General features: G+C 64.3%; 53 protein-coding genes and 1 riboswitch (2 of these 54 running past the window's edge). Of the genes, 27 read left to right on the top strand and 26 right to left on the bottom strand.

Annotated elements, in window-relative coordinates:
* On the bottom strand, window positions 1-537 hold the 5' portion of the coding sequence (locus tag G453_RS23810) for a DMT family transporter (RefSeq protein ID WP_205620065.1). 435 nt of this gene lie to the left of the window's left edge; only the first 537 of its 972 coding nucleotides appear in the window; its start codon is at window positions 535-537; the stop codon falls past the left edge of the window.
* A gap of 102 nt (window positions 538-639) precedes the next feature.
* Here G453_RS23810 and G453_RS0112420 point away from each other — a divergent pair, with 102 nt between their 5' ends.
* Window positions 640-1,512: a LysR family transcriptional regulator gene (locus tag G453_RS0112420; protein WP_027191333.1), complete on the top strand. Its 873-nt coding sequence runs from the start codon at window positions 640-642 to the stop codon at window positions 1,510-1,512.
* 87 nt (window positions 1,513-1,599) lie between these two features.
* Here the strand turns inward: G453_RS0112420 and G453_RS0112415 are convergent, their stop codons facing one another.
* Window positions 1,600-3,225: an SGNH/GDSL hydrolase family protein gene (locus tag G453_RS0112415; protein ID WP_043645586.1), complete on the bottom strand. Its 1,626-nt coding sequence runs from the start codon at window positions 3,223-3,225 to the stop codon at window positions 1,600-1,602.
* Between the two features lie 314 nt (window positions 3,226-3,539).
* On the opposite strand from G453_RS0112415, the gene G453_RS23805 reads away from it, so the two are divergent.
* Together G453_RS23805 and G453_RS23800 are read left to right on the top strand one after the other, a co-directional pair.
* Window positions 3,540-3,767, top strand: a complete 228-nt coding sequence (locus tag G453_RS23805) for a DUF4160 domain-containing protein (RefSeq protein WP_043645585.1) — start codon at window positions 3,540-3,542, stop codon at window positions 3,765-3,767.
* The gene (locus tag G453_RS23800; protein ID WP_051272373.1) at window positions 3,764-4,213 is read left to right on the top strand and encodes a helix-turn-helix domain-containing protein; all 450 of its coding nucleotides are present in this window, start codon (window positions 3,764-3,766) and stop codon (window positions 4,211-4,213) included. The genes G453_RS23805 and G453_RS23800 overlap by 4 nt, the downstream gene beginning before the upstream one ends.
* A gap of 105 nt (window positions 4,214-4,318) precedes the next feature.
* Here the strand turns inward: G453_RS23800 and G453_RS0112400 are convergent, their stop codons facing one another.
* The 3 genes from G453_RS0112400 to G453_RS0112390 all read right to left on the bottom strand — a co-directional run bounded on the left by G453_RS0112400 (window position 4,319) and on the right by G453_RS0112390 (window position 8,266).
* Complete coding sequence (locus tag G453_RS0112400) at window positions 4,319-6,397, bottom strand: elongation factor G (protein WP_027191331.1); 2,079 nt, start codon at window positions 6,395-6,397, stop codon at window positions 4,319-4,321.
* A 382-nt stretch (window positions 6,398-6,779) separates the two neighbouring features.
* Window positions 6,780-7,058 carry an SH3 domain-containing protein gene (locus G453_RS26350; protein WP_051272372.1) on the bottom strand — a complete coding sequence of 93 codons (279 nt, stop codon included), beginning with the start codon at window positions 7,056-7,058 and terminating at the stop codon, window positions 6,780-6,782.
* Window positions 7,059-7,342: 284 nt separating this feature from the next.
* Window positions 7,343-8,266 carry a C1 family peptidase gene (locus G453_RS0112390; protein WP_027191330.1) on the bottom strand — a complete coding sequence of 308 codons (924 nt, stop codon included), beginning with the start codon at window positions 8,264-8,266 and terminating at the stop codon, window positions 7,343-7,345.
* Between the two features lie 307 nt (window positions 8,267-8,573).
* On the opposite strand from G453_RS0112390, the gene G453_RS28430 reads away from it, so the two are divergent.
* Genes G453_RS28430 through G453_RS0112375 form a run of 3 tightly spaced genes read left to right on the top strand, consistent with a single transcriptional unit; the run spans window position 8,574 to window position 10,500 of the window.
* Window positions 8,574-9,062 carry a hypothetical protein gene (locus G453_RS28430; RefSeq protein ID WP_027191329.1) on the top strand — a complete coding sequence of 163 codons (489 nt, stop codon included), beginning with the start codon at window positions 8,574-8,576 and terminating at the stop codon, window positions 9,060-9,062.
* Between the two features lie 2 nt (window positions 9,063-9,064).
* Entirely contained in the window at window positions 9,065-9,502 is a 438-nt protein-coding gene (locus tag G453_RS28425) for a DUF3859 domain-containing protein (RefSeq protein ID WP_027191328.1), read from the top strand.
* A gap of 5 nt (window positions 9,503-9,507) precedes the next feature.
* Window positions 9,508-10,500 carry a D-2-hydroxyacid dehydrogenase gene (locus G453_RS0112375; protein WP_027191327.1) on the top strand — a complete coding sequence of 331 codons (993 nt, stop codon included), beginning with the start codon at window positions 9,508-9,510 and terminating at the stop codon, window positions 10,498-10,500.
* A gap of 41 nt (window positions 10,501-10,541) precedes the next feature.
* On the opposite strand, the gene G453_RS0112370 is transcribed toward G453_RS0112375, so the two are convergent.
* From G453_RS0112370 to G453_RS23785, 6 genes are all read right to left on the bottom strand, one after another.
* Window positions 10,542-12,830, bottom strand: coding sequence for a glycosyltransferase family 39 protein (locus G453_RS0112370; RefSeq protein ID WP_027191326.1), 2,289 nt, complete (start codon window positions 12,828-12,830; stop codon window positions 10,542-10,544).
* A 16-nt stretch (window positions 12,831-12,846) separates the two neighbouring features.
* On the bottom strand, window positions 12,847-13,452 hold the full coding sequence (locus tag G453_RS0112365; protein WP_027191325.1) for a hypothetical protein: 606 nt from the start codon (window positions 13,450-13,452) through the stop codon (window positions 12,847-12,849).
* A 221-nt stretch (window positions 13,453-13,673) separates the two neighbouring features.
* The gene (locus G453_RS0112360) at window positions 13,674-13,907 is read right to left on the bottom strand and encodes a hypothetical protein (RefSeq protein WP_235731755.1); all 234 of its coding nucleotides are present in this window, start codon (window positions 13,905-13,907) and stop codon (window positions 13,674-13,676) included.
* 230 nt (window positions 13,908-14,137) lie between these two features.
* A complete protein-coding gene (locus G453_RS0112355; RefSeq protein ID WP_027191323.1) occupies window positions 14,138-14,665 on the bottom strand; it encodes a rhodanese-like domain-containing protein in 528 nt (175 codons plus the stop codon).
* Between the two features lie 12 nt (window positions 14,666-14,677).
* Window positions 14,678-15,118, bottom strand: a complete 441-nt coding sequence (locus G453_RS23790; protein ID WP_043645582.1) for a MauE/DoxX family redox-associated membrane protein — start codon at window positions 15,116-15,118, stop codon at window positions 14,678-14,680.
* A gap of 247 nt (window positions 15,119-15,365) precedes the next feature.
* Window positions 15,366-16,274, bottom strand: a complete 909-nt coding sequence (locus tag G453_RS23785; protein WP_169725331.1) for an SGNH/GDSL hydrolase family protein — start codon at window positions 16,272-16,274, stop codon at window positions 15,366-15,368.
* Between the two features lie 311 nt (window positions 16,275-16,585).
* On the opposite strand from G453_RS23785, the gene G453_RS0112340 reads away from it, so the two are divergent.
* The 4 genes from G453_RS0112340 (at window position 16,586) to G453_RS26345 (ending at window position 19,572) form a co-directional block, all read left to right on the top strand.
* Window positions 16,586-16,993 carry an SxtJ family membrane protein gene (locus tag G453_RS0112340; protein ID WP_027191322.1) on the top strand — a complete coding sequence of 136 codons (408 nt, stop codon included), beginning with the start codon at window positions 16,586-16,588 and terminating at the stop codon, window positions 16,991-16,993.
* 11 nt (window positions 16,994-17,004) lie between these two features.
* Window positions 17,005-17,154 carry a DUF5989 family protein gene (locus tag G453_RS28420; protein ID WP_169725330.1) on the top strand — a complete coding sequence of 50 codons (150 nt, stop codon included), beginning with the start codon at window positions 17,005-17,007 and terminating at the stop codon, window positions 17,152-17,154.
* Between the two features lie 139 nt (window positions 17,155-17,293).
* Window positions 17,294-19,156, top strand: coding sequence for a carbamoyltransferase family protein (locus G453_RS0112330; RefSeq protein WP_027191321.1), 1,863 nt, complete (start codon window positions 17,294-17,296; stop codon window positions 19,154-19,156).
* Between the two features lie 29 nt (window positions 19,157-19,185).
* A complete protein-coding gene (locus G453_RS26345) occupies window positions 19,186-19,572 on the top strand; it encodes a hypothetical protein (protein ID WP_051272369.1) in 387 nt (128 codons plus the stop codon).
* Window positions 19,573-19,660: 88 nt separating this feature from the next.
* On the opposite strand, the gene G453_RS0112320 is transcribed toward G453_RS26345, so the two are convergent.
* Window positions 19,661-19,987 (bottom strand): zinc-ribbon domain-containing protein, encoded by a 327-nt coding sequence (locus G453_RS0112320; protein ID WP_027191320.1) that lies wholly within the window; start codon window positions 19,985-19,987, stop codon window positions 19,661-19,663.
* 103 nt (window positions 19,988-20,090) lie between these two features.
* Here G453_RS0112320 and G453_RS0112315 point away from each other — a divergent pair, with 103 nt between their 5' ends.
* Window positions 20,091-20,306 (top strand): ferredoxin, encoded by a 216-nt coding sequence (locus G453_RS0112315; RefSeq protein ID WP_051272368.1) that lies wholly within the window; start codon window positions 20,091-20,093, stop codon window positions 20,304-20,306.
* 524 nt (window positions 20,307-20,830) lie between these two features.
* On the opposite strand, the gene G453_RS23775 is transcribed toward G453_RS0112315, so the two are convergent.
* Together G453_RS23775 and G453_RS0112305 are read right to left on the bottom strand one after the other, a co-directional pair.
* Complete coding sequence (locus tag G453_RS23775; protein ID WP_043645580.1) at window positions 20,831-21,229, bottom strand: hypothetical protein; 399 nt, start codon at window positions 21,227-21,229, stop codon at window positions 20,831-20,833.
* 103 nt (window positions 21,230-21,332) lie between these two features.
* Window positions 21,333-21,692 (bottom strand): iron-sulfur cluster assembly scaffold protein, encoded by a 360-nt coding sequence (locus G453_RS0112305; RefSeq protein WP_027191318.1) that lies wholly within the window; start codon window positions 21,690-21,692, stop codon window positions 21,333-21,335.
* A gap of 466 nt (window positions 21,693-22,158) precedes the next feature.
* Here G453_RS0112305 and G453_RS0112300 point away from each other — a divergent pair, with 466 nt between their 5' ends.
* From G453_RS0112300 to G453_RS0112290, 3 genes are read left to right on the top strand one after another with little or no spacing between them, the layout of a single operon-like run.
* Window positions 22,159-22,737, top strand: coding sequence for a YkgJ family cysteine cluster protein (locus tag G453_RS0112300; RefSeq protein ID WP_027191317.1), 579 nt, complete (start codon window positions 22,159-22,161; stop codon window positions 22,735-22,737).
* Window positions 22,730-25,084: a penicillin-binding protein 1A gene (locus tag G453_RS0112295; RefSeq protein ID WP_027191316.1), complete on the top strand. Its 2,355-nt coding sequence runs from the start codon at window positions 22,730-22,732 to the stop codon at window positions 25,082-25,084. Before G453_RS0112300 ends, G453_RS0112295 begins: the two co-directional genes overlap by 8 nt.
* A gap of 43 nt (window positions 25,085-25,127) precedes the next feature.
* Complete coding sequence (locus tag G453_RS0112290; RefSeq protein WP_027191315.1) at window positions 25,128-25,499, top strand: hypothetical protein; 372 nt, start codon at window positions 25,128-25,130, stop codon at window positions 25,497-25,499.
* Window positions 25,500-26,083: 584 nt separating this feature from the next.
* On the opposite strand, the gene G453_RS26340 is transcribed toward G453_RS0112290, so the two are convergent.
* The 3 genes from G453_RS26340 to purD form a co-directional block, all read right to left on the bottom strand.
* Window positions 26,084-27,952 carry a sensor histidine kinase gene (locus G453_RS26340; RefSeq protein ID WP_027191314.1) on the bottom strand — a complete coding sequence of 623 codons (1,869 nt, stop codon included), beginning with the start codon at window positions 27,950-27,952 and terminating at the stop codon, window positions 26,084-26,086.
* Between the two features lie 347 nt (window positions 27,953-28,299).
* Entirely contained in the window at window positions 28,300-28,794 is a 495-nt protein-coding gene (gene purE, locus G453_RS0112280; RefSeq protein ID WP_027191313.1) for a 5-(carboxyamino)imidazole ribonucleotide mutase, read from the bottom strand.
* Entirely contained in the window at window positions 28,791-30,071 is a 1,281-nt protein-coding gene (gene purD / locus G453_RS0112275; RefSeq protein WP_027191312.1) for a phosphoribosylamine--glycine ligase, read from the bottom strand. Before purD ends, purE begins: the two co-directional genes overlap by 4 nt.
* Before the next feature lie 164 nt (window positions 30,072-30,235).
* Between purD and G453_RS0112270 the strand changes: the two genes are divergently transcribed.
* The 3 genes from G453_RS0112270 to G453_RS23765 all read left to right on the top strand — a co-directional run bounded on the left by G453_RS0112270 (window position 30,236) and on the right by G453_RS23765 (window position 31,626).
* Window positions 30,236-30,694 (top strand): Fur family transcriptional regulator, encoded by a 459-nt coding sequence (locus tag G453_RS0112270; RefSeq protein WP_235731754.1) that lies wholly within the window; start codon window positions 30,236-30,238, stop codon window positions 30,692-30,694.
* A gap of 117 nt (window positions 30,695-30,811) precedes the next feature.
* Window positions 30,812-31,306, top strand: coding sequence for a rubrerythrin family protein (locus G453_RS0112265; protein WP_027191310.1), 495 nt, complete (start codon window positions 30,812-30,814; stop codon window positions 31,304-31,306).
* A 158-nt stretch (window positions 31,307-31,464) separates the two neighbouring features.
* Complete coding sequence (locus G453_RS23765; protein ID WP_084502297.1) at window positions 31,465-31,626, top strand: rubredoxin; 162 nt, start codon at window positions 31,465-31,467, stop codon at window positions 31,624-31,626.
* Between the two features lie 177 nt (window positions 31,627-31,803).
* Here the strand turns inward: G453_RS23765 and G453_RS23760 are convergent, their stop codons facing one another.
* Complete coding sequence (locus G453_RS23760) at window positions 31,804-33,261, bottom strand: HD domain-containing phosphohydrolase (protein WP_043645574.1); 1,458 nt, start codon at window positions 33,259-33,261, stop codon at window positions 31,804-31,806.
* Window positions 33,262-33,471: 210 nt separating this feature from the next.
* Between G453_RS23760 and G453_RS23755 the strand changes: the two genes are divergently transcribed.
* The 3 genes from G453_RS23755 to G453_RS0112240 all read left to right on the top strand — a co-directional run bounded on the left by G453_RS23755 (window position 33,472) and on the right by G453_RS0112240 (window position 37,978).
* Entirely contained in the window at window positions 33,472-36,132 is a 2,661-nt protein-coding gene (locus G453_RS23755; protein WP_043645571.1) for an HDOD domain-containing protein, read from the top strand.
* 25 nt (window positions 36,133-36,157) lie between these two features.
* Window positions 36,158-37,558 carry a MinD/ParA family protein gene (locus G453_RS23750; protein WP_043645569.1) on the top strand — a complete coding sequence of 467 codons (1,401 nt, stop codon included), beginning with the start codon at window positions 36,158-36,160 and terminating at the stop codon, window positions 37,556-37,558.
* 105 nt (window positions 37,559-37,663) lie between these two features.
* Window positions 37,664-37,978 carry a cupin domain-containing protein gene (locus tag G453_RS0112240; RefSeq protein ID WP_027191309.1) on the top strand — a complete coding sequence of 105 codons (315 nt, stop codon included), beginning with the start codon at window positions 37,664-37,666 and terminating at the stop codon, window positions 37,976-37,978.
* A 269-nt stretch (window positions 37,979-38,247) separates the two neighbouring features.
* Here G453_RS0112240 and G453_RS0112235 read toward each other — a convergent pair whose 3' ends face one another.
* Together G453_RS0112235 and G453_RS0112230 are read right to left on the bottom strand one after the other, a co-directional pair.
* Window positions 38,248-41,175, bottom strand: a complete 2,928-nt coding sequence (locus G453_RS0112235) for an EAL domain-containing protein (RefSeq protein ID WP_027191308.1) — start codon at window positions 41,173-41,175, stop codon at window positions 38,248-38,250.
* A gap of 2 nt (window positions 41,176-41,177) precedes the next feature.
* Entirely contained in the window at window positions 41,178-41,996 is an 819-nt protein-coding gene (locus tag G453_RS0112230) for an ethylbenzene dehydrogenase-related protein (protein WP_027191307.1), read from the bottom strand.
* 593 nt (window positions 41,997-42,589) lie between these two features.
* On the opposite strand from G453_RS0112230, the gene G453_RS0112225 reads away from it, so the two are divergent.
* The 5 genes from G453_RS0112225 (at window position 42,590) to G453_RS27955 (ending at window position 47,185) form a co-directional block, all read left to right on the top strand.
* Window positions 42,590-43,855: a phenylacetate--CoA ligase family protein gene (locus G453_RS0112225; protein WP_027191306.1), complete on the top strand. Its 1,266-nt coding sequence runs from the start codon at window positions 42,590-42,592 to the stop codon at window positions 43,853-43,855.
* Window positions 43,856-43,866: 11 nt separating this feature from the next.
* Entirely contained in the window at window positions 43,867-45,036 is a 1,170-nt protein-coding gene (locus G453_RS23745) for a ChaN family lipoprotein (protein WP_051272366.1), read from the top strand.
* Window positions 45,036-45,866, top strand: a complete 831-nt coding sequence (gene mutM, locus G453_RS0112215; protein ID WP_027191305.1) for a bifunctional DNA-formamidopyrimidine glycosylase/DNA-(apurinic or apyrimidinic site) lyase — start codon at window positions 45,036-45,038, stop codon at window positions 45,864-45,866. Before G453_RS23745 ends, mutM begins: the two co-directional genes overlap by 1 nt.
* A 113-nt stretch (window positions 45,867-45,979) precedes the next feature.
* Window positions 45,980-46,891 (top strand): tetratricopeptide repeat protein, encoded by a 912-nt coding sequence (locus G453_RS26335; protein ID WP_051272365.1) that lies wholly within the window; start codon window positions 45,980-45,982, stop codon window positions 46,889-46,891.
* A 144-nt stretch (window positions 46,892-47,035) separates the two neighbouring features.
* Window positions 47,036-47,185 (top strand): hypothetical protein, encoded by a 150-nt coding sequence (locus G453_RS27955; protein WP_156920899.1) that lies wholly within the window; start codon window positions 47,036-47,038, stop codon window positions 47,183-47,185.
* A 123-nt stretch (window positions 47,186-47,308) separates the two neighbouring features.
* Here G453_RS27955 and G453_RS0112200 read toward each other — a convergent pair whose 3' ends face one another.
* The 4 genes from G453_RS0112200 to G453_RS0112185 all read right to left on the bottom strand — a co-directional run bounded on the left by G453_RS0112200 (window position 47,309) and on the right by G453_RS0112185 (window position 49,908).
* Entirely contained in the window at window positions 47,309-47,770 is a 462-nt protein-coding gene (locus G453_RS0112200; RefSeq protein WP_027191304.1) for a phosphatidylglycerophosphatase A family protein, read from the bottom strand.
* A 27-nt stretch (window positions 47,771-47,797) separates the two neighbouring features.
* Complete coding sequence (locus G453_RS0112195; protein WP_043645567.1) at window positions 47,798-48,238, bottom strand: acetyltransferase; 441 nt, start codon at window positions 48,236-48,238, stop codon at window positions 47,798-47,800.
* A 43-nt stretch (window positions 48,239-48,281) separates the two neighbouring features.
* Window positions 48,282-49,211, bottom strand: a complete 930-nt coding sequence (locus G453_RS0112190) for a hypothetical protein (protein WP_027191302.1) — start codon at window positions 49,209-49,211, stop codon at window positions 48,282-48,284.
* Between the two features lie 85 nt (window positions 49,212-49,296).
* A complete protein-coding gene (locus G453_RS0112185) occupies window positions 49,297-49,908 on the bottom strand; it encodes a Maf family protein (protein ID WP_027191301.1) in 612 nt (203 codons plus the stop codon).
* A gap of 201 nt (window positions 49,909-50,109) precedes the next feature.
* Window positions 50,110-50,192: riboswitch (ZMP/ZTP riboswitch) on the top strand.
* A gap of 40 nt (window positions 50,193-50,232) precedes the next feature.
* On the opposite strand from G453_RS0112185, the gene G453_RS0112180 reads away from it, so the two are divergent.
* On the top strand, window positions 50,233-51,489 hold the full coding sequence (locus G453_RS0112180) for a serine hydroxymethyltransferase (protein ID WP_027191300.1): 1,257 nt from the start codon (window positions 50,233-50,235) through the stop codon (window positions 51,487-51,489).
* 12 nt (window positions 51,490-51,501) lie between these two features.
* On the opposite strand, the gene G453_RS0112175 is transcribed toward G453_RS0112180, so the two are convergent.
* Together G453_RS0112175 and G453_RS0112170 are read right to left on the bottom strand one after the other, a co-directional pair.
* The gene (locus tag G453_RS0112175) at window positions 51,502-53,433 is read right to left on the bottom strand and encodes a molybdopterin-dependent oxidoreductase (RefSeq protein ID WP_027191299.1); all 1,932 of its coding nucleotides are present in this window, start codon (window positions 53,431-53,433) and stop codon (window positions 51,502-51,504) included.
* 7 nt (window positions 53,434-53,440) lie between these two features.
* The gene (locus tag G453_RS0112170; protein WP_027191298.1) at window positions 53,441-54,799 is read right to left on the bottom strand and encodes a dihydrolipoyl dehydrogenase family protein; all 1,359 of its coding nucleotides are present in this window, start codon (window positions 54,797-54,799) and stop codon (window positions 53,441-53,443) included.
* Window positions 54,800-55,160: 361 nt separating this feature from the next.
* On the opposite strand from G453_RS0112170, the gene G453_RS0112165 reads away from it, so the two are divergent.
* Window positions 55,161-55,974, top strand: partial view of a class II fumarate hydratase gene (locus tag G453_RS0112165; protein ID WP_027191297.1) — the 5' portion only. Its footprint extends 590 nt past the window's final position; 814 of the gene's 1,404 nt are visible here — the first part of the coding sequence; the start codon lies at window positions 55,161-55,163; the stop codon falls past the right edge of the window.

Here is a 55,974-nt window from a genome sequence, read left to right as displayed (position 1 = left end):
CGTGAGCAGCCAGGGCGGGAAGCCCCAGCGCTTGGCCAGCACGCCGTACAAGGCCCAGGTCAGCGACGAGGCGAGCAGCAGGAAGTCCCCGGTCAGGGTGTCCGAGTCATTCTGGCCGCTGAAGGCCTGACGGGTCATGAACACCATCCCCGCAGCGATGAGGGCGTACCCGGCCCATTGCGATCCGCCGGGGCGCGAGCGCAGCAGCAGCCAGCCCAGTCCCGCCGTCCAGAAGGGCAGCATCCCCGGAAACAGCACCGCCCCGTGCGTGGCCGGAGCCAGCCGGAAGCCCCAGTACACCAGTATCCCGTAGCCAAGTCCGCCGACCAGCGCCAGCAGCCACAGCCTCCAGGACGTCCAGACCTCGCGCCCCATGTCCCCGCAGAATGGCGCGAGCACAACAGAAGCCGTGGCCAGCCGCAGGGCCAGCATGTCCCAGGGCGTGAGCCCGGACGCTCCCGTGAGCCCTATCCTGCTCACCAGCATGAAGGCCGTCCAGAATCCCACCACGGCCAGTCCTTCCACGTATCCGCGCACCAACGCCTCCTCAGGCTTGCCTTGCCTGAAGACATCAATTACCCAGACTGTGTATCGTGTACAACGATTATTAATGATGGTTTGATTCACAGAAGGTGAACGATGGAGCTGACCGATCTGGAAGTCTTCCGGGCTGTGGCTCGCCACGGCGGCGTCACCCGTGCCGCCGAGGCGCTGAGCAAGGTGCAGTCCGGGGTTTCGGCGCGCCTTACTGGGCTTGAGCGCGAGCTGGGGGCTGAGTTGTTCGCCCGCAGGGGGCGTAGCATGGACCTGACCTCGCGCGGGCGGGCCTTTCTTGACTACGCCGAGCGCATCCTCATCCTGGCCGAGGAAGCCAGGGCCTGCGTGCGCGGGGACATCGCCGCCGGGCCGTTCAGGCTTGGAGCCATGGAGAGCACGTCGGCCTCGCGCCTGCCGGAGCTTCTGGGGCGCTATCACGCACTGCACCCGCAGGTGGCCCTGGAATTGACAACGGGAACCACCGCAGACCTGATCCGCGACGTGCTGGGGTACGGGCTGGACGCCGCCTTCGTCAGCGAGCCGGTGGAGATCGGCGGGCTTGAGCGGCTCGCGGCCTTCCGGGAGGAGCTGGTGCTGGTGGCGGCTTCGGAGCAGGGGCCGATCACCTCGCCCGCGCAGGTGGCCACGCGGGCGCTCCTTGTGTTCAGGCGCGGCTGCGCCTACCGCAAAAGGCTCGAGGACTGGGCGTCGGCTGGCGGCGCGCCCCTTGGCCGGGTGGTGGAGCTGTCCTCCTACCAGACCATGCTGGGCTGCGCGGCGTCTGGCATGGGCGTGGCCATCATGCCCCGCTCCGTGGCGGACATGGCTCCGGGTGTAAGCGGGGTGAGTATCCACGAGCTGCCGCCGGACATCGCCCAGGCACAGACGTCGCTCATCTGGCGCGCCGGAAACGGGACAGCCGCCGTGCGGGCGCTGGCGGCGCTGGTGGGCGAGGGCGGATGCTGCGGCCAATGAGACGTCCAGCAACCGCCGCACCCTGCTGCAATGCAGGCAGGGCGCGCGGCGTCATCCCAATGTCCGTGCGGCTTGACTGAAAGCCGTCTACTGCGGCTCGTATGCGATGATTTTGATCTGCCTGAAATCCTTCGGGTCTTCGTTTGAAAAGATGGCCGCATTGCCCTGGAGCCTGTACTCGATGCGGATGGAGCGGCACGGCTTCTCCAGGTCGATTTCAAAGAACGCGACGTTTTCAAAGGCGTCAGGCGTGCTTTTCCCCGCGTTTGTGTACTGGTCCACGGTTGTCATGGCGCCTCCATCGACCGAATACGACATGTTCACGCCGCCCGTGCCGGCAGCTCCGACCTTGTGGGGGACGAAGACGGTCATCCTGTGCATGGGGCGGTCATACTCGACGTCCAGCCAGAGCGTTCCGGGCGATGCCGCGTGCCCGGATGGAAAGGCCTGGCAGACGGTGTCGTCATGCATTCTGGCGCACTGCGTTTCCAGGCCGCTGCTTGATGCCGTTGCGGAGCGTACGCCAGGAACCGTCTCCACCCCGAGCGCGCCGCCTTCCGCAATGGCGACGCGGGTTTCGATCCCATCGCGGTAGGTCCTGTAATCGTAGGGGGTTCTGGTTTTCGGCTTCAGGGTTGCGCCAATGGCCTGCATCTCGATGGCTTTTGAAACAGACTTTGCCGTCAGGGTGTTGCCGAACCGGTTGAAGTGAAAGTCGCAGGGGGAATTGTAGAAGGGTTTTGAGTTGCCGCCTTTCATGCTCCTCAGGTGATGAAGCATGTCCACGTGGCTCACGTCAAACTTCTCGAGCCATGGAACAAGGGCGTGTGAAGGAGCATTGCTGTAGGTGGTCAGCTGTGATTCGTCAGGCAGCAGGAGAAGAAGGAATTGAGAACCGTTTGACTCGACAGTGTCTTTGAATGTCTTGAGCACCCGTTGGTACATGTTCCAGTCTGCTGCGATGGCGTCATAATTCTCTTCACGCAGCAAACGGTCCTGGTTGAAGATGACGGCAAGTTGTTCTTCGGTGCCCTGGACGATGAACTCTCCATACTGCTCAGCCCGTTCCTTAACGGAAAGGGCTGGAGTGGATTTCCCGTTGATCTTGAATTTGAAATATGCCGCAAGATTGTAGATTGCTGTTTGCCGCAGGAGTGATTTCCACCTGGAGGAGTGTTCGTTGCCCTTGTTCTTCGGGCGGAAGAACCATCTGGTCATCCCTTCAAGGTCGTTGACGTAATACTGCAAGATGACGATGTCGGCGTTCAGCTTGTGCCCCTTGTCCTTGTAGTAGTCATACTCGTCCACGATGTCGTAGAGAAATACGCCAGCGTTTATGACTTCGATATTCATGCCAGGGAATTTTTCGGCGAGATAGATGCGCAGGAGTTCGGGGTAGGTGAACTCGTCGTCAACGCCGGTTCCGTAGGTGAACGAATCGCCGATGCACAGCACCCGCAAGGTGTTGTCCGGTTTCTGGAGGCTGAATTCCCGCTTGCCGCGCAGGCCTTGGGAGTTGGTGCTGATCGAATACTTCAGCGAGCCGCAGAGCGTCTCGGACGTGGAGAGGTGCGGCTCGAAATCCCCAAGAAGGTCGGAGTAGAACACTGGCCGGGGGATGGTGTCCGGGATGACCTTGAACAGGCGAAGCCCTGCTTCAAACAGGAGCAGGCAGCAGAGCGTGATGACCAATACGACGATGGCATTCTTCAAGAATTCTCCAGAAAGATGAGCCAGGAACACGTGCACTGAGGGCTGCTCCGGGTCTGGGATGGTCTGCGGTTGGCCGGATGGCGGGATCTGTCATTCTGGACGGCAGAATGCTCCCCAGAGTTACTTTTGACCACTCATTATTCGGAATATAGTGTTCCCCAATGTCCCACAATGGGTGTTGAGCGGATGTAATCATCCGTACACGTTCAGTTTGGGCTGTCCTCTTGCGGGCTGAGTTGGCGCGAACTGTGGCCTGATGGTCGGAATACAGATTGGCTTGACAGTGTGCACACTGTTCACTATTTGGTGTGCCAATGGGAACGCTCAAGCGCTTCGGGAAGTTCAAGCTCTCTGTCTTCGGCGATGAGCACGGGCGGGTCCATTTTCACCTAGCCGGGCCTGATTTCAACTGCGCGCTCGATCTGGAGACCATGGAGATTCTGGCAGGGTCTGCGCCTGCCGGGGCGCTCAGGCAGGCGCGGCAGTGGGCCGAGGAGAACCGGGCTGTCATCGAGGATGCCTGGAAGGAGTGGAACCAATGAGCGACAAATACCCCAGAATTCACGACGTGAGCGTGGCGGGCGGGCTTGTGCTTCGCCTGGACTTCGGGAAGGACGGCCTGCGCGAGGTCGATCTTTCGGACTTCGCGCAGGGCAGGAAGGACGTGTTGCGGGACCCGCAGGTGTTCGGGACCGTCCAGGTGGGCGAATATGGCTCCAGCGTGGAGTGGCCGGGCATCGGCCTGGAAGTCGGCGGGGACGCGCTGTGGCGGATGGCGGAGCGCCAACGCGGCAACGCCATGCGACCGGAGGATTTCAAGGCTTGGCGCAAACGCCTGGGGCTGACCCAGTCCGCCACGGCCGATGAGTTGGGCATCACGCGCCGCGCCGTGATCTATTACGAACAGGGCGCGCGGCTTATCCCGAAAGTGGTCATGCTGGCCTGCAAGGCGCTTGAAATGGAACGGGAGAAGGTGCGGGCAGCGTGATTGATGCAATGTGGCGACGTTGTTTGACCAAACGAAAAACCCCGGATCGCTCCGGGGTTTTTCCGTCTTGATATTGTCTCCTGCGCGGGCCTTCGCCCGCCGCTTCTATTCCTCCCGCGCCTTCTTGTGCTCCGCGATGACCTTCTCGGCCACCGGGGGCGGCGCGTCCTCGTAGTGGTCGAAGCTCATGGTGAACGCTCCCTGGCCGCCGGTCATCGACCCCAGAGTCTTGGCGTATTCCTGCATCTCGCTCATGGGCACATGTGCCTGCACCTCGGTCACGCCGCCCTCGGCGTCCGAGCCCAGCACCTTGCCGCGCCTGCTGGACAGGTCGCCGATAACGTCGCCCATGAACTCGTCCGGGATGGACACGCTGACCATGGCGATGGGCTCCAGCAGCACCATCTTGAGCTTTTCGCAGGCGGCCTTGAAGGCCACGGAGCCTGCGATCTTGAAGGCCATTTCCGAGGAGTCCACGGTGTGGAAGGAGCCGTCGTAGAGTTCCACCTTGAAGTCCACCATGGGGTAGCCCGCCAGCACGCCGCGCACGGCGGATTCCTGCACGCCCTTGTCCACGGCGGGGATGTACTGGCGCGGAATCGCGCCGCCCACGATGGCGTCCACGAACTGATACCCCGAGCCGCGCGGCAGGCCTTCCATGCGAATCCAGCAGTCGCCGAACTGGCCGCGCCCGCCGGTCTGTTTCTTGTGGCGACCCTGCACCTCGGCCTTGCCCTTGACCGTCTCGCGGTAGGGGATGGTGGGGGCCTTTAGCACGGGGGTGACCTTGAAGCGGCGCTTGGCCTTTTCCACGGCGCACTCGATGTGCGACTGCCCCATGCCCGAGAGCAGCATGTCGCCGGTCTCCTCGTTGCGGGTCAGGCGCAGGCTGATGTCCTCGTCCAGGAGCTTGCCCATGGCCTGGAAGACCTTGTCCTCGTCGCCCTTTTCGGCCGGGGCCAGGGCGTAGGAGATCATGGGCTCGTGGAGCTTGGGTTTGAGCATGGTGAAGGGGTGCTTCTCGTCGCAGAGGGTGTCGCCGGTCTTGGTTTCCTTCAGCTTGGCCACGGCCACGATGGCTCCGGGTCCCAGGGGTTCCTTGCAGGGGGTGGTCTGGCTGCCGGTCATGAAGAGCATGGTGCTGAAGCGCTCCCTGGCGTCGGAGCGCGGGTTCAAAAGCGTCACATCCGGGGTGATGGTGCCTGAAAGCACCCGCATGATGGAGAGCTGGCCCGCGAACTGGTCGAACAGGGTCTTGAACACGAAGCAGGCCGGGTGGCCGTCCGGGGCTACCTTGAGCATGGAGCCGTCCTCGCCCTCGACCTCCTTGACGCCCACGGGCACGTCCAGGGGGGAGGGGAAGAACAGCTGGGCCGCGTCCAGGATGCGCTGGCCGCCCATGCATTTAAGCCCCGAGGCCACCATCACAGGGTACAGTTCGGCGCAGACCACGGCTTTGCGCGTGGCGGCCACCAGATCGTCCAGGGTGACGCTGGCCGGGTCTTCCAGGTAGCGCTCCATGAGGGTCTCGTCGCACACGGCAATCTCTTCCATCATGGACTCGCGCAGGCCCTCGACCTCGTCGGCCATGTCCGCCGGGATGGCCACTTCGCTCACCTTGCCGGAGGCGTCGAAGGAGTAGGCCTTGTTCTCCACGATGTTCACCACGCCCGTGAAGGAGTCGGCCTTGCCGATGGGGATGTTCTGGAGGAAGGGCTTCACGCCGAGCTGGTTCTTGATGCCGTTCAGGGCCGACTCGTAGTCGGCGCGGTCGCGGTCCATCTTGGTGATGAGGAAAATGGTGGGCAGGCGGAACTTGGAGACCTCCTGCCAGAGCTTCTTGGTGAGGGGCTTTACGCCGTCCACGGCGTCCACCACGAAGAGCACCGCGTCCACGCTGGCCAGGATGTAGGCCAAGTCTCCGTTGAAGGAGAGATCGCCGGGAGTGTCGATCAGGAAGTGGCGGTTCTTGTTCCACTGGAAGGTGGCGAAGCCGGGCTGCACGGAACCCCGGCGCTTGATCTCTTCGGGCTCGTAATCAAGGGCGGTGGTGCCGTCCTCGATCTTACCCAGCCTGGGGGTGGCCCCGGCCACATACAGAAGCATTTCGGCCACGGAGGTTTTGCCGCAACCGCCGTGGCCGATGAGAGCGTAGGTCCGCTGATTTTTGAGAACGTCAAGCATGCCAGTCTCCCGTGGTTGTCCTTTAAGGGTTGAGCCTCGGAGTCTTCGTCTGCCTTACGCCATCGCCCTGTGGGCGAACGAGTCCACTTACATGGCTCCCAATGTAACGGGAACGCCACGTTGGTGCAACCGTCCGTGCGCACCAACCACGGAAACAAACAAAGAAAATTTGATTTTGCGTGTCGCGGCGTCCCGAAAAGGGCAGCCTGGCAGGCAGAAGACCGCAGGAACGCTGGCACGATGCAGCAAGGAAGGACGCAGGCAGTTCTGATGGGAGAGGCTTGGCAGGAGTCGACGCAAGAAAGCCCGGACGGGATGATCGTCCGGGCTTATTCTTTGGCGGGCTTGGCGGCGAAGGCGCTTTGGAAATGCGCCGCCAATGTTATTTCGAGGTGTTTTCCAGGTTGACCCAGCCCTTCTGGCCGGTTCCGACAACCTCGACCTCGGCCCAGTTGTTCTTGTTGTCCCAGAGGATCTTGAGCGCCTGACCCTTGGGCAGCAGTCTGATTGTTCCAGCGGTCACGCCTTCGCAGGTGCGGAGGGGAAGATCGGTGAACCCGGCCATTACGGTGGAGCCGACCTGGGCGGCGGCGGGGAATGCCACGAGGAGCGACAGCGCTGCGCCAAGAACGGTTCCGGTAATCAAGCGTTTGCATTCCATGGAAGACTCCTTTGGTTGATAGGTTGCGACCGTGGGCTTTCCCCGGCGAGAACTGCGCGCCTGGACGAAGGGACAAGGCCGATTGGTCGTCCCGTGGTACAACCGGGAACAGAAACGGGGATCAGTTCTATTCTGTACGCAGGAAGGACGGGTTTATCAAGCGGCATTCTTCTTTTGCGCGCGAGGGGGATTCGCTGGTGATGAGCCCGCGCGGGGATGGCTCCAGCGCGGGCTGCGGATGCGAGAGCAGACTGGCCTGGGCCGGGCGCAGGCCCGGGCCGAACCTACGGCTTGAACGCGTCGGTGTTCACCCAGTCCAGGGACAGGATCGACCAGAAGTCCGAGGCGAGATAGTTCAGGACGTAATCATAGGGCAGCCAGCCGTACCCGTTGTCGCCCCATCCGGTTCCCCAGGAGTTGCGGATGAGCAGCGCCCCCACGGTCTTGGTGTTGCAAAGGGTATTGGTGATGGTCTTCTTGTCGTTGTAGCCCACGGCAGCGATGGCGTGACCCCACTTGGCCTTCTCGTTCGAGCAGGGATAAGGGATGGCTCCGGGGGCGTCCCCATAGGAGAACGAGTCGAAGCCGTAGAACCCGAACATGCTCGGGATCCCGGCAGCCAGATATGTCCTGACACTCAGGAGGACGGCGTCAGATTGCAGTTTGGCGTTGAACGGGTCGTGGCTGAAATAATTCAGTGCCTTGAAGTTGCTCCCCAAGGAATAGACGAAGGCGGGCGGCTCCAGGTCGAACTCCGGGGCCTTGTCGGTGTAGGGCCAGTAAGTCTCCTGGGGAACGCCGAACAGCCTCAACGCGGCCATAGTGGTGCGCAGGTAGGCTCCGGTGTCGCCCTTCCATCCCAGCAGGTTGCGGGTGTTCTTGTAGATGAACAGGCGCGAGCCATCCAGGTGCTTGCCGAAGGCGCGTTTCTCGAAATACTCCACGATCCCCACGGCGGCGTTGGCCGTGCAGGAACCGAGTCTCAATTGATCCTCCACCGGAGTGCTGCAGAAGGCCCGCAAATCCACCTCTCCCGGCAGCGCGGCGGCAGGAGCGCCTTGTGCAGGCATTTTCAGCACATTGGACGCTTCGACGATGTCTTTCTGGGTGGCGGTGTAGTCCCTCATGTCCGGGGGTGAGGGGTGCCATCCGGTGGCGTAGCAGACGCCAGTAGCCTGGTCGACGGCCTTGTTCAGGGGGGTTGGCATGGTTGATCCTCCTCTTCTGGTTGCAAGGTTTGGGGGGTGCGGCGCCATCTGCCGCAAATCTGATGTCGAAAACGCATACAAGATAACGACATTGCTTTTCTTCCTCCTGTATTTTTGGAGATACAAAGCGTCACTGCTTTGTACAATATGGTAATTGCGTCAATTATACATGAAGTGGTATAATCGGGGAGTCACGCAGCCGGAAATTGCGGGTTTTCCTCCATGGTGGTTTTGTGTAATCATTCGTCCAGGCTTACGGATATGTCGCCGACCGCGCCGCCTGGGCGCGCCCGAGGGGGAACGGACCATGCTCACCGATTACAGCCACAATCTGGAGCGCCTGGAAAAGGCCCTTGGCGAGCAATACCGGCAGTCGCCCTACATCCTGGGCACGCCGGGAACCTCCCTGGCCTGCAAGGTGGACCCCTTCACCTATCTGGCCGTCCAGCCCGGCTTCATCAAATACCTGAGCCGCTGGGCGGGCATGTTCCCCGACCGCGTGGAGCAAACCCTGGTCAAGACCGGCAACATGCTCTCCGACGCCTCCCACTCCGTGCACGCCGTCACCCTGCGCGTCTACGCAGACGGAGCGCCCGAGGCTCCCGTGGCCGTGACCGCGAGCTTCATCCTGGCATCCTTCATCGACCAGGCCGTGACCCTGTACGGCGGCGCGGACAGCCCGCTCCCCGTGTCGCGCCTGAAGATCCTGGCCGCCGACGAGGCCAGGGCGCAGACCCTTTTTGCTGGCAAGACGCCGCTTGCGGCCCTGGCCTTCGGCAACCCCAACCAGAGGTAGACATGCGTACGCTTTTCGTCCTTTTCCTGTCCGTCCTGCTCGCGTCCTGCTCCATGATCGGAATGGGAGACGCCCCCAGCCAACTGGAGATCGTGGAATACGGCATCTTCAAGAACGGCGTCCTGGTCAAACAGACCACGGGCGTACCCCGCGAGATGGGCTCCTCCTTCGGGTACCGCTTCAAGGTGAAGGACCCCAAGGCGGGAACCCTCAAGGCGAAGATCGTCACGGCCACGCCCGGGCTCATCGATCCGGCCCAGAACAAGGTCCAGCAGGAGTTCGTCACCGAGACGACCCTCCAGCCCGGACCCACCTACGAGGTCATCTTCACCTTCTCGCAACCCTGGGAGATGGTGCTGGGCAACTGGGAACTGCGCGTGGAAACGGACAAGGGCGAAGTGCTCTCCCAGAAGTTCGACGTCTACAAACCCGAAATGTGAGCCCTATGAACACGAAACCATCCATCGTTGTGCTGGACGGCGCGACCCTCAACCCCGGCGACAACCCCTGGGACGAGATGGCCGCGCTCGGCGATTTCACCCTCTACGAGCGCACGCCCGAGGAGCTCACCGTGGAGCGCGCCGCCAAGGCCGAAATCGTGGTCACCAACAAGACCCGCATCACCCGCGAAGTGCTGGACCGGCTGCCCGGATGCCGCTTCATCGCCGTGCTGGCCACGGGCTACGACGTGGTGGACGTGGCCGAGGCCGGACGCCGGGGCATCCCCGTGTCCAACGTGCCGGGCTACGGCAGCGAGTCCGTGGCCCAGTTCGTCATGGCCCAGCTTCTGGCCATGTGCCGCCGGGTGGAGCTGCACGACCGGCTGGTGCGCGAGGGAGAGTGGAGCAAACGCGGCGAGTTCACCTTCTGGGACACCCCGCAGGTGGAGCTGGCGGGCAAGACCATGGGCGTGGTGGGTTTCGGGGGCATCGGCAGGCGCGTGGCCGAGCTGGCCCTGGCCTTCGGCATGCGCGTGGTGGCCCACGCGCCAAGGCCCAAAGCGCCCATCGCTTCGCCGTTTTTCGCCTTCGTGGGGCTGGAGGAGCTGTTCCGGGAGTCCGAGGCCATAAGCCTGCACTGCCCCCTGACCAAGGGGAACGAGGGGTTTGTGGATCAGCGGCTTTTGAAGCTCATGAAGCCGGGCGGGTTCTTCATCAACACGGCGCGCGGCAAGCTGGTGAACGAGCCGGACTTGGCCGAGGCACTGAACAGCGGGCACCTGGCCGGAGCCGCCCTGGACGTTTTGTCCGTGGAGCCGCCGGAGGCGTCCAACCCGCTCATGAGCGCCAAGAACTGCCTGATCACCCCGCACATGGCCTGGGGATCGCTCACGGCGAGGAAGCGCCTTATGACCATCGCGGCGGACAACATCCGGGCTTTCCTGGACGATCAGGCCCAGAACGTGGTCAATGCGGATTTCCTGACCGAGACGGCCTAGCGACGCGTCCCGGAGTTTGAGGACGCCACAGCGAGAAGAGTTTACTGAACGCAGCGCAGCGTGAGCGAACGCAGCACCGCGTTGCTCGAATAGATGACCCCGGAGTTGTCGTCGTGCATGAGGACCTCGATTTCCACGAGGCCGGGCGGCAACTCGCGGGGCAGTTCGAATTCCAGGACCGACCCCTTGGGCAGCGCCGCGCCGCCCGCCGACACGCCGCTCTCGCGAAGCTCCAGCACCGCGCTCCATCCGTCGTCGCCCGCCGTCCTGACCGTGGCCCGCACGAAGCTCCCAGGCCCGGCCACTATGCCGTCCAGGGTCGCGGCCAGACGGCCGGACCACGCCTCGTCATGGCGCAGCAGGAAAACGGCCCGGCCCGGACGTTTCTTGTAGAGCGTCACCAGCCCTCCCGAATGCCCGCCCGCAAACGCGACGTCCCGGCCCTGGACCAGGGCGTCCCGCAAGGCCGGTCCCTCCAGGCGGATTTCGCCCGTGACGACTTCCCGCCCTACCGGTTGGCTTTTCAGGGCCATGAGGGCGATCTCGCCGAACGGCCCTGAGAGTGGGGCCGCGTTCTCAAGGCCCAGCTCCTGCGCGGCTTGCGCGTGCCAGAGGCGTCCGTCCAGGAAGGTGTTCACCACGGCCAGCCTCGGGCTGTCCGGGGTTATGGTCACGGACGGCCTGCCCTGGCGGTCCAGGTACCAGGATACGGCGCGCGTCAGGTTGGGAGATTCGCTCACCAGCAGGAAGGATGGCTCCTGGGCCAGCCGGGCCGCCACGGCGGGGTAGTTCTCGATGTTGGCCCTGGTGGTCGGGAACTGCGTGGCGGTGTACGCTGGATAGCCCAAAAGGCCCGCGCCAAGAACCAGCGGCGCGCCCAGTCGGACAGCTGCGGAGAGCCGGGCGGGAAAGACGTCCGCCGCTTTGCCCAGCAGACGCGCCAGCCCGTCGCACGCGCCGCACAGGGCCACGGCCATGAGCAGCAGCACCGCAGGCAGCGTGGCGATGAGGTAGCGCACCAGATTCATGGACGGGTTCTGCACGGCCATGGCCATTGCCATGGGAAACCCCGCCCATCCCAGAATCAGGGCGGCCTGCCGGGGGCGCGACACGCAGGCCAGGAACAACCCGGACAGCACGAGGAACAGACCCAGGCCAGCCATGCCGGGGTCCTGAATGGCCTGCGGGCCGGAGAACTCCGCCAGCATGCGCGCGAACTCCGGAAAGCCGTAGCTGCCGGGAATCCTCGATCCCGCGCCTCCGATGACCCTGAGGACCCCCGAGGGCAGCATCCACAAACTGAGCAGCAGGGCCGGGAGCGCGAACGCGGCGGCCAGGGCCAGCGTGGCCTTCAGCCGGGGCCGGGCCTGCCCGGTCCAGGGGCGCGAGGCCAGCAGGGTCAGAGCCAGCAGCGCAGCCAGCGCCACGGGCCAGAGGCTTTCGCCGTCGCGCAAGAGGGGCGGATCGAAATACGGGCACAGCCACGCCAGGGCGAAGGCCGCGATGCAGGCGGCGGACGCTCCTGCGATCATCCTGGCCCGCAGCGCCCAGGCAGCGCCCCAGAGCGGCAGCAATCCCCCCCCCGATGCGGCCAGGGTGGCCGCGCCCATGCCCAGCCACAGCCAGGAGGCCACGTAATGCGTGTACAGAAACAGCGTGCCGGTGGCGGCCAGCAGCGCCGCGTCCCTGGCCCGCCCGGTCTCCTGCGCCCGCAGCGCGCAGAGCGCGGCGGCCAAGGCCAGGGTCCCAAGCAGCGCGTAGCAGCGGATCTGCTGGGCGTAGAATATCGCCGGGGGAGAGATGCACAGCAGCAGCGCCGCCGTGAGGCCCGCGCGCGCTGAGAAGAGCCTGCGCCCCAGCAGTGCGGCGAGCGGAATGGACAGGGTGGAGAGGAGGGCCGTCATCAGGCGCAGCGCGCCTTCGGCGTCTCCGAACAGGGCGCGCCAGCCGTGCAGGAGGAGATAGAACAGCGGCGGGGTGAAGTCGCTGGCCGGAGCAGCAGGCGTGAACAGCGATCGCAGGATGACCGGCAGGTCCGCCTGGGACATCCAGACCGCCAGGAGCTCGTCCCACCAGTAGGGCAGGGCGTCGCGCCCGTAGAGGCGAAGGCACAGGCCCAGCGCGGTGATGGCAGCGAGCGTCAGCGCGAACGGCGCGAAAAGGCGTGGGGAAGGCGTCCGCACCGCAAGCTCCCGCGTCTCCAGGGTAGAGCGCAGCCCGCTCCAGATGGCGGCCAGCAGGCCCAGGCATGCGAGCCCCTGCCAAAGAGGCGCGAGGGTCCACAGGGCGCGCAGCGTCCCGGCAAGGCCGTGGATGGTTTCGGCTAGCATGGCGGGGCCGCCGTCATCACCAGAAGACCGCTCCCGGCGTCCAGACGCCCCAGGCCCAGCACTCCCCGAAAAGCGGGTCGAGGATCGCGGGGTCGGGTTTGACCATGGGACTCTTCAGCGGCGCAACGGTCCGCTCGTTCGGGTCGGTGACCGTCCAGCCGCCCGCGATCATGCTCCGGGAGTAGGTGGTGCGCACCGGGTCCACCAGACCGGGGCTGATGGCGTGCAGGTCGTTGCAGTTGCCGGGCTTGTGCCAGACGAGCTTGTAATCCTTGCCGTCGGACCTGTAGATCAGGGCGGATCCAGGGACGCCGCTCCAGGGCTTGGCGCGGCTCAGGGCGTCACGGAGGGCGGCGGGGCTTTGCCCGGCCATGTCCTCGGGGAAGAGGGCCAGCCACGCGCCCGCGCTGGGCGGGAACGCCCCGTCCTGGGCCTGGATGGCGGCAAGGGCCTTTGCTGCATTCTCCATGAGGAGGACGCTCCCGGACGGGAGGGACTGCGACCCGCCGCGAGACGCCGTGATGTGTGCTGAGAGCGTGAACAGGGCGAGCGCCGTCACCCATCCCCAGAAAAGGAGTCCGAGGAGCCTGGCCGGGCGGTTTGAAGTATCGTGCATGGGCATGGCGTGAATGCTCCGGCGCGCATCTGGCGAGTGTGCGCGCCCTGGAGCGGGTGCTGTCGTGCGAGCGGGAATTACCAGCAACGTTCACGGTTTGCAAACGCGCCGGGGACGCCCTCCCGCGCCGGTCTTACGCGGCGCGTCCTAGAGGAAGCGCCAAAACGAACGCGCCGGTTCGGGATCGACCCGGAACCGGCGCGTTGGCGTTCAGAAGCATCGTCAGGCTAGACCTTTCCCTTGACCATCATCCCCTTGGCCATCATGCCGCCTTCGAGGACCTTGGTCTGGAAATCGTAGTCTGCGTTCTTGCCGGACGATCCGTTCGGGTCGGAGTTCATGTAGTCCAGCGTCGTTTTCACCACGCCAGCCCCGAAGAGCTGCTTGGCGGTCTTGTTGTCCATGGTCATCGTGCCGGAACTGCCGGAAATCCCCGACATGCCGCTGTTGTCGATAGTCATGCCCACCTCCCCAGGAAGACGATATCATCCCGTGTCGCTGGTCTTATCGGTTCGTGGGGGGGCAAACTTTAGTGTTTTGTTGAAAATATTCCCCGCTGTGCGAAAAAAAGCCAAACCCGCGCGCGTGCCGACGACGCATCGGGTTTGGCTTTTTCCAGGGCATGCCAGCGAGCCTGTTACAGGCTGCAAGAGTCGCTGCCTCTGCGGTCTGTCAGGTGCTCAGCCGGGAGTTATTTCACTTCTTCGGCGGGGAACTTGGCGCCCTTCCAGGCATAGATGCCGCCGGGCAGGCGCACCACGTTGGTGTAGCCCAGCTTCTTGGCCCAGATGGCTCCGTTGTGGCTGCGGGTGCACTTGACGAAGCCGCAGTAGAACACGATCAGCTTGCCCTTGTCGGGTCCGAGCAGCTTCTCGAAATCAGCCTGGGACTTGCCGCCGGTCTTGGCCGGGTCCCACTGGGCCAGGGGCTCGATGGGGAACTCGAAGCTCAATGCGCCGGGGATGTGCTCCTTCTTGAAGCTGGCCTCGTAGGGCATGGTGTCCACGATCAGCATGGGCTTCTTCTCGTCCACCATCTTCTTGAGCTCGTCCACGGTGACCAGCGGGTAGCCTCCGGCCACGGCCTCGCGCGCCAGCTTCACGGACACGGCTTCCTTGTCCACTTCCTCCTCGAACATGTCCTTCGCGTAGGAACCGGCCACGTTCGCCGCCAGCAGGGCGGCAGCCATCACCAGTGCCAGGAAAAAACGAAACGCCATCAGAGAGCCTCCTCACGGTTCGAGTGTTTGTGGAACAAAGCGTCTGCGCCAGAAAAGAAAGGCCGCACAGCAAAGCATTGCCGCGTCGCGCCATAAAGCCTGACGGATGGAGCCGAAGGCCTCGCGCTCCGGGTCGGAGGGGCCGTAGCAGCCGCAGTCGATGTCCAGGCCCATGCGCAGGGCGTAGGCCAGGATGGCCACGAACAGGAGCAGCAGGGCCGTAACCATTTCCAGCCCCGGACGACGATTGAAGAGAAGCAGCAGCGCCGCCGCGACTTCCAGCACCGGCAGGCCGATGGAGAGCGGCCCGATGACCGCGTCGGGGACGATGCCGAAGGCCTTGATGGTCACGGCGAAGACTTCCGGACGGGTGAGCTTGATGGCCCCGGCTACCAGGAACGCCAGGGCGAGGGCCGTTCTGGCCAGAATAGTGATGGTCCTGGTCCTCTTCATCGCCTGCTCCGTCATGAATTTCCGGCACGTTACACCGGAGGGAGCGTTCCAGGCCAATCGCTTGTCAGGATGGAGGGGGGCGGATGTTATCGGGAATCGTGATGCAGGACTGCGGAAGTCTGAATGGGGCGGGTGCTTCGCGGACGGTCAGCGCCCTGTCGACGAGTGTCGGACAGGAGGCGGATGAATCCATGGCGAGGCCGGGACGAACCGGCCCGCATGGACGGGATGGAGCAGCTTGGCGCGGTCAGCGCGGCGAGAGAGACGCTTCCAGGGTGTGCATGCGCCCGGCCAGCATCTCGCCCACTTGGCGATGCACGGCCTCGTTGGGGTGCGCGTCCAGGGTGTTCACCACCAGTTCGCGGGCGGGGCGGCCCTGCATCGCTGGCGTCAGGTCGATCACGTCCGCTCCCATGGCGGCCAGGGCTCCGGCCACCTTGCCGGTGATGGGGGCGCTCTCGGCCGGAGCCTGGAGCATGGGGAACACCACGGCCACCAGGGTGATGCGGTTCTCCCGGCAATAGGCGGCGATGTCCTCCAGGGCCTTGGCGTGGATGCCCCAGACCGCCGGATCGGCATAGGCCCCCTTCAGCGTGTCCCAGAAGGTTCCGGCTCCGCCCGAGAGATTGCCGCCGCGCGCCAGACGCCAGTATGCGTAGTCGGCCAGGGCGGACACCCCGACGAGCTCCTTCATGAAGCCCGTGGGTAGATTCACGGAAAAGGTCAGGGGGTATTTCGCCTCGTTCGCGGCATGGAAGATGTCGTTCAGGTAGTAGCACAGCACGACCACGTCGGGCTTCACCGGGAAGGCGCGCATGGCCTTGGCCTCGTCCACGGTGTCCCATCCGGGCTGGGACACGTTGTACACCTTCCAGCCCGGCCCCAGCGCGCGGGCGGCCACGTTCGAGAAACGGTTCTCGGCCCGTTCGATGCCGTGTCCGGCTGCGAAGGAGTCGCCCAGGATCATGACGGTTCTCTGGCCCGGGGCGGGAGCTGCGGGTTCGGCGTCGCGGTAGCCCAGGGAATTGACCGGCTTCCAGTGGCGTTCGAACCATTGGCGGCCGGAACGCGTCAGGTTGAAGCCGTCGGATTGGTCGTGGATTGCTGCGAAATAGAGTTCAAGCAGGAGCACGCCCGCCAGCATGGAGTCGCACACGAGAAAAACTGAAGCAGCATTCTGGCAAAGTCTGGGAAAAGACCTCCTCGCTGCGGGAAGGAAGACCAAAATGTGCGCGACAATGTAAAAAATGCCGACAGTAAGCAGGATCCCCATACGGTATTCTCGCAAATAAAAGGCATGCTGGTCAAGTGCCGCCTCTGATAGATTCAAGCTGCTCCGGTTCAACTGAAGGATGAATCTGCTCTGCTGCCAGCCTCGGGCAGTTCGCCGGGATAATGCCTCGAAAAATTAGTATTGCCCAGGATTGGCCCGTCTGGCATTCTTCCGGCGTTTGAAATGAGGAATACATGACTCAGAAAGCACAAAAAGGCTCGTATTGGCTCTCGGCCAGCAAGGCCCAGGCCCGCGACACCGGCATGGCCCTGGTGCTCATCTGTCTGCTGATCGCCTGGTTCGGCCATCGGCGGGATTTCCTGGGTTACGGCCTGCTGCTGCTGGTGCTGGACATGACCTGGCCTTCGGCCTTCAAGCCCGCCGCCAAAGTCTGGTTCGGCTTCTCGCACATCCTGGGCACCGTGATGTCCAAGATTCTCCTGGCCGTGGTGTTCTATACGGTGCTGACCCCCATGGGGCTTCTGCGCCGCGCCATGGGCAAGGACTCCATGCAGACCAGGGGCTTCAAGAAGGACAGCGCAAGCGTGTTTCGCGTGCGCGACCATCAGTTTTCCAGCAAAGATATCGAAACTCCCTATTAGGTGGAAATACCATGAGCTTTCTCGGTGATCTGTGGGGCTTCCTGAGAGTCCGCAAGAAATTCTGGCTGCTGCCCATCATCCTGGTGCTGCTTCTTTTCGGCGTGCTGATCGTGCTGACCAGCGGATCGGCCATCGCCCCGTTCATTTACACGTTGTTCTAGGATCTCCCCCGCGGCTTTGTTCGCGGCAAGGGCGCAACACGAGACGTCGCCGTACCGGGCGTTTGAATCAGCACATCAACGAGAGTCGCGCCGCCGAAGGCTTGACAGCCCCGGCGGCGCTCTTCAGCAGGAATACGCCATGCCCGAGGCCATTCTAGGCATCTCCGCATACTACCACGACTCCGCCGCCGCCCTGATCATGGACGGGCGCATCGTGGCCGCCGCCCACGAGGAACGCTTCACCCGCAGAAAGCACGACCCGTCCTTCCCCACCAACGCCGCGGCCTACTGTCTGGCCGAGGCGGGGCTGGCCTTCAAGGATCTTGCCGCCGTGGCCTTCTACGACAAGCCCTTCCTCAAGTTCGAGCGCCTGCTGGAGACCTACCACGGGTTCGCGCCCTCGGGCCTCAAAAGCTTCCTGTCCGCAATGCCGGTGTGGATCAAGGAAAAGCTGTTCATGAGCAAGATGCTCGCGGACGAATTCGCCAAGCTCGGCCCCGGCAAGCCCCAGGTGCTCTTTCCCGAGCATCACCTGTCTCACGCGGCCAGCGCCTTCTACCCCTCGCCCTTCGAGGAAGCCGCCATCCTGACCATCGACGGCGTGGGCGAGTGGGCCACCACCACCATCGGGCACGGCAAGGGCAAGGAGATCACCTTCCTGCGCGAGCTCGATTTCCCGCACTCGCTGGGCCTTCTGTATTCCGCCTTCACCTACTACTGCGGCTTCAAGGTGAACTCCGGCGAGTACAAGCTCATGGGCCTCGCGCCCTACGGCAACCCCGACTCCGAGCGCGTGGCCGAGTATATGCGCAAGATTTACGACGAACTCGTGGACGTGCGCCCCGACGGCTCCATGCTCCTGAACATGGCCTACTTCACCTACGCCACCGGGCTTCGCATGTGCAACGACGCGGCCTGGGAGAAACTCTTCGGCCTGCCCCGGCGCGAGAGCGAGACCGAGCTGACCCAGGAATACATGGACATGGCCCTGGCCATCCAGCAGGTCACGGAAGAGGTGGTGCTGCGCCTGGCCCAGACCGCCAAGGACCTGACCGGCTGCGAATACCTGACCATGGCAGGCGGCGTGTCGCTCAACTGCGTTGCCAACGGCAAGCTCCTGCGCAAAGGCATCTTCAAGGACGTCTGGATTCAGCCCGCCGCCGGCGACGCCGGCGGCGCGCTTGGCGCGGCCCTGTCCGCCTGGCACATCTGGAAGGGCAAGGACCGCGTCATCGAGAACCCCGGCAAGGACTCCATGCGCGGAGCCTATCTCGGCCCAGAGTTCTCCCTGTCCGACATCAAGCGCGTGGCCGCCCGCCGCCATGCGCCCTTCACCAAGTTCGACGATTTCGACGCGCTGTGCCGCGAGGTCTGCTCGCTTCTGGCCCAGGGCAACGTGGTGGGCTGGTTCCAGGGGCGCATGGAGTACGGTCCGCGCGCGCTCGGCAACCGCACCATCCTGGGCGACCCGCGCAACCCCGACATGCAGAAGAAGCTGAACCTGAAGATCAAGTACCGCGAGGGCTTCCGCCCCTTCGCCCCCTCCGTCATGGAGGAGGCCATCAGCGAGTACTTCCAGATCGACCGCCCCTCGCCCTACATGCTGCTGGTGGCCCCGGTCAGTGAGGATCGCCAGCTGGCCCTGCCAGGCGACTACAACGAACTCGGCATGTGGGAGCGGCTCTACGTGCAGCGCTCGGACCTCCCGGCCATCACCCACGTGGACTACTCCGCCCGCATCCAGAGCGTCGGCAAGGACGTGAACCCCCGCTACTGGCAGCTCATCGACACCTTCCGCCAGACCCAGAACTGCGCGGTGATCGTGAACACCAGCTTCAACGTGCGCGGCGAGCCCATCGTGTGCACGCCTTCCGACGCCTACCGCTGCTTCATGCGCACCGAGATGGACTATCTGGTGATGGGCGACTGCCTTTTCGCCAAGGGCGAACAGCCGCCCCTGCCCGAGGATTCCGACTGGATGACCGAATACGAGCTGGATTGATTGGCGCAAAACTTGCTACAATTGCAGGCATGATCAAAAGCGTCACCGCCGCACTGCTGCTCTCGGTCCTGCTGACAGCCAGCCCCGTCAACGCCATCGACAACGAGGCGGTGATGCGCTGCCTCTTGCGCGAAGTCCTGGCCGCGCTGACCTGCAAGACCACGGACGACTTCCGCTTCGTGGGCAAACGCGACGAGGTGTACGTGTTCAACGCCCACTACGCCGCCAAATTTACGGAGTTCTACTGCCAGGTTTTCGACAGGGACGTGGTGGTGACCAGCAAGGCCTGGCAGGGCAACATGGGCTCGGCGCGAATCAACTACGAGTCCCAGCCCGGCTGCATGACCGCCACCGTGAACTCGCCCTGGGCCGAGTGCCACGTCCCCAAGATCGTGCAGTGCTGCGGGTCGGACTAGCCTCGCCCCGTTTCGTCCATCCCGCGCAAGTCCGCGCGCAACCAGCCCTTTCTTGCATTGCCCGCTGTTCCGGCATACGCGCGTATGCTCATCCCTTCCAGTTGAGGCCACGCAGCAACGCGTAGGCCATGGCCGCCCCTGCCAGCACAAAGAGCGGCCAGTAAAGCTCCGCTGCGCTCAGGCCGTACGCCGCGCCCCCCGCGAGAAGCGCGACCGCCCAAGCCTCCACATGTTTTCGCGTCTTGCGTCTGGTCGCAGGTCCGGCTTCATGCAGCATGGGGATCGGCTCCACGTATCCACCGTCGTCAAAGCCCAGCTGTCCCGGCCCGCTCTGGCTAGACTGGAGTTTGTGGCCGCACGACCCGCACGACAGGGCGTCGTCCTGGTTCTCCTGGCCGCATTTGTTGCAGATCATGTGGTGTGGCGCGTTGACAAATTTCCCCCAGGCCGTACATTTTCCGGCGGATGTTCAATTCTAGCGCCGCGTGCGGACGCGGGCAACCATAAAGCGAGGATGCATGAGCAGTCCCGGTCCCGTCATCATTCCCGTCTATCTCGACCTCGTGCCCTGCCACGGCTGCGGCGCGTGCGCCGAGGTCGCCCCCGAACTCTTCGGCATGGATCAGTCCATCGAGCAGCCCTTTCTCAAGGCCGACGAAGCGCTTGAGGAGGTCGTCAGGCAGGCAATAGCCTATTGCCCCAACGACTGCATATCAACGGACGTCGAAGAATAGGGCAGGGTCAGGGAGAGGCTGGGCTCCGCCCAGACCCGGCAGGGCTCTGCCCTGCACCCGCCAGGGGAGAAGCCTCCCCTGGACCCGGCTCTTAGCTTCGCGTCGTGCGCGGGCAGGTTGAGTTTGGGCAGGGGGTTGGTGGCTGGGGCTGTCGCGTTCGTGTCCTGGCGGGCGGGCTAGAACCGATTTGAAGACGATTCGTCGCCCGCCCGCCAGAACCCGACCGTGACAGCCCCCAGCCCTTGGACCATCAGCCTCAGCTTTAGAAACAGCTCCGGCCCGGTCCTCAGAGGCAGACCCCGGTTTACGGAGAGATGCCCTTGCTTTTCAGGGCGGGCAGTCGCCTAGAGAATGGCTCCATCGAATCTTCACGGGGGGAGTTCAAGAAAATACGGCCCATGAACGCGGCTTTGCGCGTTCTGGGCTGGCGAATTCTGTGAACATTGCCGGTGCTGCCCGCGAAGCGGATGCAGGGTCCAGGGGGATCATCCCCCTGGCGGGTCCAGGGCGGAGCCCTGGTGGGGTCAGGGGCGAAGCCCCTGCCTCTTCCGGCGTACGAGAAGCGGGGCGGCGAGAAGCGTCAGCGGCACCAGCGGCCACAGGCGGCCTGCCAGGATGTTGTAGTCGGCCAGCATGACGTCCCAACTCAGGCCGCGCGCCAGGCCGAAGCCGAACTCGAAGGCCAGGGTCAGGCCGGACCAGAAGAGCCCCAGGGACAGGCGGGTGGACGTGCCGTCGATGCGCAGGCGCTGCACGAAGGCCCGGATGGCTGCGAAGTAGAGAACGCAGAGAAGGACGGTGCAGGCGGCCCGCGCGGGCGTATCGCCCATGGCCGGGGCCAGGAGAAACTGGCGCAGCGTCCCGGCGAGAATGGCCATGGCCAGGAAAGCCAGCCAGAGAAGTAATGCCCGAAGGACGATCATTGTGCGCTCCGTTGTGGGCAGTATGTCAAAGGCGTCTGTGCGCGAAGGACAAAAAAAGGGCCGCCCCACGATCCCGGAGCGGCCCAGTTGGCAGTGGTCCGCCTTAGGCGGCCATTCTCTTTTCCCAGTCCTTCAGGGCGATCTTCAGAGCGCCGATGGTGAAGACGTCACAGTCGTAATCGTCCTTCACGGTCTGAAGGTTGGGGCGGAGATCTTCGTTGGTCAGGGGGTAAAGATCGTATATGGACTTGCCCTTGATCATGGTCAACAGGGCGGCCAGGCACTGGCGGCTGTAGTAGCAGCCTTCGGCGATGCCGCCAGCCTCGACGACGACTTCGTCGACGATGCGCAGCTGAACGGTGATGGCCTTCTTGCAAGTGGTGCAGCCGTGAACGCCTTCACCGTTGTAGTTCTCAAGGGGACGGATGATTTCGGCAAAAGCCTCTTTCTTGCTCGTGGACATGACAGAAACCTTCTATGTGTATATATAGCTGTTGCAACCAAGGAGCGCGATCGCGCGGTGCGCGTACACAGCTCCGAGGCGGCGCAAGGGACTGAAGATGGAATAGGACCAATTGGGTACAGTCAAAATGCGTCGCCGGAACCTCAACCACTGCCGGGAGTCGTGATAGACCCGAGCCGGGGGTGAGGTCAAGGGAAAAAAATCACAAAGTAAAACAAAAAATAATTATATATAGGGGGCATGTGGATTTTGTGCAACAATATTTTTCTTAAGCGAGATGCTTGGTTTTTGAAACTTCCCCTTCCGTGAGCGGAACGCTCGTGCCGGAAATGGCCCGACGGGCGGCGGCGTCGATCGCTCGCGGCGATGCTGCGCCCTGGAGGCGATTCAGGCCGGATTGTCCGAAAGGTGTTGCCAGAGCGCCCCTGCGGTCATAATGGCTTACGAGCAAACGAGGATATCATTTGTGACCACATCAAAAGACGCCCAGGTCTGCGCCCGGTGCGCCGCGATAAGCCCAACCTGCTGCAACCTCACGCCGGGCCAGGAAGACCTGTGCTTCCCGGTGTCCGAGATCGAGCGTCAGCGCATCGTCGAGTACGGCCCCACGCGCGGCGGATTGACGGGCGCGCCGAACTCCTCCGCCTTCCTGGACAACCTGATGCGCCTTTTCCCCAACGACCGGGAGCATCTGTCCAGGGTGTTTCCCCCCCACGGGGAGCACCTCCGGCTGGCCACGGACCCGGACGGCAACTGTACGTTCCTGGGCCCTCATGGGTGTATTTTGTCGGGCGAGGTCAGACCCTATTATTGCCGTCTGTTCCCGTTTTGGGTATCGGCAGGGGCCGTCACCGCTTTCGATGCAAAAGACTGCCTCGCCTGCCGGGAAGGGCGCATCGTAAGCGGCATGCTTCCCCTTTTCAGCCAGAAACGCTCAACGGTCCGGGAGTTGCACGGACGCATGCGCATGGCCTGGGGAATGTCTCCCGATGAGCACGGCGCACGGGCGGAAAGGAAACGAACGAAAGTGGATAAAAATGCGTAAATTTCTCTTATTCTTCGCTATATTTGTCGCGCTGACCATCGTGGGCGCTGGTGTGGGTCTGGTGGGCGTGTACTTCTGGGCGGCCAGCGATTTGCCGGGATTTAAGAATCTTACCGAATACAAGCCCCCTGTGGTGTCCACCGTCTACACCCACGACGGCAAGGTGCTCGGTAACCTGTTCGCGGAGAAGCGCTTCCTGGCGACGCTCGGCGAGATGCCCGCGTACCTGCCCAAGGCCTTCCTGGCCGCAGAGGATTCCTCCTTCTATCAGCACGAAGGCGTGGACCCCATGGCCATCTTCCGCGCCTTCCTGCGCAACATGCAGCACGGCGGCGCGAAGCAGGGCGGTTCCACCATCACCCAGCAGCTGGTCAAGCGCCTGCTGCTCACGCCCGAGCGCAGCCTCAAGCGAAAGATCAAGGAAGCCATCCTGGCCTACCGCCTGGAGCGCTACCTCACCAAGGACGAAATCCTCACAATCTATCTGAACCAGATTTACCTGGGGTCGCGCGCTTACGGCGTGGAAGCCGCCTCGCGCACCTATTTCGGCGTGCACGTGGGCCAGCTCACCCTGGCCCAGGCAGCCGTGCTGGCCGGTCTGCCCCCCGCGCCCAGCCGCTACAGCCCGCTCAAGGACTTCGAGGCCGCCAAGAGCCGCCAGCGCTACGTGTTGGGGCGTCTGCTGGAGATGAACTGGATAACCCAGGACGAGCACGACAAGGCCCTCAAGGAGCAGCTGGTCTTCAAGAGCATGGACGAGCAGACCTGGGGCGTGGGCGCATATTATCTTGAAGAGGTCCGCCGCTGGCTGGTGGACCACTACGGCGAGGACATGGTCTACACCGGTGGCCTCAAGGTGGTCACCGGCTGCGACCTGACCCACCAGGAAGCCGCCGAGAAAGCCCTGAAGAACGCCCTGGTGGCGTCCTCCAAGCGTCGCGGCTGGAAGGGGACCATCGACACCCTGACTCCCGATAAGTGGGCCGAGTTCCTGGCCCAGGATGTGAACCCCGCCCTGCTGAAGAACGGCCAGTGGGTCAAGGCCCTGGTCACCGAGGCCTCCGCCAAGGGGCTGGTGGTGAAATACGGCAAGAACACCGGCCTCATCGACGCCAAGTTCCTGGGCTGGACGCGCGGCAAGGGTCCCAAGCCCGGCGAGGTGGTCTGGGTGTCCCTGGCTCCGGTGGACCCCAAGGCCAAGGCCGCAGCGGAAGCCAAAGCCATCGCCGACGCCAAGAAACCCGCTTCGGGCAAGGCCGCGCCTGCCCCTGCTCCCAAGGTCGGCGACGACCTCATCCTCCAGCAGGAGCCCGACGTCCAGGGCGCGATAACCTCCCTCGACCCCAAGAACGGGGCGGTGCTGGCCTGCGTGGGCGGCTTCTCCTTCGAGAAGAGCCAGTTCAACCGCGCCACCCAGGCGCTGCGCCAGTGCGGCTCGGCCTTCAAGCCCATCGTGTATTCCGCCGCCATGGACGAGGGCATGACCCCGGCCACCGTGGTCATGGACAGCCCCTTCGTCTACGAGGACCCCGTCACCCACAAGATCTGGAAGCCCGAGAACTACGAAGGCGGCTTCCAAGGCCCCATGAGCCTGCGCGCCGCCCTGGCCAAGTCGCGAAACCTGGTCACCATCCGCGTGGCCCAGCAGATCGGCATCCAGAAGGTCATCGCGCGGGCCAAGGCCATGGGCATCGAGTCCGAACTCGGACCGTATCTGCCCATCTCCCTGGGCGCGGGTGCGGTGCACCTCATCAACCTGTGCCAGGCCTACACCTCCTTCGCCAACGGCGGCGTGCAGGTGAAGCCCCGCTTCGTCCTCAGCGTCACCGGCCCCGACGGCCAGGAGCTCTTCAAGTCCGAGCCCGAATACCACGAGGCCATGTCGCCCCAGACCGCCTTCATCATGGACGCCATGCTCAAGGAAGTCGTGCGCGCCGGCACCGCCGGGAAGGCCATGGTCATAGGCCGCCCCCTGGCAGGCAAGACCGGCACCTCCAACGACGAACAGGACGCCTGGTTCGTGGGCTTCACCCCCTATCTGCTCACCGGCGTCTACCTGGGCTTCGACCAGGTCCAGCCCATGGGCAAGGGCGAGACCGGCGGCACCGCCGCGCTCCCGGCCTTCATCGAGTATCGCCTGGCCGTGGAAAACATGTACCCGGTCGAAGACTTCCCACAGCCGCCGGGCATCGTATGGAGCGCCGTGGACGGCGTGTCCATGCCCTTCAAGGAGGGACAGGAGAAGAGCGCCTTTGCCGGAATCATCGGCGGACAAGGCAACGTCAACTTCTCCGACCCCGACGCCCCCCTGGCAACCGGCGAGGACCTGCTGAAACAGATGTATTGATCCCCGGGCGCGCCGCCGCGCCCGGCACAAGGACCACCCGCTCATGGAAAAGCCGTCTGATATTGCGAAGGTGCTGGACATGGTCAGCGAGACCGCACAGGCCATCCGCCGCCTGGAAAAGGACGCCATGGAAGCCCTGCACGGGCAGGGCGACACGGACTCCCACCGGGCCATGATGCTGGAAAAGTGCGAGCTGCTGGCCGATCTGCCCGAGCACGCCGAGCCCTACCTCAAGGGCGACGACGCCGTGACCGACAGCCTGCGCCAAGGCCTGAAAGGCTTCGCCCGCCGCGCGGACATGGCCCTAAACCTGGAGAGCATCTTCTTCATGTCCGCGCTTTTGTACCCCGACGACTACCAGGACGGCGAGCCCAACGACCTGGAGAGGTTCCTGGCCCGCTACGAGGCCAAGTAAGCGCCGCAGCCGGGCTCTGCCCGGACCCGGCGGGCTCCGCCCTGCACCCGCAAGGGCTCTGCCCTTGACCCGCCAGGGGAGAAGCCTCCCCTGGACCCGGCTTTTCGCTTTGCGTCGTGTGCGGGCGTGTTGAGTTGGGACTGGTGGCGGTGGCTGGGTGCTGTCCCGTTCGTGTCCTGGCGGGCGGGCTAGAACCGATTGGAAGACGATTCGTCGCCCGCCGCCAGAACCCGACCGTGACAGCCCTCAGCCACCGCCTAAAGCACGCTCTGCCGCATTAAAAAACCATTCTGCCATAATGAAAGCACGCTCTGCCACGATGAAACGTGAGTCAGGACGAAGACGCATGTGGTCGGTTGGGAGCATTCAATGCAGTACACCCCGATCACCGCCATCGTCGAAGATGGCGATTTACGAATTGATAAGCCCTGAAGCGCGGCTTTGCGCGCTTCAGGGCTTATTTGCGGGATATCTGAAACGTATCTGTTCGTTACGCGAAGCTAACTGAGGGTCCAGGGGGATCATCCCCCTGGCGGGTGCAGGGCGGAGCCCGCCGGGGTCCGGGGCGGAGCCCCGCCGTCGGCTTACTCGGCCAAGGGCAGGGTCACGTGGACGGTGGTTCCGTCGGGGTCGGAGGTGTCCAGTGCGATGGAGCCGCCGAGGGTTTGTGCGATCAGTCTGGCGGAGTAGGTGCCAAGGCCGGTGCCGTGTGTTTTCCCGGAGGTGGCGTACTTCTCGAAGAAGCGGGCGCGGATGTCGTGGGGCACAGCACCTTTGTTGGTAATGGAGATCCGGCCCTGACCGCCCTGCCTTGCGAGTGCGATGGTCACGGCGTGCCCCTTTGGTGACGCCTGAATGGCGTTTTCCAGCAGGTTTCCCAACATGGACCAGCAGGGCAGCTCTTCGCTGAGGACCGGGAACGTGTCTGTTTCCCCGGCAGTTTGTCCCTCGATGGTCGTCTCCAGGGTGAGCTCTTTTGTTTTGAGCTTGCCTGCGGCTTCGAGCTTGAGCTTGCGCAGCAGTTCCACGATGTCCACGGGGCTTGGCTCGAAGGTGTAGGTCCCCTGTTCCATCTTGAACATTTCCAGGGATATGTTGATGAGATTCAGCATGTTGTAGCCAGTTTGGCGGATGAGCCGCAGATACTCGTCGATTTCCTCGCGCGGCATGTCCTTGTCGAGAAGAATGAGCCTGGGCAGCCCGATGATGGCGTTGAGGGGGCTTTTCAGGTCATGGCGGGACATCCGGTCAATGTCCTCGCGCAGTTGTTCCAGGCGCCTCTTGTCGGTGACGTCTTGCAGGACGCCGGCCAGCGTTTTGCGCGTGCCGTGAAGGGTGACGCCCCCCAGGAACCTGATCCAGCGTTCGTTGCCCTGGAAAGTGGCGATTTTGGCTTCAACATCCAGCGGGATGCCGGTTTCGCGGGAACTATCGAAGGAGACCATCAGGGAGATGCGGTTTTCGGGATCGACGCGTTCGAGCATGGCGTCCATGGTAGGGACGAAACCCTCTGGAGCTTCGAAGAGGCGGTGGGTCTCGTCGGTCCAGTGCAGTTCGTTGCTTTCGCGCTCCCAGTCGAAGCCGCCGATGCCGCCTGCTTTCTGGGTCTTGTCCAGCAGCTCCCGGCTTTCCAGGAGTGCTGCTTGGGCTTTCCGCCGTTCCTCGATTTCCATCTGGAGGTCACGGAAGAGGAGGTCGTAGGGCTTTTTCAGGCCCGTTTCGATTATGGCCCGGTACATGAAGTAAAACGAGAGGATCTTGAAGATGTGTCCCACCAGGTTGATGGTGGCGTAGAGGTTCGTATAGGCGGTGAAGCACAGTTCCGTGGCGATTGTGGCGGCCATGGAGAGGATGAGGAAGCGCAGCACCAGCGGATCGAACTTGTCGCGGTTGATCCAGAGCAGCCAGGTCGCTCCCGTCAGGATGGCGCAGATGATGTACTCGCTGGCGATCTTGAAAGGCGTCAGGCCGTAACCGGCAACGAAACAGTCGGGGAATACCCGCCAGGAGAAGATCGAGAGCAGCGCGAGGATCGTCACGGCGCAGAAGCCGCAGAATACGGGAACGACCGGCAGCTTGCGCCGGAAAAACAGGGGGGCGGCCAGAAGCGCGAGGCTCTCCATGTACCTGGCCACGATCCATATCTGCGGCGGGAGGTTGTTGTCGTCGTAACCGGGGAAGATGGGCATGCCCTTGTAGGCCAGGGTGTGCAGCAGGTCCAGAATGGCCACGAAGAAGTACGCGATGCCCATGAACAGCAGGTAGCCGTTGTTCATGAAGCGTTGGGTGTTCCAGGCCAGCATGAAGACGCCGAAGGCGATGACAATGCTGAACAGTTCGGCGAAGGTGTGGAAGAACAGATAACTGTAAGAGGCCGACATCACCAGGGCAACCAGAAGCACGATGCCTAGGGAGGCTTCCTTCCAGTCGACCGAGCGAAGAAGTGATTTCATGCCTTTCCTGTTATTGGGGTCGTGGCTGTTATTGTCCGGAGCGGAGCGCGGGGGTGCGGGATGTTTATGCGCGTTCCGCGCAGGCCTTGCATGTTCCCGCATCAGCGCGATAGATGCAAAGGGCTTCTTATCTGCGAAAGATAATTGTCACGTTGAGTTTAGCTGATTCGACCATAGAGTATTGGGAGGTGAGGCGCAAGGCGGAGATGCAGACGTATCGGAGAATCGGGCGGACATCGCTTCGGGGACACGTACGCGCAGGACGAAAACGCCCTCCACGGGAATGCCGTGGAGGGCGCGTTTCGGTCTGACGGCATTGTCGGATAAACAAGCCGGGAGAGCCGGGCTCAGGCTCGGCCTTCGAGCTCCCGCGCGGCCTTTTCGACGCCCGCCACGAAGCCTTCGCGGGCCTTTATGATTTTGGCCTCCAGGGACTTGTCGCCGATGGCCAGGATCTGTGCGGCCATCCAGGCGGCGTTGCGCGCCCCGGCCTTGTCCAGGGCCACGGTTCCCACCGGGAAGCCCGGCGGCATCTGCACCGTGGCGAGGAGGGCGTCCATGCCGCCCAGGGCGGACGCGGTGACGGGCACGCCAAGCACGGGCTTCACGGTGCGCGCGGCCACGGCCCCGGCCAGGTGTGCGGCCATGCCCGCCGCGCAGATGAACACCTGGCAGCCGTCGGCCTCCAGGTCGCGGATGAGCTTTTCCGTGCGGTCCGGGGTGCGGTGCGCGCTGGTGACCGTGTACAGGTGCGGGATGCCAAGCTCGGTCAGTACGTCGGAGCAGGGCTGCATGATGTCGCGGTCGGAGATAGAGCCGATGAAGATGGCGACCTGGGTCATTTCGCGCTCCTCCTGATGCCCTTGTCGCCGATGTCGCGGCGGAAGTGGCACGTGTCGAAGTGGACGGACGAAACGGCGGTGTAGGCGTTGGCCTGGGCCGAGGCCAGGTCGTCGCCCAGGGCGGTGACGCCGAGCACGCGCCCGCCCGTGGTCAGGAGCTTGCCCGCTTCGAGCTTGGCTCCGGCCACGAACACCTTCGCTCCGGGGGTCTTTTCAGCTTCCTCGATGCCGGAGATGACCATGCCCTTGGGGTAGCTGCCGGGATACCCGCCGGCGGCCAGCACCACGCACAGGGCGGTCTTGGGGCTCCAGGACACCAGGGACGGGGTCAGCGTGCCCGAGGCGCAGGCCAGCATGATGGGCACGATGTCGGACTCCAGGCGCATGAGCAGCGGCTGGCACTCGGGGTCTCCGAAGCGCACGTTGTATTCCAGGACCATGGGACCGTCGGCGGTCATCATCAGGCCCGCGTACAGGATGCCCTTGAAGGGGTGGCCTTTGGCGGCCAGGGTGCGCACGATGGGGGTGATGACCAGGGCGGCCATGCGCTCCCACTCGGTGTCGGGCAGGACCGGGGCGGGGCAGTACGCGCCCATGCCGCCGGTGTTGGGGCCGGTGTCGCCTTCGCCCACGGCCTTGTGGTCCTGGCAGGAGGGCATGGGGACCACGGTCTCGCCGTCGCAGAAAGCCAGGAAGGAGGCCTCCTCGCCGACGATGCAGTCTTCCACCACCACGGTGTCTCCGGCGGCGCCGAAGCTGCGCGCGATCATCATGTCGTGAAGCGCTTCCAGGGCCTCGGCGTGGGTCTTGGCCACCACCACGCCCTTTCCGGCGGCCAGGCCGTCGGCCTTGACCACCATGGGCAGCGCGTGGGCCGTGATGAAGGCCTTGGCGGCGTCGTAGTCGGTGAAGACTTGATAGTCGGCGGTGGGCACGCCGGAGGCGCGCATGATGTCCTTGGCGAAGGCCTTGGACCCTTCCAGTTGCGCGGCGTAGCCGTCGGGGCCGAAGCAGGGGATGTTGGCCTGGGCCAGCGCATCGGCCAGACCGGCCACCAGGGGGGCTTCGGGACCGGCCACCACGAGGCCTATGGCGTTGGCCTTGGCGAAGTCCACCAGTCCGGCCACGTCGGTGTCGGCCAGGGGGACGTTGGTTGCGGTAAGGGCCGTGCCGCCGTTTCCGGGCGCGGCGAAAAGCGTATCGACGAGGGGGCTTTGGGAGAGCTTCCAGGCCAGGGCGTGTTCGCGCCCGCCCGAGCCAACCAGCAGGACGTTCATGTTCGCTCCTTGGGTTCGGTAGGCGTGGGGTAGCGCAAGTGGCCCCTGAAATCAAACCCGACCGTTAAGGAGGAGCTTTCCTTGTTGTGAATTTTTCTCAATAACCCTTGACTTCGACAACAAGTAGGCTATCAGAAAACTATCCGTTTCAAGGAGATGTTCCCATGTTGCAGACACATGCAATGGCCATGGATTTCGACTCCGCCCTGGAGAAGTTCAAGGTCATCTCACAGGACAAGGGGTTGCGGCTTACGCATCAACGCCTTGAAATCCTGCGGGAACTTGTTGGCGCAAAGGACCATCCCAGCGCGGAAATGGTGTTCGGGCGGGTGCGGCGCAGGCTGCCCACCATCTCGCTGGACACCGTCTACCGCACCCTGTCCACCTTCGACGACCTGGGCATCATCATGCGTGTCCCGGTCACCGGGGACCAGGGGCGCTTCGATGCTGACACGAGTCCGCACCACCACTTCGTCTGTTCTCGCTGCAAGTCCATCTATGACTTCATGTGGAGCGAGTTCGACCAGTTGGTTCTGCCAGACGATTCCGAGGCCCTTGGGCGCGTGGATGATCGGCGCGTTGTGGTTCGCGGCGTGTGTCAGGAGTGCCTGGGCACGCAGTAGGAAGTTCGTCAGGCAATCGAAATGTTTCAGGGCACTTGACCAGAACGGTCAATTTGGCTTATACTTCTTGTCAGAATTATTACTAATTAAAAATCCATCTTATTAATTGGAGGCATCATGTCGAAGTCCGAAGCGAATCTGAAGGAAGCTTTTGCCGGTGAATCCCAGGCCAACCGCAAGTACCTGGCTTTCGCCAAGCAGGCCGACAAGGAAGGCCTGAAGCAGGTGGCCAAGCTGTTCCGCGCCACTGCGGAGGCCGAAACCGTGCACGCCCACACCCACCTGCACGTTCTCAAGGGCGTGGCCGGGACCGCCGAGAACCTGAAGGCCGCAATCGAGGGCGAGACCCACGAGTTCGAGAGCATGTACCCCAAGATGATCGAAGAGGCCATCGCCGAGGGCAACAAGCAGGCCGAGCGCACCTTCCGTTTCGCCAACGAGGTGGAGAAGATCCACGCCGAGCTGTACAAGAAGGCCCTGGCCGACCCCGCAGGCCTCAAGGATACCGAGTACTACATCTGTTCCGTGTGCGGCTACACCTGCGAAGACCACGCCCCCGAGAGCTGCCCGGTCTGCAAGGCCGCCGCCAAGGCGTTCTTCACGGTCGGCTAGCGGGCTGCCTTTGAAAAACGTGTGCATGTTTTTCAATTGATGCTCTCTTGATCTTTGTGGCAAGGCCTGTGACGTGCGCCAGCGAATCGTGATGATGCACGGCTGGATCGTGTCCCGGCCCGTCTATGGAATCGCCCGAATACCGTGAGGAGGCCATCATGGACAAGTGGGAATGCCCCTGCGGCTACGTGTACGACCCTGAAGAGGGCGACGTGCCGCATGGCGTGAATCCCGGCACCGCCTGGGAGGATGTCCCGGCGGACTGGGTCTGCCCCAAGTGCGGGGCGGAGAAGGAATTCTTCGAGAAGGTCGAGGGCTGAGCCGCGTCTTCATCGAGAATGAGTTGAAAACAGCAAGCCCCCGGTGAGAGCCGGGGGCTTTTCGTTGCTTGCGGGGTCCTGACCGGCGTCGCTGCGGCCCGGAGCCCGAGTCGCACGTACGGTCTAAATGGCTGTCGAGGCAGCGCCGCGCCGATTCCACACGGCGACCTGAGAGGCTCAGTTCTCGCCGGGCGCGTCCAGCAGCTGGAGCCAGGCGTTGACAAGCTCCGCATCCCACTGGCTGCCCGCGCCCTTGCGCAGGATGGTGCGGGCGTCGTCCACGCTTCTGGCCTTGTGGTAGGCGCGGTCGGAGGTCATGGCCTCGAACCCGTCCACCACGCTTACCAGCCGGGCCAGGAAGGGGATCTCCTCTCCGGAGAGACCGTCGGGGTATCCGTTTCCATCCACCCGCTCGTGGTGGTGGTAGACGATGGGCAGAACGTCCGAGAGGGACTCCACCTTGCCCAGGATGGTGCGCGCGATGGTCGGATGCTGGCGCATGGCGGGTAATTCCTGAGAAACCAGCGGCCCCTGCTTGTTCAGGATGCTGTCCGGCACGCCGATCTTGCCGATGTCGTGCAGCACTCCGGCCACGCGCACCAGCTCCACCTCGGCCTCGGACAGCCCGAGGAAGCGCGCCAGCTTCGTGGCGTAGCGGCTCACCCGCTCGGAGTGGCCCCTGGTGTAGGTGTCCTTGGCCTCCACGGCGTGGACCAGCGAAAAGACGATCTCTCCGTTGACGGATTTCAGCTTGGCGCAGGCCTGGTTGCTCTCGAAGCAGAGCGAGGCGTGGGCCGCGAACAGGGTCAGGAGCTTGAGTTCGTCCAGGCCGTAGGCCACGGTATTCCCGGCCCGCAAGGCGACCACGGCCCCGCGCGGTCCGTTCTGGCCTTCCACGGGGACGCCGATGGCCGAGGTGGGGACGGCGGCGTGCCCGTTCCCGTTGCCGAAGGCCTCGCGCAACAGTTGTCCTTCAATCAGAATGGGGCGCCCCTTGGCGGCGATGGAGGCGCTCAGGGTCTCGAACCAGGAGCGCACGCCGGGGTTGTCGCGGAAATAGGGGCCGATGAGCACCTGCGGGCCGGACTCAAGGTCCTTCACGCCCTTGATGAAGAAGGCGATCCCGTCGGGAGAAAAGGCGGACTTCACCTGGCCGAGGAACTGCTTGATGAGCGATTTGGAATCCTCATGCCCGTTCATGGCGTCTTTCAGGGCGAGCATCTGCGCCAGCGTCCCGTAGGAGTTGCGCTTGACGCGAAGCGAGCGTTCCTCAAGGGCCTTGCAGACGGCCTCCCGCAACGCTTCCAGCTTGAAGGGCTTGAGCAGGTAGTTCACCGCTCCGAGCTTCACGCACTCCACGGCGCTCTCGATGCCGCCGTAGCCGGTGAGCACGATCACGTCTGTGTCGGGGGCCAGTGTGCCCGCAGCCTTGATGAGGTCCAGGCCGCCCATGCCGGGCATGCGCAGGTCGCTCACGATGAGGTCGAAGGTCTCGGTGCGAAGAAGTTCCATGGCCGCGAGGCCGTCGCGAGCGGTGGAGACGGAGGAGGCGATCCCCTCGAGGGTTTCGGCGCAGACCTCAAGAACGCCCGGTTCATCGTCCACCAGCAGGATGCGCGTCTTGTGTTGGGCCATATGGATCGAGTCCTGTCCTGATGAAGGTGTTGGAAACCGCCCGGACGGTCCTGGTCTACAACCTGCTAACGGGATTTGTCCAGCATCCTTGGGCAAACCGGTAGAAGACCATGTCAGCCGGGCGGACGGTTGCTTTTTCGAACGGATGATGTAGGGAGCAGCAACTGCGGTACTCTCTGGAAATAACGCTTACCCCAAGTTGGCATCGCCATGCGTCAGGACCCGCCCAAGCATACCACCGACCGGATGCGCAAGCTCATCGAGAGCATGGAACAGCTTCCGTCCGCGCCCGCCTCGGCTGCCCGTATCCTTGGGATCGCCACCAGGGAGTTCCCCGACTTTCAGGAACTCGTCGAGGCCATCGAGGCCGATCCTTCCGTTTCCACCCAGCTGCTGCGCCTCGCCAACACCGCCGGATTCAACCGCGTGGAGAAGGTGGACGACATCCGCCAGGCGGCCATGCTGCTGGGCACCGACGTGGTGCGCACGGTGGCCCTGTGCGTGTGCGTGCGCGAAGGGCTCTTCAATACCTTCGACGCGGGCGATCCCCTGGTCCGCGAATACTGGCGGCACTCCCTGGCCTGCGCCTGCGCGGCCAAGCTGCTGGCGGAACAGGCCCGGCCGGGCCTTAGCGGGGCGGCCTTCGCGGCGGGACTGCTGCACGACTGCGGCAAGCTGGCCCTGATAAGCGCCGGAAGCGACGCTTACGTCTCCCTGCTGCGCGACGAGTTCCTGGTGGGCCAGCGCCTGGTGGCCGCCGAGCAGGAGGCCCTGGGGGCCGACCACTGCCTGGCCGGGAAATGGCTGCTGGAGCGCTGGAAGCTGCCGGAGTTGTTCATCGACGCCGCCTGGATGCATCATCAGCCGGCCAGCGCCCTGCTGGGGGCCGGCGAGCACGCGACCGTAAGCCTCATCGTGGCGCTGGCGGACCGGCTGGCCCATGAGGCCATGGGAACTGTGCCCAGCGGCTTCGAGGACGCGGACTGCCTGGGCTTGGCTTCAGCACTGGGCCTTGAGGGGCCGGTGGCGCTGCGTGAGGTCCGCGCGGGCGTGGGCAACCTGTTCGCGGAGCGGGCCGCCTTGTTTGATCTCAAGGAGGACGCCGCCTCCTTCTATTTCAATGCGCTTGGCCGGGCCAACCGGCGCCTGGGCGAAGCCACCCTGGGGCTGGCCGGCAAGAACCAGGCCCTGGAGCGTGACGCCATGGCGCTTCGGCGTGTGGCCCAGGCCGGGGTGGAGATCGCCAAGGCCTTCACACCCCAGGACGTGCTGCTGGCCCTGGCCCGGTGCATCCAGGAGCGGTTCGCCTCGCCCGGCGGGCTGGCCTGCGTGATCGAGCCGGTGCTCCGCTCGGCCACCGGCCATGCCTGGGGGTTCGGCGGCGGGCCGCGCCCCGTAGACATCCCCCTGGACGAGAGCCTGCGGCCCGACGACTCAGACAGTTCCGTGGGGCTTCCCCGCGAGTTCCTGGACCATCTGACGGGCTGGCGCACCAGGGCTTCCGCCCTGGCCGGACCCGAAGGCCCGCCCATCCACTTCCAGGACGGCGTGGCCATGGTGACCCTGACCGACGGAGCCGAATCCTTCGGAGAGCTGCTGTACCGCCCCGCGTCCGGGCGCGTCCTGCCCGAGGAGCGCACGGCGGTCAGCCTGCTGGCCCAGCTGGCGGCGCAGGCCTTCCGCCACATCGAGCTGGTGGGCCGCTGCGAGCTTCGCTCCGAGCGTCTGGCCCAGGTGATGCGCTCCATGCAGGACATGAACGACAAGCTCCTGAAGACCCAGCGCCTCGCCGCCGTGGGCCAGCTGGCCGCAGGCGCGGCGCATGAGATCAACAATCCCCTGGCCATCATTTCTGCCCGCGCCCAGCTTCTGGAAATGCGCGAGGAGGACCAGGCCAAGAAAAAAGGCCTGCGCCAGATGGTGGAGCAGATCGAGCGCATCAGCGCCATCCTCGGCAGCCTTATGGATTTCGCCCGCCCGGCCGCCCCGCGCATGGAGGCCATGAACCCGCGCGACGTGATGGACCGGGTGCTGAGCCTGCTGGAAGGCAGCCTGGGAAGCCAGGGCATCGAGGTCCGCCGGGACTACCGGGGGGCCATCCCCGACATCAAGGCAGACGCGCGCCAGATGGAGCAGGTGCTCCTCAACCTGGCGCTCAACGCGCAGCACGCCATGGAAGACGCGGGCGGAGTCCTGACCGCCGGGATCAGCTATTCTTCCGAGAACGACTCGGTGATGTTCAGCATCTCCGACACGGGCGTGGGCATCCCTCGGGAAAACCTGGAGAAAATCTTCGACCCTTTCTTCACCACCAAGGCCGAGGGCAAGGGCACCGGCCTTGGGCTGTCCACCGCGTACGGCATCGTGGCCGCTCACAAGGGGCGCATCTCCGTGACCAGCGAGCCGGGGTCGGGCTCGGTGTTCAGTCTGGTCATGCCGCGCGACCTGACCGCCCCGGCCAGGAACACGGGCCTGCCCATGATCACCAGGACGCCCAGGCAGGCGGTGCTCGTTGTGGACGACGAACAGAACATCCGCGAGATCCTGCGCGAGTCCCTGGAGTCCAAGGGCTACGTCGTGGAGGTCGCCCAGGACGGCGAGGTGGCCCTGTCGCTTTTGCGCCAGAACCGCTACCAGCTCATGATCCTGGACATCCGCATGCCCAGCCGGGACGGCCTGTCGCTCCTGCGCGAGGCCAACAGCTTCGCCGAGCCCGCCATGCCCGTGCTGGTGCTGACGGGAATGGCCAGCGAGCAGGAGCTGAGCGAGGCCAGGGCGCTAGGCGCGGCCGCGTGCCTGAGAAAGCCCTTCCAGGTGGAAGAGTTGCTGGAGCTGGCCAGCAAGCTCCTGGAAGAGGGGGCCTCCCGGTGATCCCCTTCGCGCAAGGACCGACGCCGTGAGCCGAATCCTGTCCGTAGCCAGCGGAAAGGGCGGTACGGGCAAGACGAGCATTTCAGTCAACCTGTCATTGGCGCTTGGCCGCATGGGTCGGACCGTGTGCCTGCTGGACGCGGACCTGGGCCTGTCCAACGTGGACGTGCTGCTGGGCATATCCCCCAAGCTCACGCTCGAGGACGTGCTCTTCGAGGGCGTCCCCATGGAGGCGGCCATCCTGCGGGCCGGGCCGGGCCTGGACGTGATCCCCGGCGGGTCCGGCGTCTCCCGGCTGGCGGACCTCTCCCGCGAAGCCCGCGCCACCCTGGCCACGGAGTTCGCCAAGCTCGATGGCTACGACTATCTGATCGTGGACGGCTCCCCAGGCATCTCCAGCCAGGTGATTTCGCTGTGCCTGGCCTGCCCGGAACTTCTGGTGGTGGTAAACCCCGATCCGGCCTCGCTCACGGACGCCTACGCCCTGGTCAAGGTGCTCTTTGAGAACGGCCTGCGCCGAAGCCCCAACGTCGTCGTGAACCGGGCCGCCTCCGCCGAGTCCGCCAAGAACATCTTTGGCCGCCTGCGCGGGGCCATGGGCAAGTACCTGAAGCTCGACGCCAACCTGCTGGGGCACATCCCGAACGACCCGCACGTGGGAGCCGCCGCCGGGAGGCAACGTCCGCTGGTGGAGCTCTACCCGGCCTCCAATGCGGGGCGCGCCATGCTGGCCCTGGCCCGCTCCCTGGACGAAGCCAGGCTGTCCGCCGGAACGGTGGCCTCCTCTCCCGCCGCCTTCATGGAGGGGGCGCTGGTGCGCATGCGCGAGTCCTCCCCCATGCGCGGGCAGGACAGGTCGAACCCGGAGGTAGGTAAAACCCTGGACAAGGCCTTGGCCCTGGTGCGGCTGCTCGATTCGCCCGAGCAGGGCGGCACGCCCCCCGAGCCAGGCACGGAGCAGAAGTTCGTCCTGGCGCGGCTCAAGGCGTTGCTTCAGGCCGCACGGCGCGAGGTAGCACCCCCCGGAGAAGCCCCCCCCAAGGAACCGCCCGTGCGGGTCGCGGTCATAAGTTCCGATCAGGCCATTGGCGACATCCTCACCGAAAGCCTCGGTTCGTCCGGTCTTTCTGTCAGCCAGGCCGGGACGGGCAACGGCAACGGCAACGGCAACGGTAACGGTAAGGGCAAGGCAGACGCCAAGGCCGATGCCGCCGTGGTGTTCTGGCACGGGGAACCCAAAGCCCTGGCCCGCCGACTGGCGGAACTGGGGGGCGTGAACTACGTCCTGGTGCGAAGCGTGGCCAGCAAGGAGATCCCCCGTCTAGGCCGTTCGCCCGCCGAGGTCATGGACATGCCCTTCAGGCTGGAGGCCCTGGCCCACGCCGTCAGGCGCTGCGCACGCAGGAGCGTCCCCGCCGGGCAGTAGCTTTCCGCGTTTCTTTTCTCGACGCGCCCCCCTGGCTGATGTATCCATGCAGGACTGACCCAGGCGGCTTAAGGGCCGTCCGACCCGCAAAGGAGGGGAGCCATGATGAAGAAAGTGGCCATATTCGACGAGGCCAAGTTCACCGATCTCACGTTCCACAGTTTCCTGGTCCACGACTCGGAAAACTTCAAGATCATCAATTTCAATTTCAAGGCCGGGCAGACCATGCCCATCCACTCGCATGAGATCGAGGGAGAGCTCTCCATCCTGGTGCTCTCCGGCGAGGGGGAATTTCTTTCCGAGGACGACGCCATCCCGGCCAAGACCGGCGACGTGCTGGTCTCGGACATCTCAGAGCCCCATGGCGTGCGCGCCATCACCGACATGCGCGTGCTGGTGACCATCGCCCCGCCCATCTGATCCGTTCAGGGCCATACAGGCAAATAACGAGCAGGGCCGGGAGCGCCGCGTGGCGTTCCCGGCCTTTTCACGTGTCTTCGGGTAGCGTCATTGCCGCTGCATGTCCCGAATGGCGTATGCATGCTTTTCAAAGACGCATCATGTGCTCCGATTCCGGCTGCTGCGGCTTCAGGGCCAGGTGAACGCTCCAGGGCGAGTCACCCCTGAAAAAACAAGGCCCCCGGAAGTGCGGGGGCCTTGGTGAAGACAGGTGGGTGCGCCGGGCGGCGTTACTGCAACGTGTCGTCGTCCGAGGGGGCGGCGGACTTCTCGCCGGGCTGGACAGGGCGGTCCAGGAAGCCTTCGGCCTTTTGCCGGAAGAGGTCGGCGAATCCGGTTGCGGGCAGGGCGGGGCTGCACAGGAAGCCCTGGTAGAAGTCGCAGCCTTTGCCCGTGATGAGCTCCAGCTGTCCGACGGTCTCCACGCCCTCGGCGATCACGGTAAGCCCCAGCGTCCTGGCCATGGCGATGGTGGCCTTCACGATGGCGCGAGATTCCTTGCCGTCCAGGTCCGCGATGAACTGCCGGTCGATCTTGAGCGAGGTGAAGGGGAACTTCTGGAGATAGCGCAGGGAGGAGTATCCCGTGCCGAAGTCGTCGACGGAGAGGGCGTGTCCCCGCTCGCGCAGCTGGCGCAGGGTCTCCGCTGCGGCCTGCGGGTTCTGCATGATGGCCGTCTCGGTGATCTCCAGCCCGATGCGTCCGCTGGCGATCCCATGGCTTTCCAGGGTGTCGGCCAGGCGCTCCAGGAAGTCCGGCTCCGAGAGGTGCAGGGCGGAGATGTTCACGCTGACGTGAGGGGTGATGCCCTGGGCTTCCCAGAGCTTTATGTCGCGGGTCACCTTCTCCAGGAGGGCCTCCGTCACGCCGCGCATGATGTGCATCTCCTCGCAGAGCGGAATGAACTCACCGGGGGATACGGGCGTACCGTTGCGGGTCCAGCGCAGCAGGGCCTCGGCCCCGGCGATGCGCGAGGAGGCGATGTCGATGATGGGCTGGTAGTGGACCTCGAACTGCCTGTCCTCCACGGCCTTATAAAGGTCGCGCTCCAGCGCGACCCGCGAGCGCACCTGCTCGTCGAGCTCCTGGGTGAATACCTCCAGCCGCCCCTTGCCGTGCATCTTGGCGCGGTGCAGGGCAAGCCCCGCGTTCTTGACCAGCTCAGCCGCGTCCGAGCCGTCCCTGGGGAAGGAGGCCATGCCGAGGCTCGCGCTCAGCCTGTAGGTCTCGCCGGAAAGCTCGAGCGGACCCCGGAAACAGCCCGCAGCCCGTCTGGCCATGGCCAGGGCCTGCGAGTCCGATTCCAGCGGGCCGGACACCAGGGCGAATTCGTCCGCGCCGAGGCGGGCCACCATGCCGTCCTTGCGCATGACCGAGGACAGGCGCAGGGCGACGATCTTGAGAAGCGCGTCGCCGGTGGCGTGGCCGAGGCTGTCATTGATGTTCTTGAAGTCGTCCAGGTCCAGGTGGAGCACGGCGAACCTGCTGGAGTCCGCCCTGGCCTTGCGCATGCGCGCGCCAAGCGACGAGATCAGGGCCTCCCGGTTGGGCAGCCCCGTGAGCGCGTCGGACAGGGCCTGGCGCTTGAGCTTGTGCGCGGTGTCACGCTGCTCCGTTATGTCCAGGCAGATGCCCACGTGGCGCGGCAGGCGCTCCCCGTTTCCGGGGATGCGGGCGAACAGCACGCGCAGCGGCACGCGCTTTCCGTCCCGGGATATGATCTCCACTTCCCCTTCGTAGCGTCCCTGGGCTTCGAGCGACTGAAGCAGCGTCTCCTGGAAATCCCCCGAGGGGGCGTTGGAGCAGAAGGAACCGGGAGTGAGCCCCAGCAGGCTGGCCATGGGGTAGCCGGTCAGGCGGGAAATCGCGGGGTTGGCGTCGATGACGCGCAGCGCCTCGTCGCAGACCACCACCCCTTCGCGGGAGTGGGCCAGGGCGGCGTCCTTGAGGTGAAGGCTGTCGATGGCCTCGCTCAGCTCCTGGTTGCGCTCCCGGAAACGCTCATCCAGAAGGTCGTGGGACCGTTCGAGCTCTTCCATGGCCTTGGCGGAGATGCGCTTCTCGTTTTGCAGGCTCTCGGCCATGGAGTTGAATTCCACGGCCAGCTCCCCGATCACGTCGCTGGGGCCGGGGGGGATGCGGTGGTCCAGCTGGCCGTTGGAGATGAGGGCGGCCCCCTTCTTGAGGGCGGCGATGCGTCCCACGGCGCATTTTCTGATGGTGTACAGCCCGGCTGCCGCCAGGGCCAGGATGCAGCCCGTGAGGATCAGGAAGGCGCGCTTGTCGGCCTCGGTTTCCTGCTGGAACGCGTTGCTGTGCTGGCGCATGTCGCGTGTGTGGCGTTCCTTGATGGCCTGCACGGAGCGCATGGAGGCGTCCCACAGGTTTTTTATTCCGTCACGCTCGGCCTTGTTGGTGTTGGCCATGAAGTTCGGGTCGTAACGGAGGTTGGCGCGCAGGCGGGGGATGTTGGTCCGTAAGGCCACCACCTCAGCCTGGAGCGCATGCAGGGCCTCGTGTTCCCCGGCGAGTTCCTCCATGGCAAGCAGACGGTCCAGGTTGTTGGTTATCTTGCCCATGAGCTCATTGAACACCGGCAAACGGTCGGGTTTCGCGCGAAGATACCGGGTGGCCATGGTCTTGAGCGATTTTATCGAATTGCCGAGGAAGTAGAGGGTCTCTCCGGGCAGGACCGCCTTTCCCGTCAACTCGCCGAAAGCGGCCTCCACCGATGCCAGCCGCTGGTTCACTTCCTCCATGGTGGATGTCATGGTGGAGGAGAATTCGTCGAAGGCGCGCATTTCCTCGATGAGCATAAGCCCGGCCCTGAGGTGGGCAAGGTCCAGGAGCATGCCGTCGAAGTGCTCCCGCTCCACGGCGTCCAGTTGCCTCAGGCGCGAGGTGAACGAATCAAGAATGGATACCGCATCCTCGACGGACACGCCCCGGTCCGAAAGCAGATAATCGTAAATCTGCCTGCTCTGGGAGAGCGACTGGTCCGTTTCGCTGAGCAGCATCGCGGCCTGGGCGTGGCCTTCCACAAGATGTCGCACAACATCCTGGGAGCGGCTGGAGTGATCCAGGGACAGCCAGCAGATCGAGAGCGAACAGGCGGCGACAAGCAGCGCCGCCAGACGTTCCAGAGATGTAATGCCCACGCTTACCTCGTAAACCGCAGCGCAATTATTTCCCCGACTTCGCCGCACCCGTAGAGGGGCTCTTCCGCGTCCTGCTCGGGAGCGCGCCCGGCGATCTCGTAGCGGGAAACCCCGAAGGCATGGGAGCCGTCCAGCGTCAGGGGCACGTCGTCCGTGTGGCCGGTGACCAGCTTCCTGGCGTAGGTCACGGTCCAGCGACCGTCCTTCCAGAAACCTTTGGCGCGGATGTCCGCTCGTGATCCGCTGGGCGGGGAGAGCTTGAACTTCGCCACCCGGTCGCCCGCGTATTCGGGATACAGAAGGGATTCGGCCGGATCCTGGCCCTCGTCGCCCTTGCGGGTCAGGTAGAACACCTTGCCGCTCTCCGAGAGCAGTGCCTTGGCGTAGGGGTCCGGGTTAACGCTGTAAATATCGATTTTGTCGTCGGCGTTTCCAGTGTGGTCGGACCTGTGGGCCTTCCAGAACCAGATGTCGGCCACATAGGGGACATCCTCGTGGAGGGTCAGCCTCGAAGGGTGTGGCGACATGTTCCACTTGAGCACCAGGACGTCCTCGCGTTCCGGGCCGTCGCGGTATGCGCGCTTGGCCGGGTCCCAGCGCAGCAGCCGGTGCATCCGGTTCTCGGTGGGATCGGGGAAGGACGCCTGGATGTAGACGTGCTCGCCGTCGTGCAGGGCCTTCAGCGTGATGTCGATATTCGCCACCACGTCCCGCACCGTTATCGGGGCCGCCGCGGACCACTGCGGACTGTCCGGCTGGTCGACGCCGGGAGGAGCATCGGTCCTGGCCGCCGTCAGCGCCCGAGGCTCCGCCTGGGCCATGACGCACGGGGCAACCGTCAGGATGAGAAGAATGAAAAGGAAAGTCGAGATGTTAGGGCTTCGAAATAATATAGAATTCATGGGAGAACAGATGATTCCTTTTTCAGTGCGACATGCAAACCGTACCAGATCAAAAGAAACCCACCACTAAATCAGCCCCGGGGCCGTGATTAGTGGATTTTTCCCACCTGGTCAAACCATCATTCGGTATCCGATTGAACTGTTTGTCGATATAGTTTTTGTGTACGTAGTAAGTGTGCCTTATGTATGGCGGGGCGCACGTCTGTCAGGTTACGGCGGCGCAAGGGAGAATGGCCTCGTTTAGCCCCTGATGTCCGGGTGAGCGGTGTCGTTGTGTTCAAAAGTACCCGTAATGCAGTGATATTGCAGCGTACCATCCTTAAGAGGCACAGCATGGGGGCCAGGAGCGGACGATGTCTGAAATGAGGAAGTGGAATGGAGCGGCATTGCCTCAAACAGCTGCAAAACCGCCGGGTTATGCCGTGGGCTTGCTTTTTTTGTTCGGGGGGGTTAGAAAAACCTGCTTTTCATGCTAGACTGAGGCTGTTCCGCCCGTCACAAGGAGCCCATACATGACCCGCAAGGACCGCACCGAAGGCATTTATTCCCGCCGGGAGGTGCTCGATGAATCCGAACGCCGTCAATACTATCAGATTCAGCTCAAGGACCTGCTGACCTATGCCTACCGCTATTCGGAGGACGTGAAGAAGCGCTTCGACCGCGCCCAGTTCCAGGTGGGCAAGTTCAAGCAGCTTTCCGACCTCAAGCATATCCCTATCCTTAAGAAGAAGGAGCTCATCTTCCTGCAGTCCATGGGACCGCGCCTTGGCGGCCTCCTGACCAAGGACCTGGGCGACCTGCGCAGGGTGTTCCTCTCCCCCGGACCTATTTTCGATCCCGAAGACCGCGAGGACGATTACTGGGGTTGGACCGAAGGCTTCTACGCCACGGGTTTCCGCGCCGGAGACGTGGTGCAGTGCACCTTCAACTACCACCTGTCCCCCACGGGCCTGATGTTCGAGGAACCGCTGCGCAACATGGGCTGCGCCGTGATGCCCGCCGGGCCCGGCAACACCGCCACCCAGCTTGAGGTGATGCAGAAGCTCCGGGTCACCGGGTATGTGGGCACCCCCAGCTACCTGATGCATCTGGCGCAGAAGGGCGAGGAGTCCGGACTCAACCTGCGCAAGGACCTGTTCCTGGAAGTGGCCTTCGTCACGGGCGAGAAATTCTCCGAGAAGCTTCGCGCCAACCTGGAGAAGAAGTTCGACCTCATAATGCGCCAGGGCTACGGCACCGCCGACGTGGGCTGCATCGGCTACGAATGCTTCCAGAAGAACGGCCTGCACATCGCCAACCGCGCCTTCGTGGAGATCTGCCATCCCGACACCGGCATCCCCTTGAAGGACGGCGAAGTGGGCGAGATCGTGGTCACGGCCTTCAACAAAACCTATCCCCTGATCCGTCTGGCCACGGGCGACCTGTCCTACATCGACCGCGCCCCGTGCTCCTGCGGCCGCTCCTCGCCGCGCCTGGGCAACATCGTGGGCCGCGTGGACACCACCGCCCGCATCAAGGGCATGTTCGTCTACCCCCATCAGGTGGAGCAGGTCATCGCCCGCTTCGAGGAGATCAAGCGCTGGCAGATCGAGGTCACCAACCCCGGCGGCATCGACGAGATGACCCTCATGATCGAGGCCAGCAACTTCAAGCGCGAGGACGAACTGCTGCACATGTTCCGCGAGAAGATCAAGCTGCGCCCCGAGCTGAAGGTGCTGGCCCCCGGCACGCTGCCCGCGCAGATCCGTCCCATCGAGGACAAGCGCAAGTGGGATTAACGCGAACTCTCATGATGGCCGCCCTCTGGGCGGCCATCGTTCTCGCCCTTCCGGCGTGCAAGCGCTATAGCGACGTGTCCGCGCCGTCTCCCTCCCTCGCCCCCCAGGGGCAGGCGACCCTGGCCCCCGGCCAGTTCCTGGACTCCGCCCAACAGGTGATCGAACCCGCCTGGGTGGGCGCGCAGGCCGTCAAGGCCGCCTACGTGCTCATCGGCGAGGCCCACACCAGCGCCTGCGACCACCAGATGCAGGCCCAGGTGCTGGCCCTCATGGTCCAGGCCGGCATGCCTCCGGCCGTTGGGCTGGAGATGGTCAGCCTGGACGCCCAACCCATCCTCGACCTGTTCAACAAGGGCATCATCGGCCTGGACGAGCTGGAAGAGCGTTTGCGCTGGAGCCAGACCTGGGGATTCCCCTTCGAGATCTACCGACCCATTTTCGAGACCGCCCGCAGGTTCGAGCTGCCGCTCTACGCCCTGAACGTCCCCCGAGACGTGGCCCGCAAGGTCGGGCGGGTGGGGCTCAAGGGCCTCACCATGGAAGAGCGCCTCGGCCTGCCCTCCAAGATCATCCCGGTACCCAAGGCGCAGGAGGAATTCCTGCGCTCCGTGTTCGACTCCCATCCCTTCGGCAAGCCCAAGGATCGCAAGGCCGCCTGGGAGAGCTTCATCACCGTGCAGGCCCTGTGGGACACCGCCATGGCCCGGCGCGCCGTGGAAACGCGGGTCGCCACCCGTCGTCCCGTGGCCGTCATCGCGGGCGGCGGACACGTGGAGAACGGCTGGGGCATCGCCTCCCGGCTGGCCGTGTTCGACCCCACCGGGCAGCGCCTCCTGCTTATGCCCTGGCGCGGCGGACAGGCTCCCGATCCTTCCCAGGCCGACATGTTCTTCTACTGCCCCGAGGTGAAGCGCCCACGGCTCGGGCTGACCCTGGAGACCAAGAACTCGGCGGTCACCGTGGTTGCGGTGGAAGCCGGCTCCAGGGCCGAAACCGCTGGGCTTAAACCCGGCGACGTGTTCGTGAAAGCCCAGGGCGCCGAGGTGAAGGCCCTCTCGGACCTGCACTCGGCCACCATGCGCGCCACGGAGGAGGGCGGGACGTTGCGCCTGGAGATCCTGCGCGACGGTCGCCCCGAAACGCTCCTGGTGCCCCTGCCGGATATCCGTTCAGGCTCCTGATGCCCGAGCTTCCCGAAGTCGAGACAATCGCCAGGGGGCTCGACCCCCTGCTGAGCGGACGGCGCATCACCGGCCTTGCCGTGCTGGACAGGCTGGTCTTTCCCGGCGATCCCGAAACGTTCCGCGAACTGTTCGTCGGGCGCGTGGTCACGCGGGTGTACCGTCGGGCCAAGCTCTGTCTGGTGGAGGTCGAGGGCGGGGGCATCATCGCCTTCCACCTGAAGATGACCGGGCGTCTTTTCGTCACCCGGCCGGGCGAGCGTCCCGAACCTCATCTGCGCGTGCTCCTCGAACTGGAAGACGGGCGCGCCCTGCACTTCATCGACACCCGCCGCTTCGGCTCCTGCCGTGGTTTCGCTCCAGGCGCGATCGAAAGCTGGGACTTCTACCGCCGCCTTGGCCCCGAGCCACTGTGCATGAGCGCCCAGGATTTCCGATCGGCGCTGGCCGGGCGCGGCGGGCGCATCAAGGCGCTCCTGCTGAACCAGGAGGTGGTCGCGGGCATCGGCAACATCTACGCGGACGAGGCCCTCTTCGCCGCCGGGATCAGGCCGGACGCCCGTGCCGTGGACATCCCGCCCACCCGACTGGACACGCTGTTTGCGGCGGTTCAGGATGTTCTCTGCCGCGCCATCGAGTCCGGGGGCAGCACCATCCGCGACTACCGGACCGCCGAAGGTGTGGAAGGTTCCTTCCAATGGACCTTCCAGGTTTACGGGCGCGGCGGGCAACCCTGCGTTGCCTGCGGACGGACGCTTCGCGTGGAAAAGGTGGCGGGCCGGACGTCCACATTCTGTGCCGCCTGCCAGAGCCTTACGCCGGGTACATGAACTTTTCTTCATCATTTGGGGCGGCTGCGCCCCTTGCCGCGTCCCATTGAAGGGGCTACTGTCCCGCCTGCATCCCGTGGCCCACTGCCCGTAAAGGACCAGCGGAATCTATTATGTATCGAATATACTTATTTTTCTTCATAACGATCACGGCCCTGTCCCTGAGCCTGAATGTTGCCGTATCCTTGGCGGAACCCGTCAAGAAGGAACAGAAAGGTTCGAAAACCACTGAGAAAACCACCTCTAAATCCGACTCGAAGTCCTCCAAGTCCGAGAGCTCCAAAAAGGCTCCGGATACCAAGTCCGCATCCGGCAAGAACGACGCGAAGGCCGCTCATTCAGGCAAGTCCTCTTCGAAGGGCAGCGACTCCGGGTCCTCGAAATCATCAAAGTCCTCAAAATCGAAAAAAGAGCCCAAGAAGAGCAAGAAGCATCCGGCGGTGGTGCAGTCCAACGCCGAGGCCGAGCGCAAGGCCAACGAAGCCATCCGCACCACCTCCCCGGCAGCGGCAGCCGCCGCAGGGGCCGGAGCCGCCGCCGCTGCGTCCGCGCCGCTTCGCGAGGGGAACGCAAGCCCCGCCCAGGAAGCTTACGAGAAAGGCATGGATCTGGGTCGCCAGAACAACTACGCCAACGCCCTGGAGCAGTTCGACCAGGCCATCAAGCTCGAACCAAAGAACTCCAGCTTTTATGCCGGGCGCGGCCACGCCAACTTCATGCTGAACCATCTGGACAAGGCCATGGACGACTACAACAAGTCCATTTCCCTGAACGCCCAGGACTCCCTGGCCGTGGTGATGCGCGGGCATACGTACTACAAGCTCGGCAGTTTCACCAAAGCGATCCAGGATTACGACAAGGCCATCCAAATGGGATATTCCGACGCTGAAGTCTACAAGGGACGGGGCTCGGCGTATCTGAAGATCAACCAGCCCGACAAAATGTGCGCCGACTTCAAGACCGCCTGCGAGAAAGGCGACTGCGAACTCTCGGAGAACGCCCGCAAGAGCGGCGTCTGCGAATAATCCTGGCCTGACCCGGATATTTGGAAAACGGGCGCGGGCATCCTCCGCGCCCTTTTCTTTGGCATCCGCGCCGCAACGCTTGACCGGCTTGCGGGAAAGGACCATACAGCCAAGGCCTGACAGGGATTTGCAAGGAAGAAAGCAGTGAGCGCCTACATTATCTGGGGAATCGTCATTCTGGTCTGCTTCTATCTGGGAGCCCGGCTGACTTTCCAGACCAGAGAGAAAAAAAAGAGTCAGTTGCGCCTCAATTTCGAGGATGCCAAAGAACGAGAGAAGAAACGCCGCACCTGATGGCGGCGCTTCTTCTCGCTTGTGTCCGTTCGGACGTATAGTCTCAATAATTCCAGTCAATACGCGAAGCGGAGAGGGTGTGCAGAGGGCGGAGCCCTTTGCCCGCCGGAGGCATATTCTGCCTTAGGTCAGGGCGATCAGCACGCCGAGCGCGATGGCCGCGTAGATGCCTGCCAGGAAGTCGTCGAGCATCACGCCGAACCCGCCGGGCATCCAGCACTCCGAGGCGCGCACCGGCGCGGGCTTCAGGATGTCGAAGGCGCGGAACAGCACGAATCCCCAGAACATCTGCCAGGGCGTGAGCACCGGGAAGAACAGGAAGGTGGTCCACTGGCCCAGCACCTCGTCGATGACGCACAGGCCGGGGTCCTTGCGGCAGAGATTCTTTTCAACGATGTCGCAGGCCAGGCCGCCGCCGATGAAGACCAGCACGAGCATGGTCAGGCGCACGGCGAACGGCGCGGGCATGAAGAGAACGGGCGCGGCCAGGGCGGCCACGGCGGAGCCCCAGGTGCCGGACACGGGGAGCTTGCCGACAGGGCCGAGCGACGCGAAATTGGTGGCGATGCGGTCGATGAGGGTCATGGTAAGGCTCCAGTAAGTGGTTGGTACTCAGGGCAGACGCATGTGCAAGAGGGGGTAGGGCTTTCCTGCCCCGTCAACGGGGGAACGTCCTGTGATCACGAAGCCGAGATGCTCATAGAAGCCCAACGCGGAAGGGTTCTGCTCATTGACGTCGACTGCGGTCGCCCTGAGATCGTTGACCGCATGGCTCAGCAGCAGCTTGCCGATTCCCTTGCCGAAATGCTCCGGCGCGACGAACAGCATCTCGATCTTGTTCCCGGCAGTGCCTATGAATCCCACAATGATGCCGGATTCGTCCCGCGCGCAATGCAGTTCGACCGCCGGAAGATACGACTCGACCATCAATGGCTTGAAGAAGCGGATGTCCTCTTCGCTCAAGAACGAGTGGGTCGCCCTGACGGATGCCTCCCATAGCTCGGCCAAGGCCTGGAAGTCTTCGCGGCCTGCGCGGCCCAGTGTCGCATGCATGTGTGTGATTCGCTCTGTTGAAGAGAGTGTTGGTGTGACCGGGTCAGGGGTGGCCGAACTCCTCCCGGAGCCGCGCCAGCGCCTCGATCTCCCGCTGCTGATAGCGCTCCTTGTCCAGGAGCGTCGGCTGCCCGGTGGGCGGGACGTCGTGGTGCATGTATTTGTAGATGTCGAAGTTCTTGCAGGTGTGGCCGCGCACGTGCACGTCGCGGAACCACTGGCATCCCACGTCGAGTATCTGCTTGCCAACGGACAGGATGGCCCCGAAGGGGGTGACGCGCCCGTGCGGCACGGTGATGCCCCGCGCCTTCTTCATGTCGATGAGCGCGCACCACTCGTTCACCCGGCACTCGGGCAGCGGCCAGGGCTGCTTCTCGAACATGGGGTGCATGCGCGGCAGGTGGTAGGCCCGCATGAGCGAGCCCTCGGGCGCGCGCGTCTTGGTGTAGAGGTCGCGCAGTTCGCGGAACGACGGCTTGTATTCCAGGTAGCTGTCCGGCCCGCATTTGCCGGTGAACGACGCCGGGCAGTACCAGCACTGCCCCACGTGCCCGATGGCGATGTGCCCGCCGATGTTGTCCAGCATTGCCCCGACCACGTCGCCGTGGAAGTGCGCGTCGTTGTGGATGATGAGGACGTGGTCCTTGTCCGACTTCTCCCAGCCGTACTGGTAGCGCACGGAGTGGCGGTACTGCTCGTCGCCCAGACGGTCCAGCTCGATGGAGAAACAGTAGTTCCAGGTTTCGGGGCGCAGGTAGACGATCTTGTCCTTCAGCCTGTCCAGGACGAAGCCGTGGTGCCCGGTGTGGATGTCCACGTTGTGGTGCTGGGTGTTTTCTTCGACGAAATAGATGCGGTCGATGCGGTGGCCGCTTGCGCGCTCCAGCGTGAGGAGCGCCAGGGCGGTCTGGTAGGGCTTGCCGCAGACGTTGATGAGGACGTCGACCTTCTTGTCCGTTCCAGCTTCTTCCACGTTCCGCCCTCCGTCCGGGGAATTTCGCACTCCGCGAGCATCATGCATCAACAGGATACCGTCAAGCGGGCAATGCCGTGCCAGTCTAGACGGTTACCGGAACAATAACCCCGTTACGCTTCAAGACGTCCACCACTTCCGCCAGCGGCAACCCGACAACATTCGTATACGACCCCTCCACGCGGGCGATCATGAACGCCCCCAGGCCCTGGATGGCGTAGCCGCCCGCCTTGTCCATGGGCTCGCCGGTGGCCACGTAGGCGGCGATGGCCTCTTCGGTCAGTGTGGCGAAGGTCACTTTGGAGGATAACGCCTCTTCCCAGACGGTCTCGCCCTCTGGTCCAATCAGACAACAGGCCGTGACCACGGTGTGTTCGCGCCCGGAGAGCATGCTCAGCATGCGCCTGGCATCGTCCACATCCACGGGCTTGCCCAGGATGAAGTCCCCCACGGCCACCACGGTGTCCGCGCCCAGAACGTACGCTCCCCCACACGTGGCAGCCACGTCCAGGGTCTTCATGCGGGCCATGCGCAGAGCGTAGCCGCCGGGCGTCTCGCCCGCGTCGGCGGCGGGCTCGTCCACGCCGGAGATCACGATCCTGAACTCCACGCCCGTGGACCCGAGCAGCTCTTTTCTCCTGGGCGACCCTGACGCCAATACGATGTCCGCCGTTGCCCTGAAAGCTCCAATTCCCACTACAGACTCCTCTCTCAAACTGCATACTCTCGCTGAAACCCACGAAGCTACTTAGGATTCCAAAGGAACGAAGTTCCTTTGGCCGCCGGAGGCATCTTACTCTTCCGCCCCGGTGGCCTAGCGTAGCCCTGCCCCTCGGTCAACTCCGCCGCCTCTTGACCTTTCCTCATGCGCCGCGCTACATGCCTCCCGTCCGAACCATCCGTTTCGCGTGACTGGCGAGAAACGTGGGCAACCACGGGGAAGCGCGAAATTCCGTCAAGCCGCTCGCCTGGGCTGCATCGTCAACAGATGATGCCAACCTTCCTGATCCAGGAGGAGCCCATGCGCGCCCATCGTGACCTGCTCGAAAAATCCGACCCCGACGTCTTCGCAACGCTGACCGGCGAGGAAAACCGCCAGCGCCTCGGCGTGGAGCTGATCCCGTCCGAGAACTACACCTATCCCGAAGTGCTGGCCGTTCTGGGCAGCGTGTTCACCAACAAGTACTCCGAGGGCTACCCCGGCAGGCGTTACTACGGCGGCCAGGAGTTCACCGACCGCGTGGAGATTCTTGCGCGCGAGCGGGCCTGCCAGGTGTTTCGCAGCGAGCACGCCAACGTGCAGCCCCTGTCCGGCTCGCCCATGAACCAGGCCGTGTATCTGGGCCTTTTGGAGCTGGGGGACACCATCCTGGCCATGGACCTGTCCCACGGCGGCCACCTGACGCACGGCGCTCCGGTGTCGCACATGGGGCGGCTCTTCAACTTCGTGCGCTACAAGACCGGGGCGACCGACGGAGCCATCGATTTCGACGCGGTGCGGGAACTGGCCCGCGAACACAAGCCCAAGCTGGTGCTGTGCGGCTACACGTCCTACCCGCGCGACCTGGATTACGCGGCCTTCAAGGCCGTTGCCGACGAAGTGGGCGCGTACACCATGTGCGACGCCTCGCACTACGCCGGGCTGGTGGCGGGCGGGGTGATGAAGAACCCCATGGACCACGGCTTCGACGTGATGACCACCACTTCGCACAAGTCGCTGCGCGGCCCGCGCGGCGGCATGATCCTGTGCCGCAAGGAGCTGGCGGCGCGCATCGACAAGTCGGTGTTTCCGGGCTTGCAGGGCGGCCCGCACATGAACGTGATCGCGGGCATCGCCATCACCATGGGCAAGGCCCTGACGCCTGAATTTCGCGACTACGCTGCCCAGGTGCTCCTGAACACGCAGGCCTTTGCCGGGGCGCTGACCAGCGGCGGCGCGCAGCTGGTGACCGGCGGCACGGACAACCACATGCTGGTGATGAACACCCAGGCCAGCTTCGGCCTGGACGGCCGGGTGGCGGAGGAGCTTTTGGACGAGGTGGGCATCACCACCAACAAGCAGATCATCCCGGACGACCCCAACCCGCCCCTGCGTCCCAGCGGCATACGCATCGGCACCCCGGCGGCTACCACACGGGGCATGAAGGAACGCGAGATGGAGCGGCTGGCCGGGTGGATGCTGGCGGTGCTCGGAAAACCGGAGGACGCGGCGCTGCGTGCGGACATCCGCCGGGAAGTGGAGGCCATGTGCCTGACGTTCCCGGTGCCGGGGCTGTAACCGGAGAGAGAATCAGACGGCGGAGGGCGGGGCGCTTACAAGCCTCGCCCTTTGTTCGTAGTAGGCCACCTGCGCCCCCATGTCGGTCTCGCGTCCGGCGATCAGGCGGTTGACGCAACCGCCGCGCGAGAGCCAGTCGCCGCGCGGGTAGAGCACGGCCTCGGGGTGCAGCGTATCGAGGATTTCCACCCGCACGGTCATGGAGCCGAGCGCGGTCTCAAGCAGGGCGGGGCGTGTTTGGTCCAGCCCGGCCAGGGCCGGGCAGCCGGACGACACGAACACGCGCGGGGGCGACTCCTGCTCGTCCTCCGGAACCTGCGAGAGCAGGTGGTCCTTTTGCACGAAGCTCAAGAGACGCAGGGGGAACCCGTCCGGCGCGGGCGCGCCCAAGTGCAGCGCGTCGGGCAGCCGGTACAGCCCGTCGGGGTGCGCGAACACGCCGTCCGCCCAGGGCGTTGACGGCACGGGCCCGCCCAGCCAGCCCTTCTCGCGAAGATCGGCAAGCGAGGCCTTCAGCTTGCCCTTGCGCAGGGCCGCGTCCATGACCTCTTCCGGGTCGGGATAGACAACCGGCGGCGCAAGCATGGCCCCAAGCGAGGCAGCGATGTGGAAATTGCTGCGGGCCTGTCCGCGCGGGGCGAGCACCTGGGCCGAGTGGTTCACGTACTCGTGGGAGTCGTTCCTGACCACGTCCTCGCACTCGAACAGCAGCGCCGGGGGCAGGATGACCGTGGCGCAGCGCGCGGTGTCGGTCATGAAGGGCTCCACCACCACGGTGAAGCGCGAGCGCAGCATCTGCGCGGTGGCCAGGCTGTCGGGGCACTGCGTCACCAGATTCATGCCCTCCACCCAGACGAACTCCACGGGCGGGTCGGCCAGGGCCACGTTTGCGGCCAGGGACGCCAGGGGGAAGGTGCGCGCGTAGCCGGGCTTGGCCTGGGTCCAGCCCCAGGCGGCGTTGCCCAGGTCCCCCTGCTTGAAGAAGACGCCAGCGCCCTTGCGCCCGATCTGGCCGGAGAGCATGGCCAGGGCGTCGATGAAGCGAACGTTCTCGCCGCCGAAGGCGTAGCGTTGCAGGCCGCGCCCGATGAGCGTGGCCGTTGGGGCATCTTCCGCATACCAGTCGGCCAGCAGGCGGGCCTGCTCCGGGCTTGCGCCGCAGGCGTCCAGCAGCGAGTCCAGGCTCCAGCCGTCCAGAAGTTCAAGAAACGCCTGAGGTTCGAAGCAGCGCGACAGTGCTTTCCGGGCATAGGCCGAGAGCCCGCGCTCCAGCAGAAGCTTGGCCGCAGCCGCCGCCAGGAAGCGGTCCGTGCCGGGCCGGATGATGATCTGTTCGTCGCAGAGACCGTCGTAGCCGGGGTCGCCGGGATGGATGGAGAGCACGCGCGCGCCGCGCTTGCGGGCCTTTGAGAGCATGGCCGCCAGATGCACGGACTGGGCGTCGGCGTTGCGGCCCCAGTTCACGATGCGGTCAGCGGTGGCCGCGTCAGTGAGAGGACCCTGGCGCACGGCTCCGAAGTCGCGCTTCAGGGCCTCGACTCCGGCGGAGAGGCACGGTGAACCGGAAAAGGCCGACGCGCCGAGTGTTCCGAACAGCAGCTTGCTGGCCTGATGCAGGAGGCCGAAGGAGGCGTAGTAGAAGACGTGGAGCATGCGCTCCGGTGTTTTGCGAAGGCGTGTGATCTGCGCGGCGATAAGGCCCAGGGCCTCGTCCCAGGATGCCTTGCGGAACTCGCCGTCTTCCCGGATGAGCGGCGTGGTGATGCGCCGGGGACTGGCGAGCCGCTCGCCGAAGCGGGCGGTCTTGGCGCACAGGAAACCGCGCGTGAAGGGATGCTCCGGATTGCCCCGCACGGAGAGCGACCCGTCCGGGCGCACTGCGACCAACAGGGCGCAACCGTCGCCGCAGTGGCGGGTGCAGGCGGTGCGAACAACCCCGCTCATGAAATGTTTACGCCGCCGGATTCAGCAAGGCGGAGCGCAAGGCCTCGTCCAGGGTGGGGTGCGGGAAGATCATCTCGCCGCACTGCTTCCTGGTCCAGCCCTGGGACACCATCACGGTGGACAGCGTGGCCAGCGAGGCGACGCCGTGGCCCACTGCCGTGACGCCCACCAGCCTGCCTTCGCTCCATACGCACTTGACCAAGCCCCCCGTGGCGCCGTGCGCCTGGGCGATGGGGTTGGCCACCAGCTGGGAGCGGCTCACGGTCACGTCCATGCCCTTGGCCAGGGCCTCGGCCTGCATCAGGCCCACGCGCATGGTCTCGGGCGCGCCGTACATGCAGCCGGGGATTGGGCCGGGCTCGTAGGGAGTCTTTTCCTCGCCAGCGAAGTGGCGCACGGCCCATTCGCCCTGGTGCGCGGCGGCGTGGGCCAGCAGGGTGCGGCCGTTCACGTCGCCCACGGCGTACACCGTGGGCGTGGCCAGCAGGTGCTCGTCGGTATGAATCCAACCCGCCGTGCCTTTCACCTCGGCCCCAAGCATTTCCAGCATGAGGTTTCGCGAGTTGGGCAGGCGGCCGACTGCCAGCAGGCACTTGTCCGCCGTGAGCACACGTCCGTCGCCCAGACTCAGGCTGGCCTGTCCGTCCACGGATTCCAGCTTGGAAATGGTGACGCCCACGTGCATGTCCCAGCCCATGCGCTTGAAGCTCTGGGCCAGGGCCTTGCTGATCTCCTCGTCCTCGGAGGGGGCGATGCGCGGCGCGACCTCCACCAGGGTGATCTTGGACCCGGCGCGCGAGAAGAACTGCGCCAGCTCAAGCCCGATGAAACCCGCGCCCACCACCAGCAGGTGCTTGGGGATTTCGCGCAGGCCCAGGATGTCGCCGGAGTTGAGCACGCAGTCGTGGTCGGCCTTGAGGCCTGGGTGCCAGGCAGGGCGGCTGCCCGTGGCCAGGATGCAGCGCTTGTGGTCGATGGTCTTGGGCTCTCCGTCCACCTCGATGACGGAACGCGCGGCCCCGATCATCTTGAGCTCGCCGTGGATGAACTCCACCCCGAGCTTGGTAAGTTCGGCGGCCATGGCCTTGCGGGTGGCCTCCAGATGGCGCTTCTTGCGGTCCACCAGGGCTGGCAGGTCCACGAAAAACTGGCCGGAGCCGGTCTTCATCTTCTCCTGGCCTTCCAGTTCGGCCTTGGGGGCCACGGCGGCCAGCAGGAACTTGGTGGGGATGCAGCCCCAGTTCAGGCAGGAGCCGCCCAAATGTTCCTTTTCGAGGAGGGTGGTGGAGATGCCGCGTTTGGCGGCTGCAAGAGCCGCGTCGTAACCGGCAGGGCCGCCGCCGACGATGAGAAGATCGGATGCCATGGCGTTCGCTTTGTATTGAGGTGTATGGAGGAATATTAATGCCAACTGCCTTGGTAGATTGGAGGCGGGGCCAAAGGCAAGAGAAATCGTGAAGAGAGCCCCCGGCGCACGCATGGCCAAGCGCCCTGTCATGAAAACAGGATGCAAAAAATGATCGATTCCTTGCAATGAACCGTCCGCTGAAGTACCAATTGAAGCTAGAATCCCTTTTCCGGGCGAGCAGCGGCACTCGAATGCGCCCGTCGGCAGGCGGCGGGAGGTATTTCTGATTCAGTAAGCCGCGCATCAGCAACGAAGCCACCGTGGGCGAGACCCTGGCCGGGCGTCCCGGCGGCGCGTGCGACACAAGGAGTGACAGCACATGGATTACCGCACGGAATCAGACAGCCTTGGCGACGTCCAGGTTCCCGAAGGCAAGCTCTGGGGCGCGCAGACCCAGCGCTCGCTCGAACACTTCAGCATCGGTGACGACCTGATGCCGCGCGAGATGATCGCGTCCTACGCGGTGCTGAAAAAGGGCTCGGCCCAGGCCAACCTCTCCCTGGGACGCCTCTCCGGGGACATCGCGGCCATGATCGAAACCGTCTGTGACGAGATCCTCGCCCACAAGCACGACGACATGTTCCCGCTGCACGTGTGGATGACCGGCAGCGGCACCCAGTTCAACATGAACGTCAACGAGGTCATCTCCAACCGCTGCTGCCAACTGGCCGCAACACCGCTCGGCTCCAAGACTCCCGTGCACCCGAACGACCACGTGAACATGTCCCAGTCCTCCAACGACAATTTTCCTTCGGCCATGTGCATAGCAGCCGCCGTGGGCGTTTCCGGCACGCTCATCCCGGCGGTTACGAACCTGCGCGACGGGTTGGCCGCCAAGGTCGAGGCCTGGAAGGACATCGTGAAGATCGGGCGCACCCACATGCAGGACGCCACGCCGCTGACGCTCGGGCAGGAGTTCTCCGGCTACGTGGGCCTTCTGGACGACAACCTGGAGCGCCTGAACGAGGTCATGCGCGGGGCCTGCCGACTGGCCCTGGGCGGCACCGCCGTGGGCACCGGCATCAACGCGCCTGTCGGGTTCGCCGAGGCCGCCGTGGCCCGCATCGCCGCGCTCACCGGCCTTCCCTTCGCCTGCGCGCCCAACAGGTTCACGGTGCAGGGCTCGCACGACG

Origin of the sequence: Fundidesulfovibrio putealis DSM 16056 (assembly GCF_000429325.1) — a bacterium.
Taxonomy (GTDB): domain Bacteria; phylum Desulfobacterota; class Desulfovibrionia; order Desulfovibrionales; family Desulfovibrionaceae; genus Fundidesulfovibrio; species Fundidesulfovibrio putealis.
This window is presented reverse-complemented; position numbering and strand designations above follow the sequence as displayed.

Coding starts and splice junctions, on each gene's coding strand:
- G453_RS26335 (WP_051272365.1), top strand. CDS start 45,980: ATGTATCGAATATACTTATTTTTCTTCATAACGATCACGGCCCTGTCC.
- G453_RS0112305 (WP_027191318.1), bottom strand. CDS start 21,692: ATGTCCACGAGCAAGAAAGAGGCTTTTGCCGAAATCATCCGTCCCCTT.
- G453_RS23760 (WP_043645574.1), bottom strand. CDS start 33,261: ATGGCCCAACACAAGACGCGCATCCTGCTGGTGGACGATGAACCGGGC.
- G453_RS0112290 (WP_027191315.1), top strand. CDS start 25,128: ATGGAAAAGCCGTCTGATATTGCGAAGGTGCTGGACATGGTCAGCGAG.
- G453_RS23765 (WP_084502297.1), top strand. CDS start 31,465: ATGGACAAGTGGGAATGCCCCTGCGGCTACGTGTACGACCCTGAAGAG.
- mutM (WP_027191305.1), top strand. CDS start 45,036: ATGCCCGAGCTTCCCGAAGTCGAGACAATCGCCAGGGGGCTCGACCCC.
- G453_RS23800 (WP_051272373.1), top strand. CDS start 3,764: ATGAGCGACAAATACCCCAGAATTCACGACGTGAGCGTGGCGGGCGGG.
- G453_RS0112225 (WP_027191306.1), top strand. CDS start 42,590: ATGACCCGCAAGGACCGCACCGAAGGCATTTATTCCCGCCGGGAGGTG.
- G453_RS0112170 (WP_027191298.1), bottom strand. CDS start 54,799: ATGGCATCCGATCTTCTCATCGTCGGCGGCGGCCCTGCCGGTTACGAC.
- G453_RS26345 (WP_051272369.1), top strand. CDS start 19,186: ATGATCAAAAGCGTCACCGCCGCACTGCTGCTCTCGGTCCTGCTGACA.
- G453_RS0112270 (WP_235731754.1), top strand. CDS start 30,236: ATGTTGCAGACACATGCAATGGCCATGGATTTCGACTCCGCCCTGGAG.
- G453_RS0112240 (WP_027191309.1), top strand. CDS start 37,664: ATGAAGAAAGTGGCCATATTCGACGAGGCCAAGTTCACCGATCTCACG.
- G453_RS0112340 (WP_027191322.1), top strand. CDS start 16,586: ATGACTCAGAAAGCACAAAAAGGCTCGTATTGGCTCTCGGCCAGCAAG.
- G453_RS0112315 (WP_051272368.1), top strand. CDS start 20,091: ATGAGCAGTCCCGGTCCCGTCATCATTCCCGTCTATCTCGACCTCGTG.
- G453_RS23805 (WP_043645585.1), top strand. CDS start 3,540: ATGGGAACGCTCAAGCGCTTCGGGAAGTTCAAGCTCTCTGTCTTCGGC.
- G453_RS0112195 (WP_043645567.1), bottom strand. CDS start 48,238: ATGCATGCGACACTGGGCCGCGCAGGCCGCGAAGACTTCCAGGCCTTG.
- G453_RS28420 (WP_169725330.1), top strand. CDS start 17,005: ATGAGCTTTCTCGGTGATCTGTGGGGCTTCCTGAGAGTCCGCAAGAAA.
- G453_RS0112400 (WP_027191331.1), bottom strand. CDS start 6,397: ATGCTTGACGTTCTCAAAAATCAGCGGACCTACGCTCTCATCGGCCAC.
- G453_RS0112295 (WP_027191316.1), top strand. CDS start 22,730: ATGCGTAAATTTCTCTTATTCTTCGCTATATTTGTCGCGCTGACCATC.
- G453_RS0112200 (WP_027191304.1), bottom strand. CDS start 47,770: ATGACCCTCATCGACCGCATCGCCACCAATTTCGCGTCGCTCGGCCCT.
- G453_RS0112175 (WP_027191299.1), bottom strand. CDS start 53,433: ATGAGCGGGGTTGTTCGCACCGCCTGCACCCGCCACTGCGGCGACGGT.
- G453_RS0112265 (WP_027191310.1), top strand. CDS start 30,812: ATGTCGAAGTCCGAAGCGAATCTGAAGGAAGCTTTTGCCGGTGAATCC.
- G453_RS23745 (WP_051272366.1), top strand. CDS start 43,867: ATGATGGCCGCCCTCTGGGCGGCCATCGTTCTCGCCCTTCCGGCGTGC.
- G453_RS0112370 (WP_027191326.1), bottom strand. CDS start 12,830: ATGCTAGCCGAAACCATCCACGGCCTTGCCGGGACGCTGCGCGCCCTG.
- G453_RS23790 (WP_043645582.1), bottom strand. CDS start 15,118: ATGAAGAGGACCAGGACCATCACTATTCTGGCCAGAACGGCCCTCGCC.
- G453_RS0112355 (WP_027191323.1), bottom strand. CDS start 14,665: ATGGCGTTTCGTTTTTTCCTGGCACTGGTGATGGCTGCCGCCCTGCTG.
- G453_RS0112420 (WP_027191333.1), top strand. CDS start 640: ATGGAGCTGACCGATCTGGAAGTCTTCCGGGCTGTGGCTCGCCACGGC.
- G453_RS26350 (WP_051272372.1), bottom strand. CDS start 7,058: ATGGAATGCAAACGCTTGATTACCGGAACCGTTCTTGGCGCAGCGCTG.
- G453_RS23755 (WP_043645571.1), top strand. CDS start 33,472: ATGCGTCAGGACCCGCCCAAGCATACCACCGACCGGATGCGCAAGCTC.
- G453_RS0112390 (WP_027191330.1), bottom strand. CDS start 8,266: ATGCCAACCCCCCTGAACAAGGCCGTCGACCAGGCTACTGGCGTCTGC.
- purE (WP_027191313.1), bottom strand. CDS start 28,794: ATGACCCAGGTCGCCATCTTCATCGGCTCTATCTCCGACCGCGACATC.
- purD (WP_027191312.1), bottom strand. CDS start 30,071: ATGAACGTCCTGCTGGTTGGCTCGGGCGGGCGCGAACACGCCCTGGCC.
- G453_RS0112230 (WP_027191307.1), bottom strand. CDS start 41,996: ATGGCCCAGGCGGAGCCTCGGGCGCTGACGGCGGCCAGGACCGATGCT.
- G453_RS28425 (WP_027191328.1), top strand. CDS start 9,065: ATGCGTACGCTTTTCGTCCTTTTCCTGTCCGTCCTGCTCGCGTCCTGC.
- G453_RS0112360 (WP_235731755.1), bottom strand. CDS start 13,907: ATGACTATCGACAACAGCGGCATGTCGGGGATTTCCGGCAGTTCCGGC.
- G453_RS28430 (WP_027191329.1), top strand. CDS start 8,574: ATGCTCACCGATTACAGCCACAATCTGGAGCGCCTGGAAAAGGCCCTT.
- G453_RS0112365 (WP_027191325.1), bottom strand. CDS start 13,452: ATGCCCATGCACGATACTTCAAACCGCCCGGCCAGGCTCCTCGGACTC.
- G453_RS23775 (WP_043645580.1), bottom strand. CDS start 21,229: ATGATCGTCCTTCGGGCATTACTTCTCTGGCTGGCTTTCCTGGCCATG.
- G453_RS0112375 (WP_027191327.1), top strand. CDS start 9,508: ATGAACACGAAACCATCCATCGTTGTGCTGGACGGCGCGACCCTCAAC.
- G453_RS26340 (WP_027191314.1), bottom strand. CDS start 27,952: ATGAAATCACTTCTTCGCTCGGTCGACTGGAAGGAAGCCTCCCTAGGC.
- G453_RS0112180 (WP_027191300.1), top strand. CDS start 50,233: ATGCGCGCCCATCGTGACCTGCTCGAAAAATCCGACCCCGACGTCTTC.
- G453_RS0112320 (WP_027191320.1), bottom strand. CDS start 19,987: ATGATCTGCAACAAATGCGGCCAGGAGAACCAGGACGACGCCCTGTCG.
- G453_RS0112330 (WP_027191321.1), top strand. CDS start 17,294: ATGCCCGAGGCCATTCTAGGCATCTCCGCATACTACCACGACTCCGCC.